The 57,671-nt window shown below is 45.0% G+C and carries 55 protein-coding genes (2 of these 55 running past the window's edge); 6 read left to right on the top strand and 49 right to left on the bottom strand.

What is annotated here, in order from left to right; genetic code table 11:
• The 42 genes from AC5FX4_RS09885 to AC5FX4_RS09680 all read right to left on the bottom strand — a co-directional run.
• Positions 1-181 carry the start of a WD40/YVTN/BNR-like repeat-containing protein gene (locus tag AC5FX4_RS09885; protein ID WP_493606242.1) on the bottom strand. 1,028 nt of this gene lie to the left of the window's left edge, so only the first 181 of its 1,209 coding nucleotides appear in the window; the start codon lies at positions 179-181; its stop codon lies beyond the left edge, outside the window.
• A complete protein-coding gene (locus AC5FX4_RS09880) occupies positions 178-609 on the bottom strand; it encodes a hypothetical protein (protein WP_493606241.1) in 432 nt (143 codons plus the stop codon). Before AC5FX4_RS09880 ends, AC5FX4_RS09885 begins: the two co-directional genes overlap by 4 nt.
• Positions 609-1,274 carry a hyaluronate lyase N-terminal domain-containing protein gene (locus AC5FX4_RS09875; protein WP_493606240.1) on the bottom strand — a complete coding sequence of 222 codons (666 nt, stop codon included), beginning with the start codon at positions 1,272-1,274 and terminating at the stop codon, positions 609-611. Before AC5FX4_RS09875 ends, AC5FX4_RS09880 begins: the two co-directional genes overlap by 1 nt.
• Complete coding sequence (locus AC5FX4_RS09870; RefSeq protein WP_493606239.1) at positions 1,274-1,819, bottom strand: phage tail protein; 546 nt, start codon at positions 1,817-1,819, stop codon at positions 1,274-1,276. Before AC5FX4_RS09870 ends, AC5FX4_RS09875 begins: the two co-directional genes overlap by 1 nt.
• Entirely contained in the window at positions 1,770-2,453 is a 684-nt protein-coding gene (locus tag AC5FX4_RS09865; protein WP_493606238.1) for a phage tail protein I, read from the bottom strand. The genes AC5FX4_RS09870 and AC5FX4_RS09865 overlap by 50 nt, the downstream gene beginning before the upstream one ends.
• Positions 2,450-3,355, bottom strand: a complete 906-nt coding sequence (locus AC5FX4_RS09860) for a baseplate assembly protein (RefSeq protein WP_493606237.1) — start codon at positions 3,353-3,355, stop codon at positions 2,450-2,452. Before AC5FX4_RS09860 ends, AC5FX4_RS09865 begins: the two co-directional genes overlap by 4 nt.
• Positions 3,356-3,411: 56 nt before the next feature.
• Entirely contained in the window at positions 3,412-4,128 is a 717-nt protein-coding gene (locus AC5FX4_RS09855; protein ID WP_493606236.1) for a hypothetical protein, read from the bottom strand.
• 244 nt (positions 4,129-4,372) lie between these two features.
• Positions 4,373-5,077: a DUF4376 domain-containing protein gene (locus AC5FX4_RS09850; protein WP_493606235.1), complete on the bottom strand. Its 705-nt coding sequence runs from the start codon at positions 5,075-5,077 to the stop codon at positions 4,373-4,375.
• A gap of 9 nt (positions 5,078-5,086) precedes the next feature.
• On the bottom strand, positions 5,087-8,005 hold the full coding sequence (locus AC5FX4_RS09845) for a hypothetical protein (protein ID WP_493606234.1): 2,919 nt from the start codon (positions 8,003-8,005) through the stop codon (positions 5,087-5,089).
• Between the two features lie 14 nt (positions 8,006-8,019).
• Positions 8,020-9,108, bottom strand: coding sequence for a hypothetical protein (locus tag AC5FX4_RS09840; protein WP_493606233.1), 1,089 nt, complete (start codon positions 9,106-9,108; stop codon positions 8,020-8,022).
• A gap of 2 nt (positions 9,109-9,110) precedes the next feature.
• Positions 9,111-13,184 carry a phage tail protein gene (locus AC5FX4_RS09835; RefSeq protein ID WP_493606232.1) on the bottom strand — a complete coding sequence of 1,358 codons (4,074 nt, stop codon included), beginning with the start codon at positions 13,182-13,184 and terminating at the stop codon, positions 9,111-9,113.
• 1 nt (position 13,185) lies between these two features.
• Positions 13,186-13,794, bottom strand: a complete 609-nt coding sequence (locus tag AC5FX4_RS09830) for a baseplate hub domain-containing protein (RefSeq protein WP_493606231.1) — start codon at positions 13,792-13,794, stop codon at positions 13,186-13,188.
• Between the two features lie 2 nt (positions 13,795-13,796).
• Positions 13,797-14,381, bottom strand: a complete 585-nt coding sequence (locus tag AC5FX4_RS09825; RefSeq protein WP_493606230.1) for a hypothetical protein — start codon at positions 14,379-14,381, stop codon at positions 13,797-13,799.
• Positions 14,372-17,362 carry a hypothetical protein gene (locus AC5FX4_RS09820; protein ID WP_493606229.1) on the bottom strand — a complete coding sequence of 997 codons (2,991 nt, stop codon included), beginning with the start codon at positions 17,360-17,362 and terminating at the stop codon, positions 14,372-14,374. The genes AC5FX4_RS09825 and AC5FX4_RS09820 overlap by 10 nt, the downstream gene beginning before the upstream one ends.
• Positions 17,352-17,627 (bottom strand): phage tail assembly chaperone, encoded by a 276-nt coding sequence (locus tag AC5FX4_RS09815; RefSeq protein WP_493607801.1) that lies wholly within the window; start codon positions 17,625-17,627, stop codon positions 17,352-17,354. Before AC5FX4_RS09815 ends, AC5FX4_RS09820 begins: the two co-directional genes overlap by 11 nt.
• Positions 17,628-17,632: 5 nt before the next feature.
• Positions 17,633-18,046 carry a phage tail assembly chaperone gene (locus AC5FX4_RS09810; RefSeq protein ID WP_493606228.1) on the bottom strand — a complete coding sequence of 138 codons (414 nt, stop codon included), beginning with the start codon at positions 18,044-18,046 and terminating at the stop codon, positions 17,633-17,635.
• Positions 18,043-18,963, bottom strand: a complete 921-nt coding sequence (locus AC5FX4_RS09805; RefSeq protein ID WP_493606227.1) for a phage tail tube protein — start codon at positions 18,961-18,963, stop codon at positions 18,043-18,045. Before AC5FX4_RS09805 ends, AC5FX4_RS09810 begins: the two co-directional genes overlap by 4 nt.
• 304 nt (positions 18,964-19,267) lie before the next feature.
• Positions 19,268-19,648, bottom strand: coding sequence for a hypothetical protein (locus AC5FX4_RS09800; protein WP_493606226.1), 381 nt, complete (start codon positions 19,646-19,648; stop codon positions 19,268-19,270).
• 1 nt (position 19,649) lies between these two features.
• Complete coding sequence (locus tag AC5FX4_RS09795) at positions 19,650-20,594, bottom strand: hypothetical protein (RefSeq protein ID WP_493606225.1); 945 nt, start codon at positions 20,592-20,594, stop codon at positions 19,650-19,652.
• A 197-nt stretch (positions 20,595-20,791) separates the two neighbouring features.
• Positions 20,792-21,109, bottom strand: a complete 318-nt coding sequence (locus AC5FX4_RS09790) for a tail fiber assembly protein (protein ID WP_493606224.1) — start codon at positions 21,107-21,109, stop codon at positions 20,792-20,794.
• Positions 21,110-21,116: 7 nt separating this feature from the next.
• The gene (locus AC5FX4_RS09785; protein WP_493606223.1) at positions 21,117-21,866 is read right to left on the bottom strand and encodes a hypothetical protein; all 750 of its coding nucleotides are present in this window, start codon (positions 21,864-21,866) and stop codon (positions 21,117-21,119) included.
• Between the two features lie 374 nt (positions 21,867-22,240).
• On the bottom strand, positions 22,241-22,570 hold the full coding sequence (locus tag AC5FX4_RS09780) for a phage tail assembly chaperone (RefSeq protein WP_493606222.1): 330 nt from the start codon (positions 22,568-22,570) through the stop codon (positions 22,241-22,243).
• A gap of 3 nt (positions 22,571-22,573) precedes the next feature.
• Positions 22,574-23,536 (bottom strand): hypothetical protein, encoded by a 963-nt coding sequence (locus AC5FX4_RS09775; protein WP_493606221.1) that lies wholly within the window; start codon positions 23,534-23,536, stop codon positions 22,574-22,576.
• Between the two features lie 8 nt (positions 23,537-23,544).
• On the bottom strand, positions 23,545-27,270 hold the full coding sequence (locus AC5FX4_RS09770) for a coiled-coil domain-containing protein (protein WP_493606220.1): 3,726 nt from the start codon (positions 27,268-27,270) through the stop codon (positions 23,545-23,547).
• Between the two features lie 135 nt (positions 27,271-27,405).
• Positions 27,406-27,708 carry a hypothetical protein gene (locus AC5FX4_RS09765; RefSeq protein WP_493606219.1) on the bottom strand — a complete coding sequence of 101 codons (303 nt, stop codon included), beginning with the start codon at positions 27,706-27,708 and terminating at the stop codon, positions 27,406-27,408.
• Positions 27,701-28,582 (bottom strand): hypothetical protein, encoded by an 882-nt coding sequence (locus tag AC5FX4_RS09760; protein WP_493606218.1) that lies wholly within the window; start codon positions 28,580-28,582, stop codon positions 27,701-27,703. Before AC5FX4_RS09760 ends, AC5FX4_RS09765 begins: the two co-directional genes overlap by 8 nt.
• Positions 28,583-28,587: 5 nt before the next feature.
• Positions 28,588-29,127, bottom strand: coding sequence for a phage tail-collar fiber domain-containing protein (locus tag AC5FX4_RS09755; protein ID WP_493606217.1), 540 nt, complete (start codon positions 29,125-29,127; stop codon positions 28,588-28,590).
• The gene (locus AC5FX4_RS09750; RefSeq protein WP_493606216.1) at positions 29,124-29,843 is read right to left on the bottom strand and encodes a phage tail protein I; all 720 of its coding nucleotides are present in this window, start codon (positions 29,841-29,843) and stop codon (positions 29,124-29,126) included. Before AC5FX4_RS09750 ends, AC5FX4_RS09755 begins: the two co-directional genes overlap by 4 nt.
• Positions 29,833-30,792: a baseplate assembly protein gene (locus tag AC5FX4_RS09745; protein WP_493606215.1), complete on the bottom strand. Its 960-nt coding sequence runs from the start codon at positions 30,790-30,792 to the stop codon at positions 29,833-29,835. The genes AC5FX4_RS09750 and AC5FX4_RS09745 overlap by 11 nt, the downstream gene beginning before the upstream one ends.
• A gap of 251 nt (positions 30,793-31,043) precedes the next feature.
• Positions 31,044-31,505, bottom strand: a complete 462-nt coding sequence (locus AC5FX4_RS09740; protein WP_493606214.1) for a hypothetical protein — start codon at positions 31,503-31,505, stop codon at positions 31,044-31,046.
• Positions 31,506-31,516: 11 nt separating this feature from the next.
• Positions 31,517-32,287: a hypothetical protein gene (locus AC5FX4_RS09735; protein WP_493606213.1), complete on the bottom strand. Its 771-nt coding sequence runs from the start codon at positions 32,285-32,287 to the stop codon at positions 31,517-31,519.
• A 264-nt stretch (positions 32,288-32,551) separates the two neighbouring features.
• Positions 32,552-32,857, bottom strand: coding sequence for a ubiquitin family protein (locus AC5FX4_RS09730; protein ID WP_493606212.1), 306 nt, complete (start codon positions 32,855-32,857; stop codon positions 32,552-32,554).
• 2 nt (positions 32,858-32,859) lie between these two features.
• Positions 32,860-33,738 carry a hypothetical protein gene (locus AC5FX4_RS09725; RefSeq protein WP_493606211.1) on the bottom strand — a complete coding sequence of 293 codons (879 nt, stop codon included), beginning with the start codon at positions 33,736-33,738 and terminating at the stop codon, positions 32,860-32,862.
• An 81-nt stretch (positions 33,739-33,819) separates the two neighbouring features.
• Positions 33,820-34,131 (bottom strand): hypothetical protein, encoded by a 312-nt coding sequence (locus AC5FX4_RS09720; RefSeq protein ID WP_493606210.1) that lies wholly within the window; start codon positions 34,129-34,131, stop codon positions 33,820-33,822.
• Positions 34,132-34,167: 36 nt separating this feature from the next.
• Positions 34,168-34,692: a phage tail-collar fiber domain-containing protein gene (locus AC5FX4_RS09715; protein ID WP_493606209.1), complete on the bottom strand. Its 525-nt coding sequence runs from the start codon at positions 34,690-34,692 to the stop codon at positions 34,168-34,170.
• A gap of 228 nt (positions 34,693-34,920) precedes the next feature.
• Positions 34,921-35,835: a phage tail protein I gene (locus tag AC5FX4_RS09710; protein ID WP_493606208.1), complete on the bottom strand. Its 915-nt coding sequence runs from the start codon at positions 35,833-35,835 to the stop codon at positions 34,921-34,923.
• A gap of 9 nt (positions 35,836-35,844) precedes the next feature.
• Entirely contained in the window at positions 35,845-36,669 is an 825-nt protein-coding gene (locus AC5FX4_RS09705; RefSeq protein ID WP_493606207.1) for a baseplate assembly protein, read from the bottom strand.
• A gap of 109 nt (positions 36,670-36,778) precedes the next feature.
• Positions 36,779-37,027: a hypothetical protein gene (locus AC5FX4_RS09700; RefSeq protein ID WP_493606206.1), complete on the bottom strand. Its 249-nt coding sequence runs from the start codon at positions 37,025-37,027 to the stop codon at positions 36,779-36,781.
• Complete coding sequence (locus AC5FX4_RS09695) at positions 37,024-37,422, bottom strand: 3TM-type holin (protein ID WP_493606205.1); 399 nt, start codon at positions 37,420-37,422, stop codon at positions 37,024-37,026. Before AC5FX4_RS09695 ends, AC5FX4_RS09700 begins: the two co-directional genes overlap by 4 nt.
• Entirely contained in the window at positions 37,422-37,838 is a 417-nt protein-coding gene (locus AC5FX4_RS09690) for a glycoside hydrolase family protein (protein ID WP_493606204.1), read from the bottom strand. Before AC5FX4_RS09690 ends, AC5FX4_RS09695 begins: the two co-directional genes overlap by 1 nt.
• Positions 37,839-37,847: 9 nt before the next feature.
• The gene (locus AC5FX4_RS09685) at positions 37,848-38,219 is read right to left on the bottom strand and encodes a hypothetical protein (protein WP_493606203.1); all 372 of its coding nucleotides are present in this window, start codon (positions 38,217-38,219) and stop codon (positions 37,848-37,850) included.
• On the bottom strand, positions 38,197-38,472 hold the full coding sequence (locus tag AC5FX4_RS09680) for a helix-turn-helix domain-containing protein (RefSeq protein ID WP_493606202.1): 276 nt from the start codon (positions 38,470-38,472) through the stop codon (positions 38,197-38,199). Before AC5FX4_RS09680 ends, AC5FX4_RS09685 begins: the two co-directional genes overlap by 23 nt.
• Before the next feature lie 584 nt (positions 38,473-39,056).
• Between AC5FX4_RS09680 and ettA the strand changes: the two genes are divergently transcribed.
• The 4 genes from ettA (at position 39,057) to AC5FX4_RS09660 (ending at position 42,735) form a co-directional block, all read left to right on the top strand.
• Positions 39,057-40,721 (top strand): energy-dependent translational throttle protein EttA, encoded by a 1,665-nt coding sequence (gene ettA / locus AC5FX4_RS09675; RefSeq protein WP_493606201.1) that lies wholly within the window; start codon positions 39,057-39,059, stop codon positions 40,719-40,721.
• A 99-nt stretch (positions 40,722-40,820) separates the two neighbouring features.
• A complete protein-coding gene (locus AC5FX4_RS09670) occupies positions 40,821-41,177 on the top strand; it encodes a PilZ domain-containing protein (protein ID WP_493606200.1) in 357 nt (118 codons plus the stop codon).
• A gap of 169 nt (positions 41,178-41,346) precedes the next feature.
• Complete coding sequence (locus AC5FX4_RS09665; RefSeq protein WP_493606199.1) at positions 41,347-41,757, top strand: hypothetical protein; 411 nt, start codon at positions 41,347-41,349, stop codon at positions 41,755-41,757.
• Positions 41,758-41,817: 60 nt separating this feature from the next.
• On the top strand, positions 41,818-42,735 hold the full coding sequence (locus tag AC5FX4_RS09660) for a M14 family metallopeptidase (protein WP_493606198.1): 918 nt from the start codon (positions 41,818-41,820) through the stop codon (positions 42,733-42,735).
• Between the two features lie 51 nt (positions 42,736-42,786).
• On the opposite strand, the gene AC5FX4_RS09655 is transcribed toward AC5FX4_RS09660, so the two are convergent.
• A complete protein-coding gene (locus AC5FX4_RS09655) occupies positions 42,787-43,359 on the bottom strand; it encodes a CBS domain-containing protein (protein ID WP_493606197.1) in 573 nt (190 codons plus the stop codon).
• Between the two features lie 319 nt (positions 43,360-43,678).
• Between AC5FX4_RS09655 and AC5FX4_RS09650 the strand changes: the two genes are divergently transcribed.
• Complete coding sequence (locus AC5FX4_RS09650) at positions 43,679-44,635, top strand: FHA domain-containing protein (RefSeq protein WP_493606196.1); 957 nt, start codon at positions 43,679-43,681, stop codon at positions 44,633-44,635.
• A gap of 36 nt (positions 44,636-44,671) precedes the next feature.
• Here AC5FX4_RS09650 and AC5FX4_RS09645 read toward each other — a convergent pair whose 3' ends face one another.
• Positions 44,672-45,181: an Mpo1 family 2-hydroxy fatty acid dioxygenase gene (locus AC5FX4_RS09645; RefSeq protein ID WP_493606195.1), complete on the bottom strand. Its 510-nt coding sequence runs from the start codon at positions 45,179-45,181 to the stop codon at positions 44,672-44,674.
• Positions 45,182-45,336: 155 nt separating this feature from the next.
• On the opposite strand from AC5FX4_RS09645, the gene AC5FX4_RS09640 reads away from it, so the two are divergent.
• On the top strand, positions 45,337-46,632 hold the full coding sequence (locus AC5FX4_RS09640) for an amidohydrolase (RefSeq protein ID WP_493606194.1): 1,296 nt from the start codon (positions 45,337-45,339) through the stop codon (positions 46,630-46,632).
• A 166-nt stretch (positions 46,633-46,798) separates the two neighbouring features.
• Here AC5FX4_RS09640 and recD read toward each other — a convergent pair whose 3' ends face one another.
• From recD to AC5FX4_RS09615, 5 genes are all read right to left on the bottom strand, one after another.
• The gene (gene recD / locus AC5FX4_RS09635; RefSeq protein WP_493606193.1) at positions 46,799-48,685 is read right to left on the bottom strand and encodes an exodeoxyribonuclease V subunit alpha; all 1,887 of its coding nucleotides are present in this window, start codon (positions 48,683-48,685) and stop codon (positions 46,799-46,801) included.
• Positions 48,682-52,230: an exodeoxyribonuclease V subunit beta gene (gene recB / locus AC5FX4_RS09630; RefSeq protein ID WP_493606192.1), complete on the bottom strand. Its 3,549-nt coding sequence runs from the start codon at positions 52,228-52,230 to the stop codon at positions 48,682-48,684. The genes recD and recB overlap by 4 nt, the downstream gene beginning before the upstream one ends.
• Positions 52,217-55,480, bottom strand: coding sequence for an exodeoxyribonuclease V subunit gamma (gene recC / locus AC5FX4_RS09625; RefSeq protein WP_493606191.1), 3,264 nt, complete (start codon positions 55,478-55,480; stop codon positions 52,217-52,219). Before recC ends, recB begins: the two co-directional genes overlap by 14 nt.
• 106 nt (positions 55,481-55,586) lie before the next feature.
• Positions 55,587-56,612 (bottom strand): GGDEF domain-containing protein, encoded by a 1,026-nt coding sequence (locus AC5FX4_RS09620; protein WP_493606190.1) that lies wholly within the window; start codon positions 56,610-56,612, stop codon positions 55,587-55,589.
• Between the two features lie 185 nt (positions 56,613-56,797).
• Positions 56,798-57,671 carry the 3' portion of an alkene reductase gene (locus tag AC5FX4_RS09615; protein WP_493606189.1) on the bottom strand. It continues 170 nt past the right edge of the window, so the window shows 874 of its 1,044 coding nt (coding positions 171-1,044); the start codon falls outside the window, past its right edge — the gene reads right to left on this strand; its stop codon occupies positions 56,798-56,800.

Here is a 57,671-nt window from a genome sequence, read left to right as displayed (position 1 = left end):
TTGATTTAGCCACGGGCTCCAATTCCGAAGCATAATCTGAGTCTTCTATATAGCCAAATTTAAGAAATGTCATCCCGTTTAGCTCAACTTTCGGCCTATGATCGCTTAACTCAACCACTTGGCCAATTAATACGCCTCCGCCTGATAGAGCATCATCTTGATCTGTTAGCACGTTACTCATAAAGCCCAACCTCCATTTTTGTAAATAAACCTTCTTTCAATCGCGGCTTTAGATAATTGATACTCAACACCCATTTGTTCACCACGTAAAATATACTTGCTTTCAGGGGCTAACACTCTGGCTGGATTCTCTCTTGTTGCACCACTGTTTCTATCAAGCATCACAGATATAACAGCTCCGTCAGGCGCTTCATTTGGTAACTGCAAGGTTGTCACTGAGGTCAATAAGTAACGCCCGCCTGCTACTGCTACAGCGGGTTGATTGACTAATACGAACTTGCCCATTTCAACAGGCACGCCTCCTAAAGTTTGCCCATCACCAATAAATAGTTGATCAGCCTCTGGGGACCAGCCCGGCTCGCCGTTGGCGAGAACGGTTTGTAACCGTTCAGCCTCGGGTCCGCGTCTAAATTGAATCTTTCGACCCATTAAAATGTGCCTCCGTCAATGTCTCCGCCCTCAACAGCTAAGCCTAATGAATTAACCCAATCTTTTACCCAAGCAGTGTTGGCAATATGGGTGCTGTCGTCAGACAACGCGCGAGTGGGTGCTTTTGGATTGCCTGTAAAGTTTGGTGAGGTAAATAACTGCGCTTTAGATTCATTGGTAACGTTGCTTAGGCCAACATCGCTTTTATTGATTGTTACCGCGCCCGTTTTGCCGTTTACCGAGAGCACATTGTCGGTTGGGGTTCTGAGTAAAATCCAGTTCGATAACACATTGGCTGGGCTCGATTTTAATACGTACGACTTGTTCTCGTCGGTACGAATTGCCAAGTCGCCCGGTTGCGCCGTTAGGGCAAGCATCGCCGCTTGGTTTGCTACTTCAAACGGTTGACCAATCGCTAAACTTGGCAATACGCCTTCTGGAATTTTACCACTGCCATCAAGTGTTAAAACTTGGTTTGCACCCGTGCCTGCATCTTTATATATGGCACTGCCAAGCGTGCCAAAAATATCAATACCACCAGGGGTTTGGCCATCACCCACAAACAGTTTTTTGCTATCGGTAAGCCAAATTGGTTCACCGCTTGCTGGGGTTACATTGGTTCTGTTGGCTGCAGGGCCGCGTCTAAATTGTAATTTGTTTGCCATTATAAAGTGCCTCCATCTAGGCTAGTTGCGTTAGGATAAGAATCTGAAAAAGCGCCGCCATCGAGTGATAGCAGGCCCATAAATTTGTTGATTTCGTTGGCGACGTGTTCTTGTGTGGCGTACACCATAGACGGGTCTACTTTTAAACTCACCGCTTGCGCCTGTACCACGTCAATCACGGCTTTAATGCCAAGCTCTGCACTGGCGTTATCGGCCATACTAGGTTTGTAGGTTTCTGGGTATTTAACGATGGCAAAAGCCACGTCGTCTTCGGTATAAAATGCGGCTTCACGGACATAAAACCCGCCTTCAGTGGCTGGCACTATGCCCACGACTTCGATCATCGAAGGCTTGTCATCTAAGGTTTTTGAACTGCTGATCAAGCCCCTAAATTGCTCATTTGCAAGCGCTTGCGCATCAGGATGAATAACCCCATCACCTACGGCAAATTTGGTTAAATTGATTTTGATACCGGTGCCAATGGCATTGGCGATTTTAGCTCGACCAGCTGGGGTCAGCATGGTCCAGTATTGTGGCTGAGACATAACTACTCCGAGGATATACTTTGATTTGATTAATTGATTGATTTGCAAGGCCAATAGTGAGTGGCATTTGGCTTGAAATTTCGCTGGCAAAATAAGGGTAAACAGTCGTGGTGAAACCAGAGCTTGACGCCGATGCCAGCTTGATTTGCGACTCAGACAACAAGCTAACCGATAAGTCAAACTGCACACTTTTGCGTTTGGTATTGGTAATAGCGGTATGAATTTGGCTGATCACCGTTTGATCAATGCCCTTATCTGTTACCCCCACATCTACACTAAAGGTGCCTTCGTTCCCTTGCGGCTGTTTTTCAAACCACTCTGTTAATGTGGTGCGATAACCAAATGGCTTTAAACTGTTAATAATTGCGTAGCGCGTGCCTAAATGCTTGTGCTGCTCGTAGCTTTGTGCAATAACTTCACGTTTAACGGCTTCATTCCAGCTTTCATCCCACTGAGTTACACCTTGGCTCCACGCGAGCCAAGGTAAGAAAGCGGTTGGGCAATCATATGGCTCCCATAAAGTGGCAACGGTATCTGCCCCGTTTTTAATAGACGTCAGCAAAGCATCGCTAATATGTTGTAATTCAGACTGTAAATCAGAGCCGTTATGTAACAGCTTGTGCGCCTCATTCATTGGAGCACCTCAAAACTCAAGCCCGAAAGGCCGTTGCTACAATACGCCACCTCGCCCGCTTGAATGTCGATATTGCTGGTGGGTGCGCTGAGTTCTACTTCTTCAACCCCAGCTTGGTGTAATGCGGCAAATAGCGCGGAGCGTTTAATCGACTTACCTAACGCGTGATGTTTTTGTAAAAACGCGCTGATCTTATCTAGCACCTGCTGCTTAACTTGTTCATGGCCCGGGCCTAGCTCTAATTTAATATGTGCGGTGAGGGTGAACTCTTTTACCTTAGCGGGAATAATTTGCACCCTATCGCCCACTGGGCGCACCTTTTGTGCAGCCAACACTTCAGACACTTGATTTTGGTTGCCTGCGGTTAAGCCAAAGGTGGTTTCTAGCGTATTAATTAGCTCGCTTGAAGGCAGCCCTTTGTCGTTTTCGTTAGATAAAATGCTTAGCACAATATGGCATGGCGATGGGCTGGCAACATGCACGTCTTTTACCCGTGCGTCGGCCGTTAAGGCATGGTAGCTGTAGCTTTCTTGTGTGCCTGCGGTGTTTAAGCTGTGCAGAGCAAGCTGAATGCGTTCACGCAGGCGCTCGTCAGTTTCGTTATTTTGCCGAGCCACCCCATAGCGCGTGGCAATTTGCTCTAAATCGCTGCCTTCGGCGCTACTGAGTAGCGTGGCTTTGGCGGCGTCATTCACCCGTGCGCGCAGCAGCATGCTGTGATAGGCGTAGGTGTTAAGTAATTGGGTGAGTGGCTCTGACTCTAGCTCAAGTACGGCCGCGAGTTCGGGTTTGCGTGCCAGTAAGTCTGTTTTAAGGGTGCTCAGTAGTTGCTCAAAGTCCAGTTTTTCAAGCACGTCTGGTGGTGGCAACTTTGATAAATCAATCAGTTGAGATTTAGACATATCGCTCTTCGATTAAAGTTGAGTGGAATGGTGTAGTGATTAACCACAAAGGTTGTTTAGGCCTCTTGCGCGTCGTAAAAATACAGGGCGACGTTACCCGCTTTTAAAATGCTGCCATTACTAATGGTATTGGCGCTTAGGTTTAGGTTCATGGCCTTGGTGGCATCAAGCCATTGCCCACCTTGCAAGTAAGCACAAAACTCGGGGCCATCGGCCAAGGCTTGATGGTTTAAGGTAAACGCCGTGTTCGAGCCATCGGGAATATGTTGCGTGTTGTATTGACCAATGACCCCTTTGGGAAACGTCTCGGCCACCTTTTGCGGCGCACCAATAATGTCAATAAATGGCATGGCAGAAAACTCTTCCCCCTGCGCTTCGGTGGCTATCATAATTTGCGCCGTCACTTGGGCATGCTCATGCTGGGTATTACCACTGCTAAACCAGTGTTCATCGCCGGTGTTTGGGTTCACTAGGGCCAAGTCTTCCCCGCCATTGAGCACCGCGCATTGGTCTACTTGCAGCCAAGTATTAAGCTCATGGCCACCAGCAAATGTGCCTAAATTGGTATTGCCAAACGAGGTAAATTTGATCAACACGGGTTGTTCAAGGTCTACCACACCACTGCCTTTGGCAAAATAGCGGGCACGGCCAAGCACGGGCAGGTTTTGCGTCAGCGGGTTGGCGAGCGCATTGCTGGCTTTACTATCAATAAAAAGGGTGTTGTTCGATGCACGGCATACATCGGTATGCACCAAAGTAAAAGGGTTTATCATAAACCACCTAACGTTTAAAAAAGAAAAAGGCATTGCACCTAAGCGCAACGCCTTTTAAACGGGAAAGACAACGAGTTCAATTTACGGGAATACTAGCAATTTATAGAAAGGGAAAACGGTCAACTTTGACCGTTTTGAAAAAAGAAGGGTACACGCACAACGCAATGGTGTTTGTGTAGTAGAAATGGTGATATTTGTGGAAGGAACCAGCCCTCTTTAAGTGAAGGCTGGCATATAGTGGTAATTAAACAATCCAAAGCGCTGATTGTTTTTGCGCTGCAAGAGTGCATGCCAGTGTTAACTGTTGTTTAGTTACTTCAACGACCTCATTATTAGCTAACACCCAAGGCTGCTTTTGCAAGTCAGACATAAGTTGAGCAGCCCTTGCCATTCTAGCTTGGCTTAGTTCATCACCATCAAACACCATATCGTCAACTTCAACGGTGATAGCTGCAACATTTGCTGTGCGTTGCGCTTTGAAGCGTTCGCGTTTTACGGCTTCAATATATTCAGCGCTGTGGGCAACTGTTCTGGGGTGATGATAGGCAATCAGGGCATCGTCGTCATAAACAACGTGTGCATCTTGTGCTTCGGTTGTGAGTTCTAAATCCACCTCGACGTTTTTAACTTCATAGCAAGCACGGCGTTTTGCTATGTCAATTACAGGTTCAGTCGGTAGTGTTGGAACATCTACCTGATCGTTTTGGTTTGCTGCGTTGTGCGCCTGTGCTTGCTCAATTTCAGCTTGAACCTCTGGTAAAGACGCTTGCCATTGTGTATGCGCTTGCTCGTGTGCAGATTGCTCTTGTTCGATAGCCTGTTGCAGCGCTGACGTAATTTGCGCACGCGGGTGACGCAGGGCAATTTTGGTGTGTACATCTTGATATGTTGCCACAGGCTGCTGCTCTGCGACTGGTTCATTTACTTGTTCAATTATTTGTTCGCTCATAGCTGGGCCTTAGTTGTTGTATGCAATGCCAATTGGGAATTGAGTGTGATGGCAGAACACTTTTACCGTATTGCCGTTTAGGTCGGTTTTTATGTCTTCGCCATTCACGATTGGGATAGTTTGGTCATCGCCCCAGCCACCCGTATATAATCTAAGCAGATTATATACAACATCCGTATTAGTGATTATCTCACCTGTATCTAATACCGTGTAACCATCAAACGCAGATGCAGCCCAAGTGAAGTTTGGGTTCGTTGCTAATGCAACCATAGCTCGATTAACACTCGCATTATCAAACCCTTTAAGAATATACGTTTTGCCTTTTTCTACTGATGCTGCTTGGCCAGCCGTAATGACAGCCATATTTGACAAGTTAGGCTTTGTATAAACCATTTCAGCCCCATGGAACTGCATATACAGCAAGCCATTTTTTTCTGTAATGGTTGGTAATGCTTTACAAGCATAGGTGCCACTGTCACCACCAAGCAATGGGTAAGGCGCATGAACAGGGAACTCATCCCTCAACAACTTATTATCTAGCATGTTCTTCTGCATAACCGGTGTATAACAATTAGTTGTGTACGACATTACTTGTGCCACTTTTCCGGTTAACGATTGTTGTAACCGACAACCAAAGTTTTGTCTTGAGTCATTCCCAACCCATACATCGCTTATGTGACCCATAACCACTGAATTAGAAGAACGTTCGGAAAAGTCTGCGGATGTTTCATAACTAAACAAGGCCACTGAGTTGTTAGAAACACCCCAAGGGTCCGTATCATTTTGACGTGGGTGAATTTTTTGCACGCCAGAAGACCAGCTCAACCCATCATTCAAAGTCCAGTGCACATTCACCGATGTTTCATTGTTTACCTTACGATTAAGTGGTTTTCTACCGTCGTCAAGACTAGGCACCCATTGCCCTACCACACCATCTGGGAAGGTTGCCGCAATCCGCTCGGGGTGACCGACAATGTCAGTCCATGGAAGTGAGTCGAAATGCGCTGATTGTTTTCTTAAAACCCCTACGTGCAAAACATCACCAACCGAAAATAACGAATTAAACTCAGCAACTTTATTTTTAACGCTGTAGATATAGCATATTACTTGGCTACCACCAGAAAACGGCCAATGAACGTGACTGAATATTGGGTTTGGTAAATGTGGTATATAAAGTGATGTGCCGTCTTGATTATAAACGTAATAACCAATGTTGCTTTCATCTGACAAATAGTTATTGAGTGTCGGGCGGCCTGTCTCAATCTTAAACTCAATAGCCCCCCCCGCATTGGCCGCATTGTAATAGGCAGGCTCTGCTAAGGTAACCGCATGTTTATGCTCAAAGTAGGTGAAGGGCACCGACTCTTTACCACGCAATGTACCCCCCACCGCTTTACGCATGGTGTCTTCGCTTAATTGGTTTACATCTAGTTTATTGGCGTTTAAGCATAAGTCTTCCACTTGGCCAGCGTAGATGGCGTCGTGGTATTTGTATTGGTCACTACGGCCATGACTGCCTGCTGCAATTGCGCCATTTCTAAAGCCTGTCTGTCCACTGGCAACTAGATCAAACAACTGGCTTGTATCACTAATAGTTGGGAATTGGGAATCATACCATCTGTAAGTACCAACACCTTGCTCAACGAACAAACCGCACCCCAACGGGTTATAACAAGGATGATAGGCTCCCTGGTTTAAACGTTGTACCAACGCGATGGGCAATGCAAAACACTTCCCGCTGAAGCCGCTTAGCTCGTCCTTTAATGACGAACTAGACATGGCTCCAAATATGCCTACATCCGTATTCGACATTTGATATTTAGCGGTCGCAGTTTGACAGTCTGCATAAAGCGGGAAGCCTGATCCCATAATAGATTCGACAACTCTTGTTCCTTGCGGACGAATATGCAGCCCTACATTGCAGTCAAAATAGCCAGCACCAAACATTGGACGAACTGCATACCAATCATTTCCAACTCCCTCAACAACCCGAACCCTGTAACGTACCTGAACATACACTTTGGCTTTTGGGTCGTAGTAGATATTGTGCTCTGGTTCGCTTAGAAATACCGCTTTTTGCTCATCTGTGAGAGCTGACCATTTTGCGCCATAGCCTTTGGTGCTTTGGTCCCACTCACCAAAGGCTGAATAGCCTTGTGCCACTAGGTTGTTGAGCAGTGCAATACCTTGATAACTGCTCGCGCCGTATTGCACATTACCCAGTGGGTAAACCACATCTTTATCAGCAATTTTTTCATGCCATGACTCCAAAAATACCAAGTCCTTACGTGAGGTAATGACCTTGTTTGTCTCAGTTTCAGACGCAAACGCGACTTCTGCATTGCTGTGTTGAGTCACTGTGCCTGTGGCTGAGTCGTAGGTTTTAGTGCCATCGGGGGCTGGGGGGAAGTTACAGCTTACAATACCGTATGGATAATCGACCGACTGAAGCTCATGGGATACGCCATCAATCAGCACATTTGGAAATGGGCTAGACGATTTATCTGTACCAGCCCAACCACCCACTTTACCTGAACGCCCTAGGTTCAATTTGTTTTGGTATACCCACATGCCATGGTTGACTGCGTTAATTGTAGAGTCACCGTAACCCCACTCAACAAACCCACTCCCCGCATATTGCTGCTTGCGCATTTGGCGCAGGGCATCAAACTGGGCTTTAGTCATAACATCGGGGTGAGGGTTCACGCTTTGCGCCTGTTCAACCAGTGTTTTTAGCGTTGGTGTTGCGTGTTTATTGCCATTTTGGTCTGTTAGTTCAACGCTACCTGATTGGGTTTGCCAATCCGTCATGGCTTTGGTGTTGGCAACCAAAGTCTCGTGTGTGCCTTGGTATTGGCTGTTTAATTGTTCGTGTTTATCCGTCACTGCTTGCAGCGCAGTAACCGCATTGGTAAGTTCTGTATTCATATTTGTACCTATTATTAAGCTGGGAAGAGTTCGTTGACTTTTTGCAGTGTTAGTGTGCCCGCCAGCATGGCGCTGAATGCATGGTTAATACTCTGATTTTGGTTAATTATTTCGGTTACACACAAGGCGGCTAGTGCCGCATTTGCGTTGCTATGAAGTGCATCAAGGCCTGTTTGCTCAACATTATTTTGAGTAACCGTTTGCGCTTCTCTGGCCGAGCTGGCTATCGCGTTAACATCGTCAAAAGTAGTAAACAGTGAGTCTCCGAGCGCGGTTAACTCTTCGTTTAATTCAACAACGAGCGCTGTGTTTTCTGATGTTTGTGCGTGAGCAGCGCTACATAGTGCCGCTGCGGCTTGGCTGTGGGCTTGGTCTAAATCCACCTGCTGAGCAGCTTGCTCAATATCGGCTTTGAGAGAAAACACCACTTGTTGGGCGGTGCGTATTTGTTGTGCTTGTTCAGCAATCGTATTTGCATGCAATTGCACCGCTGCATGTGCCGTGACCACTTCATCATGCTTGGTCGTTACGCTGTTACTGGCCGTTATCACCTGTGGGTAAATCGCATCAAACTGCGCAATACGCGGCTCAACCGTTGCCAAGCTTTGTTTGTTGCACTCAATCGCCGTTGCCATGGTTGCTAAATCAGCACTGGCGCTCATCGCTACCTGTGCTAACTGAGCTATTTTGGTGGGCGTAGGTATTACCGTTTGCTCACCCAAAAATGTGGTAATGGGATAGGTGCTATTGGTGCTTGCAAACCACCCTGTTAATTCACGCTCACGCTTGTGCCATTTGGTTTGTAAGTCGGTAATGCCTTTAGCCAGTTTTGCACTGATTGTGGCTGTAAAGTTTTGCACCAAACCGTAACCCAGATTGTTTACACTCAGTGCGGGTGAAAACGCTTGGCCATCAAGCATGGCTACACGCAGTTGTGCATCATTAATCACTTCGGTTAGTTGTAAAATCACATCTTGCTCGTTCATTCGAAAGTACAGCAAGTCGCCCACTTGGGCCTTAGCAACTTGCACAAACAAGGTGTTGTAACCGGTGATAATTGAATGGTGTTGCTGTATTGAGATTGTGCCTATTGAATAAGCCATGATTAACCTCGTTTATAAATAACGGCGACCTGTTTTACTTGGTCGGGAGAGTCAAAGGTAACGTTGTGGCGCACTTGTGCGATGGTGTAACGCTCTTCAGATTGCGTGGGCTGGCGCATGCCTTTTCCTGGCATAGAGCTTGAGCAAATAAGGTCGCCCGTTTGTAGGTTGCCGCCTTCGCCGCATACGTTCATAGCGCCTTCACCGCCTGCATTGATACTGGCAACATCGTACAGGTACGCGAGCTGTTCCCATTCTTCAAAACCCACTAACCCCGCGGGTTGTGAGTCTGTGAGTGTACGGCGGCGGGTATATACCCCTCTAACAGTAATATCCATGGGGGTGCTTGATAGCTTTGCAGTACAAATTGCATTTGAGATATTTGCAATGTGCATAAGCTCGTCATCACAGAGAATGTCACCCGGTTCAGGGGTGAGTTCTTTGGGCAGCAGGGTTTCATGCGCAGAGGTGTGGGGGCCAATTTCACCCGAGCGAGCATACAATGCCCAGGAACCAGCATCGACTTGGATGCCATATTTGTGATACTTAACGTATATGCCTGTTGAGCCAGATAAACCGTTGTTATACACAAACATGTTGCGATGAAAACTCTCACCACTGGCCAGCAATCTTGAGTTGATGACACCATTTTGTCGAAGGGCCAACATACCTGAACTTGCGGTGATCGCGCTACCATTACCTGCGTCCCATGTGCATGAACGTAATGTTGCTGAATTGATAGTTCCACTGGTCGCATAGATACTGCCAGAAAATGAACCACTTGTAGCGTTAATATGCCCCGAGAATGAGCCGCTACTCGCCTCAACTCGCCCTTTAAATGTGCCGCTCGTTGCATACACGCTACCTGAAAACGACCCGCTCGTTGCGTTTATGTGGCCTGTAAACGACCCACTAGTCGCGTTAATATGCCCGTTAAACTTATATTTACCGGCACCACTGTCAAAATACACCGCACTGTTATTACTGTTATCGAGTAATTCAAAAACACCGGCTTTTACTGCCATTTTTCCAGGTGATATCGTGAGTCCTGTTACATGGTTATTAACGTCTACACCAATGGAAACGCGACCTTCTAACTGTCCAATTTTATTTGCTTGGGCTGTCATATGGTTATAAACACTGGCTGTACCGTTAGCCGTTGTAACCCTCACATCGCGAACAAAATTAGCCAATGCACCGTTACTATCCGCCTTGGTAAAATACACCTCATTAAGCCCAGCAATATCTTTACCCACTTGGCTTTTTAACGTGTTTACCTTGGCGGAAATCGCTTCTTCCGCGGCACTTTTTGTGTAATAGTTTTGGGTGATTTGTGCATGATTGTTACTGTATTCACTGCGTAACTCATTGGCTTTGGCCGTAATCGCGTAGTTAGTATTCGCAGCGGTATAGAATGTTTGATCTAGATATGCTCGATTGTCATTAACTTTACTTTCCAGCTCAGTTTTTGCTTGTGATACCGCGTTATCTGCATCTGCCTTAGTGATGTAGTAAGTTTTAATTTCAGCGTGGTTGTTATCCACCGCTGATGACAGTTGCGTAATTTTTGTTGAAATAGCCTCCTCAGTGGTTGCCAACGTTTGGCTTACCTCAATAATTTGTGCTTTGTTATCTTCAACTTCTGATTTAACTGTACTGATTTTGGTTGCCATCGCTTCGTTTTCAGAAGCTTGTGCGGCGACTGCTTCGTTTATAACGGCGTTGGTTGTGTCAGTTTTTCTCTCCAGCACAAGCGTGCTAGTTAAGTCTGCATCAAACACCGTTTCCGCATTGAGTGCCTGCTCTAACACTGAGTCGGCCAATACATCCATTTCGTTGAGGCGCTGCTGTGTCTCTTTAAGTTCAGAAACACTTAAGCCAACTACCGTAAACGCTTGTCTTACTACCTGTAATTCATGGGTTGCAGTCACCGTTAAATTACTGGTGTTCTGTCCTTCAAATGCAACATTCAGTTCACTTTCAGTCAAATTACCTTGCTCGTTACCGAGCTGCGCAAATAGCGCACCATCATCACTCAAAGTAACCTGCAAGGTTTGAAATGCTAACTCCTGCTGCGCGGTTAAGTCTCTCAATGACACGCGAACTTGGTTCACCATTTTCTCTGGTTGCCAACCTATCCCTAGACCCATCCAGCTTGGTGCTTGGCTTAAATCAAAAACCAATGCAACGTTACGCTCATAGGTTGCCTGCGCTTTAGTGCTAACTGAAAATGTCTTCCAGCTACTTTTGCCCGCTGCGCTCAGTGTTCTAACTTGCCCTTGATACGTTTTGCTAGGTAGTAATGAAGAAACGGTTAAAACTTGAGAAATCACATTTTTTTGCGCGCCTTCTCCTGCAAATTGCCATTCATAGTTAGTTTGTATACCTGCGCCTGCAGTGGTTGCATACAATACGGCACTCGTTGCTGTAACCGATGTCACTTCAACCGTTGGTACCGCTGGCTTCTGGACATTAAAAAGTAATGTTGCTGCTTGGCTTCGGTAGCCTAAAATATTGACGGCAAATAGTTGAAACTGGTACTCCCCCATATCTAGTGCTAGCTCAATATTGCGTAACGTGGTACTACCCGCTTTTACCACTTTTTCGTCTCGAATAACCTTGTATTCAAAATCATTCAATGGTGACTGCCAGTCTATTATTAGCTTACTATCTTCACCTACACTCGTTTGCAGCCCAGTTGGCGGGTTTGGTTTGCGAGACTGATAAAGCGTATCTGGAATGGTAGGCTGCTTGGCACTGGGTAACCATTGATAATGGTTTAGCTGGTGCTCAATTAAGCTTAAGTTAACTTCGCCACTGCCGTTGAGTACCATATCGTTCAGTACAAACGGCTTTTTATTAAACCCTAAAAGCTCATCGCTAACTTGAATAACATCACCAATTGCCAGCAACGCAGCGTCATCTCGGGCTGTAAACTTAATGCTTAATTGTTCACGGCTTTTTCTAGCAATAAACTCTGCAATACGTTTTGCTTCATAGTAGTTATTGAGAGTGTCAATTTTAACTTTTTTGGTTAGGCGAATACCGTTATCTTCTTGTCGCCATTGTGCTTCTAGCGTACTACCTTTTTCAGGAAATACAGCATCTTGCAACTTGCCGTTGCGCTCTTCATCATAGTACTGCACGCTGACTTGGTTGTAGCGGTCTTTTTTTGACGCATCATTCACGTCGATATCACTGACTATGGTTTGCTCGTTCGCTTGCCAAGATACGGGAGCTTTGTCGCTTTCAAGCACTAACGTCAACTTACCGTCTACAACTGGTAAGCTTGCACGCATAGCCGCTAATAACATCTCACAGTTCGCTTTAACCGACTTACTGGTATCTAAACGTACATTTGACGTATAAAGTGGCGCTTTAGATCCGCCTTCAAAACTATCAACAAGCAAATCACAATTAATTGCCGCGCGTTTAAAACTCGCTATATCCAGCTCTGATTGATCGAGTCCTTTGCCATAACGGCTATTAGTTAAGTAATCATAGAGTTGCAGCGCTGGGTTAGAGGTTGAGCTAGTATGCCCTCCGGTACGCACATCATAAATACGTGTTTGTTCAATATCTGCAGTGATGTTAGGTCGAGACGTAAAAACAGGATCGTCAGCGCCCATTTCTAAACGCACGTAACTATATAAAAGGCCTTCGGGTAAGTTTCTATCTGGCGACCAACCGCTTGCATTTAAAAGTGGGTCAGAATACCTCCAGCCTTCATTATTCACGGCATACGCCCACCTGTGCGAACCTTCATCGTGAAATTTATCTGATGTTATAGGCTCATCATCAATATAAACCTGCTTTACCGTTGCGCCATTTGCTTCACCCCAAACAATGATAAGGTGGAGCAGCTCATTATCGACATCATTTCGCACCGCATCATTGGTAGCACGGAAGATAATTGTGCCACCCGTTCTTTTAACACTGCCGTAAAACACTGGGATAGCCGCGTCAGTGGCGGGCGCAGTATAATCAACACCTTGCTGTCGCTTCTCAGGGGTTGGATTAAGATCTATCCCAACAAGTTTGAAAATGCCACCAAGGATATTACCTATAAATTTCATGTTAGCGATCATCCTGCTGGTTAGGGTCTTGTTTTCGCTTTGGCGGCCCAAAACTTGATTTAGACGTACGAGATTTCACCGTGCCATCTCCTTCTTTGCCCCAAGGCACTGAATCCGATAAAAACGGCGTATGTTCAAAGGGATCTGTATTAGGAAAAAACTTCTGATGGCTCTTTGTGTTGGTCTGACGCCCTGCGGATTTTTCAAAGTCGGCCCAAATAGAGCTTACGGTAAAACTCAAGGTGCCAGACGAGTTCATATCCATTTTTGAAATTAAACCTTTGTATAGAGACAACACGCCCACAGGCGAATCGGTTATGATTAATTTGGATAGCTCAACGCGGCGGTTCATCCACTTTTCACCAAGGCCTAATGCCACAACGGCGGAGTCTAAAGAATTCAAGTTCAGTTTGAGATCACCAATACGAATACCGCTACTATGCTTTACTGCACTAAAGCTTTTAAACATACCCGCATGGTAAATACTGCCACCATAGCTGATGTGTTCGTCAGCATCAGTCATATAAATTGGGCCCCAATCGAACCAAATAGTCAGCAAATGACAAAACTGGTAGTCGCCGGCCAGCGCTTGTTGTAATGGGTGAGACATAATCAGGTTACCTCCACCAGCTCAACACTGACCGGAATTGGGCGACCCGCTGAAATAGAAATCTCGGTGTCATCGTCGTCGCTATACACCAAAAATTGTACTTGTGCACCCACGTTAAGCTGTGAGTTACCCGATACATAATCTTTTAACTTGGGGTAAAAGTGCACAATACCAGCATCGTTGTTATACCCTGTCACTTGATAAACCTTGTGATGTCCTGAAAATTGAATAAAGTCGCCGGCTGCAAATGCAACGCCCTCACCTTTAGCTATTACAGCAACGCGTACTGAGCTCTCTCCAATTGATAGTGACTCAGCCGTTTTTGCACTCAATACACTGCCAATTTGTGGCAATGGATTAGATATTTCGGTTTTTTCAAAAACACCATCAAGGCTTGCGATTTCCGCGTACACCGCCATGGCTTCTTGATAAGGCATGGCTGTGGTAGTGAGCTTAATGCGCCACCGTTGTGGTTGACCAAGCTGGCGTACTTGACGAGTAAAACTGTATTTGTTTTTTGTAACGAGGCTTTTTGTTTCTGAGGAAATTTTGGCTTTTGCAATTTGTGTTAATGCGGTTAATCCCATTCTCCTGACTCCATTGCATAACGTACATCTTGCATAATTTTGGCGCGCTCTCGCTTCATAACTTGCGCAACGCCGTCACTATCATTGGCATTGATGACGTAATTAAATTTGACTGATTTATCGATGTTTTGTGGTGTTTGTTCTGCAAGGCTATTTGACGTGTTCAACCCTGCGGTAGTGCGACGACTGGTAACATTGACGGGGCCCGCGATAAGTTCTGGACCGTACTCACCAACAAGACCAATCTTGCCTGCGGGAATAAGGCCACCGTGGTCGTAGGCGCCTGAAAAATTAGCACCTTTAATTGTACTCATGACAGACGCGCCTGTGGCCGCCACTCTTGCCATTTCAGCGATATTCGCTGGAAAGCCAAGCTCATTAGCACGTGCAATACCTGTTGCAATACTCATAACACCTTGAGCTATGCTGAACGCTTTAGAAACTGCATAAAGGCCTTGATAAGCTTTGGACTGCTCACCAGCGTAATTCTTTGCCAACCCACTCATTTGACCAAAAAACGAACTAGATGCACCGAGCTGACTTTGCATTCGTTCCTGCTCCATCGACTCGATTTGCTGGTTTTTTTCGGTTTCCGCTGCTATTTCTTGATCAGCTTTTTGCTGGTTTAGAGACTGAAGCAGATCAAGCTCTTGTGTAGCACTCTCCTCTAAACTGTCTGTACCCGCCCCTGATGATTCATCTTCCTCATCATCTTCACCAAAAAGTTCATTAATAAGGTTTTTCCCGGCGTTAAAAACGTCGATGGTTTCGGTTATTGCCTTCTCGACATTCTCTGGATTTGTTAAATCCGCAGAAAATGACTCTCCCATATTTTGCAATTGAGATATGAGATCTGAAGCCTGCGTCACTAAGCGATTGTTTTTGACCTGTTCTAGCTCTGCAATTTTCTCATTTCGTTTTTTGACTAAATCAGTCTGAACTTGTGTAAGCTTATTTTCAGCGTCGGTCACGGTTTGAATTTGACGCTCACAGCTTTGTGTCAGCAGCTTTTCTGTTTCTTCGGCGTTTTTTTGCGCAGATGTCTTGTCACTTTTTGGGTCTAATGCGCTAACAATTGCTTGAACATCATTGTTTTTCTCAGTGTTATTTAGTCCGGAGCTTGCTTTGGGGCCCTTTGCAGGTTTTAAACCAATTTCAGTGTTGTTATTCGCGTTGTTGTAGTTTTCGCCTTTTTTGTCGTAGGCCTCGCCAAGCTTTTTTGCTTCATCAAGCTTTTTATAAAGTTCTTCTGTGACCTTTTCTCTTTGTTTTAACGCTTCATCCCAAGATTTCTTAATGCGCTCTTCAAATGTACTACTGGCAAACTCATCAAGTTTTTCAGATTTGTTACCTCTGAGGTTTTTAAGTTCCTCATCTCTTTGAGCCTTGTTTTGCGCAACCTTCTTTTTCTCTTCTTCATAATTAAATGAATCAGACCACGGATTCAATGCTCCAATCGAGTTTTTAAACTCGAGCATTAATGATTCACTTGCCGACGCAAGGTCATTTTTGATACTGGTAAACGTATAATCCGTCGCAGTATCAAAGTAATTCATCCAGTGATCGAATTCTTTGCGCGCTATACTGACCGCTGAACTGATACTCTGGGGAATTAGCAAGTAGTTTACACCAAGCTTTTTCAGGCCTTCTTTGGCATCTCCTCCCCATTTTTCATACGCTTTTGAAAAAAAGCTCGAAGCGCCATTTAACGCAGCCTCTAACTCATCTCCCATGGTGTACTGATAAAGACCACTAAAGCCCGCTTTCAATGGACCTATGTAAGCGTCAAAGTACTTTCCTAACTGACCTGATGCCAATGAGTCATTAAACGTATCTAAAGCATCACTTCCTACGCTAAATGCAGATTTTATAGCATCGCCAACTCCTCCCGAGCCAATATTTAAAAACAGTTCATCCCATTCAGACTTAAAACGGGCAACCTCACCACCCATTGTTCCCATTTGCTCAGCCATGGCCCCAGCAAAGTTGCTTTGCGCTAACTGGTTAAAATACTGCTGAATACTCTCCGTATTATCCTTGATGTTGGTCGTTACACCGTTATACGTAAGCGCTAGTCCTTCTTCTGTTGCTTTCGCGTTGATCCCAAGGTTAGCAAAAGCGGTTTCCTGTGTTTTAGCATTCAGAGAAGTTGCATTGATGACATTGTTTGATACATCTAACAAACTCATCCCCATGGCACTGGCAATATCACCATAGGCCGTCATTGCTTCTTTAGTTGGCGTCAAGCCATTGTTGTATAAGGCAATAAACGAACTAGTGGTTTGCTCAATACTATGTGGCGTTGCTTCTGCCATTTCTTTGAGATTGTGGAAGATCTCTTTACTTTTCTCAGAGCTCGCTGCAACAACATTTATTCTCGCTTCAAGCGCTTCAAATTGAGACGTTACGGCTATCGTTTTTTGACCAGCTGCAACAAGTGCCTCTGCCAAACTGGCTGGTCCGCCTGCGGCTAAGTATAACTCTTTGCCAAAATTACCCACTTTGCGCAGTGCTTTACTTAGCCCTGAACCACCGCTTTGAGTATTATCGTTAGTCCCGTTATCGACCCCACTTGAACTAGTACCCGAAGAGCCACCGCTTTGATTAATAGCAGCATTAAACGCGTTGCTCGCACTAATGTTTTTTTTCAATTGCTCTTCTAATGCTGCTAACCTTCCTCTAGCGCTATTTGAGTTTTGCTCCAGCTTGTTAAATGCCTTACCTGAATCTTGCCCAAAAGTTAAGGCAGACTTTCTTGCATCTTTAAAGTCTCGACTTAACCATGTGAGGTTTTTACTTGCACCTTTAATATGCGATAAGAACCCCGATAGCGATTTTTTTGCCCAATTAACATCATCAGCAAAATCAGAAGTTGCTCTTGCGGACTTTTTTACTTGCTCTTCAAGTTTTGAGAGTTCACGCGTTGCGGTGGTGGTTTCTTTAATTAGCAACGATAGGGAAAGCTCAGCGTTAGTTGCCATGCATGACACTCCAATAAATTCGGTCTATTGAGCGCAAAAGATCGACCTCCCAGGAGCGGAGGTGTTTACGCGTTAGAGATGACCAGTGGTAAATTTCGGTAAAATTGAGTGGTTTGTCGCTTTTCAGCTCTAAATACCAGTGCCATAAATAAGCCAGCTCCTCTGGCAGAGCGGGCTGCTCTGCCAATTCGGCTGGCTTATGACCTGTGGTTTTCCAGACCTGTTTTAGCGCTTGTTTACGGGTTAAGCGTGCGCCTTTAGGTATGGTATTTAGTTGGAACTCGCTTTTGGCGTAGTCGGCGAACTGCTCAACCCTTTGGCGAAAAAAAGTGCACGTTTGGCCGCAACTTTATCAATTTGTTCGCAAATTTGCGGCGCTTGATGCAAAAACTTTTTAATGGTTTCAAACTCACATGGTTCATCAAATGACCAATCAGCAACCAGTGCTGCAATTAACCCTAAGCGCTCATCGGCAAACGCCTCAGCACGCTTTGCTTCGTCTTCAATGGCCGCAAATGCCATGGCATTGCGCTTGGCTTGAGTTTCTGCATCTCTAAATGCGTCTGAGTCAATGCCTCGTACCACCATGTAGTGCTCAGACTCAGAGCCGTCTGGTAACGTCAGTGGTACTTTAATGCCTTCGTTGGCTTTTTCACGGGTGAAAAAATCTTCCATCATGCTCATGCTTTTGCTTTCCTTTCAATGATTAAGTTTGTGCCGTCGGTTTCTGACAATAAGCCTTGGAATGGCAGCGATACAATGATTGCGCCAGTGCCTTCTACATCAGGCTGACCCCCGGTGTATTTTAAATTTGGCACTTTCACTAAGTATTGGTTACCTTGTGGATCGGCCATTGAAAAGCTGATGTTTGAGTGCTCACCGTTAAAGAACTTTTCAAGCAGTGCGTGGTTTTCAAAATACACACCCAGCGTACCAGTTAGGTTTGATAAACCAATTGACGGGCGAATGGTTTCACTAGAGCCAATTACAAAGCGTGGCTCAATGCCGTTTTCAAGGGTAAACCCAAGTTCAGTCGCAATGGCTAGGTTTTCGCCGCCTTCTGTTACTTGGCCGTTAAAGGTATCTACCGCCGGTACGGCTGCCGTGGCTTTTAGTGTGGCGCCCGTTGGTAACTCAGAAAGCGCTTCTACCGATTTACCGACCGCGCTGAACGTTGCCGTTGTCACGCCTTCAGTGCCAAGCTGAATATTGATGTTGTTTAGCTCAATACCACGATAAAGTTGGTAAGGCTTATCGGCCGCAGACAAGGTTGTAAAGTGACGCAAAATGCTAAAGCTGCGACGCTGTGTGCCACTTTTTAATTTATTTGCTTCCCAGTCACCGCATACCGCCGCTGCAAGTAACATATCAATGGCTTGCCATTGCAGCTCAGCTTTAATATCGCCGCCAATTTGCTGTGTACCATCACGAAAATCGGTGATTTGGCGGTCGCTACGAATGGTATTTGATTGGCTGGTATTTTTGGTTAGGCCCAATGTAGTGCCCGTAATTGGCACTTCAATAAACTGTGCCGACGCAGGCGTAACGCCATACTCTGTTTCTTCTACTAAATAAAACTTATGTGATGTGGATTGAGACATAGTGATTCCTAAAAAATGTTGCGTAACTTTAACGTGTGCAAAAAACACGTTTTGATTGAGGTAGGTAATAAGCAGTAAATATGCTGATCACTGCGACGATGTAAAAATACTAACCAAAATAGGTTTGAAAAAACGGTCAACTTTGACCGCTTCGAAAAAGAAGTAAAGCTCGCCACCTATGGCGGCAAGTTTCTTGAAGTGTATGCGGTTAAATACTCAGTGGTATACACGCTATACGCAGGAAAAATGCGGGAACTTTTGCCCTGCGTTTGGGTGGTGTAATAGTTAAAAAACTAGATGGCGGTTATACGCGTTGGTATTTTTTCAGCAAGGTTGTTACCGCTTGGCTGCGCTCGACCATTTCTGCCAAAATTGAGTCGGTGGGTTTGGCGTTTATGGTCAGCTCGGCGTTTTGCAACAACGGCGTTAATGCAGTTAAATCCTCAAGTGCTTGCAAGCCTTGGGTTTTAAATTCCTCAAAGCTGTGGGCTGAGCTCAGTGCGCTGTTGAGTTGGTGTAACAGTACCAAGCTTAACTGCGCAACATCCGAGGTGGTACCGAGTAGGCTTTGCGCATCACATTGACTGGCTAATTGCTGGCGCATCGCCGCCAACATATTATTACTGTGCTCTTGCTGTTGTTGCTCAAGGCTTAAAGGGATAGTGTCGTGATTAAAGTCAGTCATATTATGCAAGTCCAAATTTAGTGTTAGTGAGCGCCCAACCATGAGAGTGATGATAGAAATTAATACTAGAATGCATGATGCGTTCGCTGGGTAAGTCATACATCAATTTATGTTGCTCTTCTCCTGTACCATCTACGTAGCGATATGCGACTTCCCTCATTATCACCGCACATTGTGCAACGCTACCCTCATACGTGTGCTTTCCGCTATGAGTACCGATTAACAAGCCACGCTTAGGGTCATCCACCTCTGCAGCTTCTGATAATAAGCCCGTGGTTAAATCAAAAACTTCCAAGCGGCAGGTGCTAATATAAAGTCGTTGATTGCACCACCGAGAACCTTGAAATTTAATGGCTGTGCTGTCACGGTTCATATACCAAGGGTTTTGACCCTCATTGGTAGTCTCAACAAAATGGCTAGGGAATTGCAATACGCCATTATATATTGCCAGCATGGGTGTTCTTGAAAACAGAGCAAAACAACCAAAACCACCTGCATGATTATCAACATATTGATCTGCCGACCTTACTGTTTTTTTCCCAAATCTTAATGTGTGCCTGTTCAATTCTATAAAGAACGCTGGCATTGAGTTTGTCGATAAAACATGAGATGCGCCTATCACCTCATCTTGAGCTAGCTCATAGTCGGCCAATAACTTGAAGGTGACCAGTTGCAAAGCCCCCATGCCTTGTACATGTTGGTTTGCTTTGTCAAAAGAGTTAAATGGAGATTCGATGCTGCCAACGCCGCCATCGGCTGCGTTGCTGTCAATGTGAAAGGTGACGGATAAGGTGTTATCAATTTCACCCAATAACTCGTGGCCTTTTTTCTCAAGATCTTGCCTTGCGGTTTGCCATTTGCCAAGTTCACCTCTAATGGTGTTGGTTAGCTCAGTGTTGGTGTTGACTACATCAGTGAGTAGCTCTGTTGGATTAGTGTCGCTCATGTTTTTTTAAAACCTTTTCTATAAATATGTCTAAAAACAAGTGCAAAAATATGCCTAGCAATGTTGCTCAATGCTTTTTTAGCGCTTGTTAAAAAACTAAAAAATTCAAAACAAAGCGGCCCAAGTGCTGTGCAGTTGGGCCGTTGAAAATGGCTGAATTTTTAGCTAAATGCGTTTAAATGGTTTGCCGTGTGGGGTTACAGTGGCACGGCCGGGAATGGGTTAAATGCGGTGCTAAAGTCAAAATTGTGCTCGGTGACATCGCGCAGTGCTTGGCGGTATTGACGCAAAGCGGTGGTGTCTTTTCGTGCATCTTCTGCTTTGTTAATTAAAATATCCGCCTGTGCCAGCAGCGGGACTCTGGCTTCACGAATTTCATCTAGGGTGTCAAAGCCCACGGTGATTTGCTCTAAAGTGGCGTCAATCTGCATAGAGTGCAGTTGCTCCAGCGCTTGTTGTTCGCTTAGCAAACCGCCGTATGAGGCAATATGATTATATTCGATAAAAATTTTCATGCTGTGATTAGTCCCAAGTTAGTTCAGATGGGCGGAAGAATTGGCCCCAGTTTTGAAAGTTTGATAAGTCCACATGGCCTGCCACCACCGCGGGTAAAGCAAGCAACATTTCGCCGCTTTCGGAGGTGTGCGTAATAGCAACATGAGCTGTGTTATGGAAATCCGTTTTATAGTGACCACCAAAAAGCCCCCATTCACTGGATTCAACGGCTCTACCGTAAATTCTCACATTTCCCGATTTTAGTTTCACGTAAGCAGCAAACGTAAGATAAGGGTGAATCGTTGTTGGTAACCTATTGTAGTTAAAAGAGTAAGCTTGGTTTTGTATGCCTGACCATGTCACCCTTATAACTTTAAAAGCATAACCGTTGTAATATGGTCTAGTTTTAGTGATGCCCATTTTAACGAGTAACTGCTCAACATCTTCATCAAAGTCATTCTTATAGTTATTACCATTAACCACAGCTACCTCTTGGTAGTTTCCACCTGCGATACCAGAAGTGCCCCAAAATTGCGGTACAGTGCCATTTACATCCATCAATGACTGGTTTTTTGAGGAACGAAATACTGGGTATTCTTGGCGGGCGTTGCTGATATAGTTGTTCAGTGATTGCACTGAGTCACTGACTGACTGTTGCATATCGGCCAGTGCGCCTTCGCGCTCGGCTTGCCATTTTGCCAATTCGGATTCAACCGCATCGGTGAGTTCGGCGTTGGTTTGTACAACTTGGCTAAGTTGCTCTGTAAGCGTTGCCATATAGGCTCCTTTTGTAATAAAGCACGCGGGGTGGCGTATTTGTGTAAAAGATCCTGACCTTCGTCAGGATGACGAATAATGGGTGCATATGCGCAGTTCGTCACGATGACGGTGCTGTCGGTGCATATGCGCTGTTCGTCTGGGTGACGATATAGTCAACGTATGCACATACCTCGTCATTCTGAACTTGTTTCAGAATCTCTTTACTTGAGCGTTGGGAAACACAATGCGCGCCGTGGCTTAAAAGATCCTGACCTTCGTCAGGATGACGAATAGTGGATACCTACGTGCTGTATGCCAAGACGACAAATCGGCTACCCTTGCGTGCTAAAAATTAGATTAATGTTTTTTAAATTCGCGTTTAAATAACAAGATTAATTGCTTGGCAGCGGCGGAAATGGATTAAACGGCGCTGAAAAGTCAAAGCTTTGCTCGGTTACATCACGCAGGGCTTGGCGGTATTGCTTCAGCGCACTGGTGTCTTGGTCGGCGTCAAAGGCTTTATTAATCAGCACATCGGCTTGCGTTAGCAGCTCAGTGCGCACTTCACGTACTTCGTCCATATCGGCAAACTCAGGCACAATATCGCTGTAACCCTGCTTGCGAATATCCATTCTAAATTGGCATAGCACATTTAAACGCTGCTGGCGCGCCTGCTCTTGTTGCTCATAAGCACTATCAAATTCGATAAAATCAAGTTCCATGGGTTAGCTCCTTAGGGTTTGTGAACGGCGTAGGTCAAGGTTTGAGATAACGTTTCGAGGCTCGGCATCAGGATTTGAGGTATTGTAATAACACTCCACAAGGTACTTTCGAATATCCCCTATTAGACCTTCGGTATGCCCATAATAAACCCCACCGAAATGACACTTTACATATTTAGTACTTGTAGCGACCACATAGTTGTCACGTAATGGCGATTCTATCAAACGTGTTAGGTTAAATTGATTGAAATAGCTATCAAAATTTACAAAGCCCACGCCACTTGCAGACTTAGCCAAAGGTGAGCCTAAGTCCAAATAACACTGAACGACTACGACATTGGCTTGCCCACTAAAGTCGCTCCTATGAATTAAGCCTGTCCAAATGGTAGATTTCCAACGTTCAGAAACGCTTGGCGTTTTTAATATTACTTTATGAAAATAAAAAGATTGACTTGCTTTTGAAGCTGACCGTATACCAGTCGTGTAATATATGTTCGATTGGTAATCTTTGCTTTCATCAACCTGAACAATATTCTCAATCGTAGCGAATTGGGCCTGGAATTCTTCCAAGTTGGTTTCATTTCTCACACTTAGTTCTGGTATCCCCAAGGTGTAAAAAGATACTTTTAATGTTTCTAAGTAAATCAAAGATGTAATTTGGTATGTATGTCCCCCTTTAAGGAATACACGTACAATCTTTTCACTAGCCTTACTAATAAGGCTCAGCGCTTTATCCAACGTTTTTAAACTCGTCGCAATGGATAAGCCACTATTGCTATCATCGCCGCTTTCGGCGTCGACATATAAATCAATTTTATTGTCGACCACTGCCCCAACGGCTTTTTGTAGCTCGTCTTTCGCGCTGTTGCGCTGTGCTTGCCATTTATCTAATTCGCCGGTGATGGCGGTGGTAAGGTCGGTATTGGTTTTAACTACCTTCGCGAGTTGCTCGGTATGCGTTGCCATGGTTGCTCCTATAGCATTTCGTCAATATCTGTGATGGTCAATGTGCCATTGACCGCTTGTTTTAAAAGAGTTTTTAAATTGTTGCGCAACCAATGTTGCTGGTTGGCGTCGTGGCTGTGTTCAAAATACAGCGGGTACACGGGAAAGCGTTGGCGGTGGCCGTCAAAGTCATGCACACGCAGGCCATTGCCGTACAGCAGCCTTGGGGTACCGTTTTCGTCTTTGACCCATGCGGTGTGCGCGGTGTCGGCGGGATCTGACGCTGACACTTGCTCTGTGAGTAACGCTTTGGGTGTACCAAAGTAAAAATGGCTGTCGTGAATGCCGGAATATGCCGTTTCAGCTTTTTTACCCCCTTCGTTTTTATCTTCCTCACGCAGTTGGCTATTGGCGATACTCGGGCAGTTGTATGGGTTCCACACTTCGCGTGGCGTGCGTAGGATCATCTCCATGGGGATCATCCAGCTAAACCCGCCCACCACTTCGGGGTGCGTGGTTTTGGCACAAAACAGCGTTGGGTCGTTGTAGCCACGGTTGGCCGTGGCGCGGCCCGAGGCATCGTTACGCACAAAGCGATAACGGCGGTTGTAGTACGCGGCGTTTAGGCTGCCTCCGGCCCAGTTTTGCAAGGTGTCGCGCAGGCCGTATTGGTCGTATTTTTCTTCCAGTACGGAACCTGCCCCTTCCAAGCCCGGCAATTGCTCACACAGCTCTGCTAAATCAACACACTCAAAGCGTGCCATGCGGCTGCGTATTAATTTACTGTTGTCACCTACCCGAGCGCGGCTACGAAGGTCGCGCACCAATTTAAAGCGGTTGGTGTCGTCAATAATGCCCTTCAGTGCTTTTTGCTCGTCGTATGGTAATTGACTGGCATTACCATAAATAATTTGTACCGGGTGCTGGTGCGAGGTATGTAAGTCTTCCCCCACCAGTTGGCTATTTTGCCAAGTAATACGAATATCGTGCGCGTGGTTAAAGTCTACCGAGCTTTTGATCACTAACTCGTTTAACGTGCCGTTTTTAAGCTGCGCGATTTGCTCGGCGCTAATGCCCGCATCAAAACTGTGATAGTGGCTGGCAGAGTTACCAATGATCACTTTAGCGGGGCTGTTGCCTTCACGCTTGGCAAGGGTGGCCACCGGCATACTGCTTATTCTAAATTGCAACATGCCAAACTGAGGTACACCCTGCTCGTCAACATAGCTCACCCGCATTGGATGATACGGTATGTTTTCACTGCGATTTTTATGGCCTGAGTAATTTAAGTAACGGCCCTTATCAAAAATGGCTTTGAGTCGCGTGCCATCGTTTGAGTGCCTAAAGCTGTCGGTTGGGTCGTTCAGCTCTTCTTGAAAGGTTTCGATCCAACATTCTAAAAAGCTCATTTCCCATATGCAGTCTTGCGGCGATTGGGTTTTTATATCGCGCATATACCCCGCTTGGGTGTTGTTAAAGTTTATGCTGCCGTCGCTATTACATCCCGTTGGCAAGCTTCTTACCTGCTCGGGGATTTGCACCGCCGTGGAATGGGCGCGAGATAAATATTTCCCCGGCACGGAATGCATTAAGCGGTAATCGTTATGGCGCGTGCGAAAGTAATAACCGTTGATACAGGCTGATACCTCAGCCATGCCTGCCATGGCCTTGTAATTTGGGTGATTGTGCACGTTAAGCGCGGCGTAACTGGCATCGATCACCCGATGGCCCGGCGCAAAACCTTTATCGGCCTGATATTGGCGTGTACCCACAATACCACTGCCGCCATTCATACGAATAAACTCGGCCATGCCTTCTTGGTAACTGGCATCGCTCAACCAACCACGTTCCACCATGTTAAACACAGGTAGTTCATGGGTGGCGCCTTTGTTGTGTACGCCGTCAAAGTAGTCACGGTTTACGCTATTACTTGGCGTGTTAGCCACTTGTTCAACTCGGCTTTGCAACTGCGCTAGCTGTGTGGATAGGCTGTTTATTTGCGTGTCGAGTTGCTCCAACAATTGGCCTTTTTGAAAGCGGCTAAGGTTGTTGTGCAAAATGCCCACAGCCAAGCGACTCATGCTGTTTTCAAGGTTGATCCAGCCTTCGTCGAGTTGGTTGTTACTGAGCGCCACTGGCACCTTGCCCGCCTCAGGGATGCTGGCGGCGCTAAAGTCACTGGTGACTTTGGTGGCAAGGTTAGCCGCATCTTGTGCCTTGAGAGCTTGCTCGTCAGCCGCGGTGCTGGCTTGCTCGGCGCGATCAGCTTCGGCTTTGGCTTGCGTATTGGCCGCTTGCGCGCTTTGCGCATGGCTTTGCGCTGCTGTGTTTGCCTGCGTAGCACTGCTGCTAAGCGCTGCGGTTTGGTTTTTAAACTCAGCGCTTTGTTGCTTAAGCTGCTCACTCACTTGCTGAGCCTGCTGGGCTGTTTGCGCGGCTTGTTTGGCATGGAGCGCTTGTAGTGAAGCGGCTGCCGCTTGAGCGTCGGCGTCTTTACGGGCAATGTCTGCTTGTAGTGCGTCTTCAGCTACTTGCTCAGCGTGCGCTTGCACTTGCTGGTGTTGCATGGCCACCAGCGCTGACTTATCACGAACCGCTTGCTGTGCGCTTTGTGCATCTAGTGCATTTTGCTTTGACTGCTGCGCAAATACCGCACTTGCCGCTGCTTGGCTATCAACCGCTTTGCGCAGCACTTGGCTGTGGCGAGCTTCTTCGGCTGCTTGCTTTTGTGCCAATGAGGCTGCCGCGGCTTGCGCATCGGAAGCTTTGCGGGCGATATCGGCCTGTAGCGTATCTTCAGCCACTTGTTGAGTATTGGCTTGTACTTGCAAGTGTTGCTCAGCCACTTTGCTGGCGGTGCTTTTAGTATCAAGCTGCGCAGCTTTGGCCTGCATGGCGTTTTGTTGCGTTTGCTTGGTTAGCGCGGCGTTAACAGCGGCTTGGCTGTCGACTTCTTTACGAATAATGTGCGCATGACGCCTATCGTTGGCAACTTGCTCATTCAGTAACGCGCTCATGGCCGCTTGAGAGTCGGCGGCTTTGCGCGATACATCGGCAAAAAACACATCGTCTTGCAGTTGTGCCACATCAGTTGCTACGCGCTGGCTTTGCAGTTGCATCTTGCGTGATGCGTCCATTACCTGCGTGTGTTTTTGGCGTATTTCCGCATTGTTGGTTTGCGTTTCTTTATGGGCCTGCTCAATCACTTTGGCTTGTGCGTCAAAGGCATCTAACTTGGGAGATACCTGCGATAGCGACACTTTATTACGGGCAATATCGGTGGCAAATGCGTCCAGCTGGTCGCTGGCTGTTGATGCCACCTGTGCCAATTCGTCAATGCGTTTTGGCGTAGGAACGTGCTTGTGCTCGCCCGTAAAGTTGGTGATGGGGTAACTGTTGTCGTTACTTGCAAACCAACCTGTTAGCTCATTCTCGCGCTCACGCCACTTATCTTGTAGGTCGTTCAGTTTAAGAATTAGCTCTGAAGTTAGGCCATCGCCAAAGTCTTGCACAATGCCATAGGCAATCTGCGGATAGGTGTTTGCTGGGTTGAAGGCTTTGCCATCAAGGTGTTGCAGTTTGAGGGTGTTGTTGTCAATCACCTCTGCGACTTGCAAAATTGACTCTTTGCCACCCGCTTGATGGTAAAACAAGTCACCTTGTTTGGTATTGGCTGCATCCACAAATTTTGTGGAGGTGCCAGAAATGCGATCACTGCCTCGGGTGATCGTCACTTTTCCAACGGTATAAGACATATAAAACCTTAGTTATGGTTTTTTGGGCACGCACAAAGCCCTACGCTTGGCTTGATAGCAGCGTATTTTGACTATAAAAATGGGGTTGTGCGTGGGGTTAAACTAGGACGTTAATTTGGGCACTAGTTGAGCACGTTAAACAAACGGCAGGCGCTGTTTAATATCCGCCACAGCGGCTTTCCACTGGGCTAGTTTTTCATTTGACTCGTCGTATAAATATTCCATGTAGATGGGATCTGACTCTGCCATGTAAGCCGCTTTACGCTGCGCTTTAATTTGTAAATTTTGGTATTGCGTCAGTGCTTCAGCTACCGATGCCGCATCAATGCCTTGGTGAATACCGTAGCCCACCACAGGGCCTTCGACAATCGGCTCTCCCGTTTGAGGGTCAAGTAAACTGTTAATGTCATACACTTCGTGTTGGGCAATTTTAAGCATACTGGCCTCCAAATGTTTCGCCGGTCATGGGTTTTTTGTTATCGTCTGGGTGGTCATGGGCAAAGAGCTGTGGTGATGCGATGTAGCATTCAAGGTCGGCATAGTTGTCGCCGCTGGCGAAATTATGCATCTTTAACCCATTGCCACCGTAACGGCCTGTTTCAATGGTAAATTCAACCAGCTTAAATGGATGTGTTACATCACTGTCCTGCGGCGTAAATTCAGCAGCTTGCCAACGATGATTGCCTGACGAGCTGCGCTGATAGCCTGAATGGTTACCAAACACTAACTTACCTGTTTTTACATAAACCCACGCACGGAATAGAAATAATCCACCTGTAAAGGCGCGATTGCGGCCTATGTTTAGTTCAATATACGCATGGTTTGTTTGGCTTGCCGTGAGTTTAGGAATATTGAATTTGCTGATATAACCTTGTTTTTTAAGGCCATTCCAATCACCCGTTAAACCACCACTGTTCATAATTTGTTTATCTGACAGATGAGCAAAAATCGGGCGCTGTTCGCTTGCCAACCAAGGGTCGTCGGTATAGCGCTCTGGTTGCGACAACTGCTGTTGTGTAACATGTCCATGCGGGTAACGCGTTCCAAACGCATAAGTGTCTTGTGATACCACCTGCATAGTCACATCCCCTGCGGGTAAAAACGGTGGCGTATTGGGGGTGCGTTTTTGTACACCATTCACACTCGTGACTGTTGTATTCATGAGCCACGGGTCCATTAAAATATTGCCACTCATCAGTCGGTGAGTTAGCCCCATTTGCTTAGTGACTTTTTCGGTTAGCGCTTCGCTCTTTTTTACCAAGTCGGCATTGGTTTCTTGCAAAGCAACTAAGCGTTGTTCCATTGTTGACATTGTGTTTAAACTCCTAAGGATAAAAGTCGTTCGTTAAATTCCAGTTGCCTGTAATTGGCAGCTATCTGCGCGCTGGCAATTTTGGTTTGCGCCAAGGTGATGGCCAACAGTTCTTCGCCTAAAAACAGGTTTAAATCGCCACTGCTGTTGATGTTTATGCTGTCGACTGGGGTGGCGCTGAGTACCAAGTCAAAGCTTTGGATCACCTGTGCCAGCGGGGTTTGATAAAACAGCACATCGGTTGGATGCGACCAAACGGCAAACAAGGTGCCGTCTGATAAATAAAAGCCCACCTCTTTTACCGGGTACTCCGTAGTCGCGGTAAATTTGCCAGTTAAATGTAGTTGGCCATCACCGAGGTTTTTGCCACCCGCAATAGCGACTCGGTTGACTTCTTTTTTTAACGCCACTTGCGTGCGCTGAGGTTGATAACCTTCTGTTCCCACCGCGATATGCGACAGCTCAATGCTGACATTGCTGCCTTTGGCAGTGACTGCCGCATTTAGCCCGGCTTGGGTGATCATTGGGGTATAGTTGTGACTCATTGACATACCATTGTTGTGTTGTTGATGAAATAGGTTAATTGCGCGGCTTGTAATTGCACCGGCTGACCTAGTTGTGTATCGGGCGTGGCACTGAAGTTTTGCCGTGTTACCACATCGGCTCTATGGGTTGATACCGCTGTCATTGATGTGGGCGTAAAAGCATAATGCGGCACTTGTGTCCAGGTATCGCGTTGCAGTTGCGTGCTACACCCCGTTGAGCCTAGTTGCGCCCCTGTTTTATGCGCACTTTTAATTTGCAGTTGCATTTGCACCCGCAGCGGCTTGGTGATCTCAATTGCGCGCCATAATTGCGCTTGCAGTTTAGGGGTAAGCTTAGAGCTGCCATCGTTGGTATTGTCTTGCGTGTTGGCAACAATTTTTGCGCTGTGAGATATACCGTCCGTTTGCCAGTCTTCTATAACCTGTGCTTCAACACCCAGTAAATTAATGGCTGTTTCAAGGGATTTTTTTGTGCCTTTAACACGGTGCATAGGCACGCTATCTTTGGCTACTTTGCGTTTAGTTTGCTCATCCCAGTGGTTATCCCAAATATCTACGCTCACGCTGTGGGCGTACCAAGCCAAAAAGTGCTCAGGGCAATTATCTGGGTCCCACAACCAGGCATTATTGATGGGTGTTTGCTCTATGCGTGCAGCGCTTTGCGAAATAGCCTGCTCTAGCAAGGAGCTGTTCAAGGGCAATAAGTTATTCGACATAACGGCCACCCACGTTGACGTTAAGCAAGGTGCAATACGGTGCCTCGTTGGCTGCAACAACAATGTCGCTGGTGGGGCTGGTTACTTCAATTTTGTGCACCCCAGCCACATTTAATACCGCATACAAGCTTGAAAGTGGAATATCGCGACCCAGTTTATGCTGCGTGTTGAGCCACTCTCGGCATACCTGCCCTACTTGAGCAAGCACCGCTTGTTCTTCAGGCCCTGAATACAGGGTAAGCTCAGCGTGTAGCTCAAACTCTTTGATACTGGCCGACTTTACATGCACGATATCGGTCAATGGCCGAATGTCTTCTCGCTCAAACCATTCAGCCACATCATTGAGTATGTGTGGATTAGCCTTACCGTTTCCTTCGTCGGTTAAAATGGTCACAACCACATCGCCGGGCCTTGGCTTTTTAAGCCCTGCACTTTTTATTGTGTTTAGCAAAAATGCGCTATCTGGCACATGGTTTTGAAGCTCAACGGGTACGCTTTGGTGCTCAAATTGGGGGGCATCCACATGCACATCTTTAACCCGCTGCGAGGCTTTAAAGGCATGAAACACGTAGGCACCAGCAGGCCCTGCGGTACTAAACCCCTCAAGCGCTAATTGAATGCGTAAACGAAAACGTTCGTTGTCTTCATTTGGCTCACGAGTTACGCCAAACCGCATACCAAGATGATCCAGCTCTTTATCACTGGCTTTTGCCAACAGCACTTTTTCAGCGGCTTCGTTAACACGTTGGCGCAACAGCAGTTCTCGATAGGCGAAAGATTCTATGAGTTTAATGACCGGATCGCTGGGCATATCTAACTCAAAAGCCGGATAGCGCGTTTTAAAATCATCAAGCATGGCTGTTTTGATGACCTCAAAGCTCAAGGGCTCAATCAGCTGTGGGGTGGGAAGTTGTTTAAAATCAATGGCACTAAAATTAGTTAAGCTCATATTATGTTCAAAGTTGATAGAATGACAATTAGGAGTGGAATAATTGGAAGGGTTGCGGTGAAGTGAGATAGACATCCCTATCTTGTGACGCTCCTTCAAATTATGTGTAACAAGTAGTACCTTACGTTTAAGAGATCCTGACCTTCGTCACGATGACAAAAGCGTGTATATCTGCACGCTTTTAGTCACGGCGAAGTTGTTTCAGGATCTCATAACACTTAAACGTTCAGCGTTGTCTGCTTAAAGGCGCTTTATTCACCTTTAAGCACTTGGCTTACACCATTTGCGCGTTGGCTGATTTCATCCATCACTTGCGCTTGGCCTTTCACTTGGTAAGGGAACTGTAAACTGCCCTCTGTCACTTGTTGTTCAATGCCGCCAATGGCAGCTTTGAGTGACTCCGTAGAAGCACGCATTTCAGCAAGGCTTTGTGCTGTGCTTAGTTTGTTGATAAATCCACTTAGCTCGTTGAGTAGGATGTGCGTGGTGTCGGAAGTGGTGCCAAGTAGTGAGGCATTATCTGCCACCTGTTTATTAATTGACTGGCGAGAAGCAATGCGGGTTTGTTCGCCCAGCTCGGCTTCTGTTAGTTGCACTTCAAATGTGGCTGCTTCGCCAAATTGTTCTAACACCAGCTGCGCAGTCACATGCTCAGGTGTGCTTGAATTATAAAACTGATCTACTTGTTGATTATTTACGATTAATTTAGCCATGGTTACTCTCCTTAGTCATATGCATTTTGGTCAGCGTCACCTAGGTATGGGAATTGGGCCCAGTGCTTATTCGCTAAATCTATCTCGCCAGTCACCACGGCAGGCAGTGCGACTTGAATTATACCTGTTTCAGTTTCTGGTTTACCTTGTCCATTGACCATAGGGTGGCAATGAATATAGCCATTGCGCCAAGAACTGACTGGGTATTGGGTACCACATAGCTTTGCAGGTTCCCCTGCTTTTAATCCTCCACACCATGAGCTAGTGGGTACAACTCCTCGAATATGTTTTACAATTGCTGCGCACGTCACATGTGATGCATGCTTACAATGTTGCCACATCAAGTAAGATGCAGAGTGACTGTCCTCGCCTCTGCGATTTGGGTAATACTCAAGCTCCCAGATATGGAAAGCACCGGAAAAGTGCTGTCTATCAGAATTGATGGCTTGTAAAAACTCACGAGCTAAAGCTGAGCGTTGGTCTGGCACTATGCCAGTGACTACTGTTTCAAGCACTTTAGCACTTTTCACATAGCCACCGCTCCAATGAAGCGGAAAGGAGTTATCGTTATTTGGTACCAATATTTGGTTTTTACTCAACCGAAAATGAGAATGTTTGTATTTCGCTGAATCGATATAGCTATTCACTTGGTTGATATAACCATCAACCTTGGTTTTTGATTGTGCCACCTTGGCATCAATATCGGTGATTTTATTGTCTACAATGGTGGTGAGGTCATTAGAGGCCTCGATTAATTTGGCAATATCTTGTTCTAAAGCCATTTGTTTTCTCCAACTAATGGATTGCCATACTGCAAAATTGGCAGGGTTAAAATAAAAAACCCGCTACCAGCAAAACACCTATCGCGTATAAGATCCTGACCTTCGTCAGGATGACGACATGGGATATATTTCGCGTCCTCGTGAAGATGACGATGTGGAATATATTTCACGTCCTCGTCGTTCTGAACTTGTTTCAGAACCTCAAAACACTAAAAAGGGAGTATTGGGCTAGTAAGCGGGTTTGTTTGGTTTACGGTTTAAGAATTATGCAGGTTTTGCGTAAGTTGCTTTGATGGCGTTTCGCTGAGCCAACCAAGCCTCTTTAGCGGTTGTAGCTTGTGTCGATGATTCACCAAACTCAGTTACAGCTGCCATATAGTCAAAGAAAAGGTAATCACTTTCTTTACTATACTGGGCGCGTCTTAGCATTTGTATTTCTTGTTCATTAAAAATAAGCTCGTAGTCGTCTGCTGCAACTTCGGCTTGCTTTGCAATATGTTCTGCGTAAGTGGCGTCTTTAATACCACCAGCAAACACTTTTTGTGTCGAAATTTGTTTTAAAACAGCCATGATTATGCTCCTTCATCTAATGCTGGGGCGGTATGAGAATATGGGTGACCCACGCTATCCGCCCAAATCATATTGTCACCATGATCGCCTGTGCCAACGTAAGGTAAAGCAATAGCCACTTTCATTTTGCCGAGGCCTCTAAAGTAAGGTTGATGACAGCCACCCCAACCTTGCATCGCACTGTGTTTATATTGCCAGCCTTTGCCAACATCACCCGAACCCACACGAATTGGAGCGGAGCGATTTGCCGATGGATAGAATGACAAAGTCCCCGACTGCTCAAGTACATTCACCCAGCAAGTCGCTTGCGTTAAAAACTCACCTCGGCCCCACCCTGTAAAAGTTGGACAGCCTTGATTAAGCGTGAATAACATGCCGGCGCTTTCATCGCTTGTCACGCCTTTGGTAATGTTTACATCCAACAGTAAGATCCTAAAATCACTGCCATAGAAAGGCTCTGCATCTGAAAAGTAATCGCCAATTGCTCTGTTAAAATTGTCATTAGGAGACAAGTTAAAATCTTCTAACATGGTGTTTTTTAACTTAGTCACGGTACATGTCCCCTCTGTACCTCGGTGATAAAAACAACTCCACGGTGCTGCATGCGATTGCATCACATCTACTGCAACGCCATCCTCATGCCCCGAATTTATTTTTGCAAAATACTTAGTGTCTGACAGGTTATTAGGTGCAAGTGGCAACGCTTTTTGGAAACTTGCAATTTTCGATTCTACAGCCTGCTCTTTTGCAGCGAGCCTGCTATCAACTTCTTGAGACTTTTGGTCTAGCCTTGCTGTGATCTCTTGGATCTTGCCATCCACTGTTTCGGTCAACTTATCCGTTGATTCTATCAACCGACCTATATCTTGTTCTAATGCCATGTTATTTCCTTTAATTTCAGAAAAAAAACCGCTCAATGGCGGTTTGCGTGTTTAGTTAGATTAAGTTTCTTGTATCTAAAGCTAGTTTTTGGGATATCTCGCTTGAATGGTCTCACGCGCTTTTAACCAAGCAGTTTTGGCATTAGCTGTATACTCATGGCACTCGCCATGTTGAGCCAACATAGCAAGGTACTTGATTGCAAGACCATCCGCTTCAACCTGATAGGCATGACTACGCGCAGCACTTAGCGCAGCCACTTGTTGGGCTTGTTTCGCTTGTTTAAGTGCAACTGTAGACGTTAGCGGCACACACTGATGACAAATACTTTCAGCACCTTGCTCGTTTTGCCCTTTTTTTGAGTCGTCAGCTCTATATATTTGAGTATTCTGCATCTATATCCTTCCTCTCACTTTTGATACAAATTTTATTTAAAGTACACCCGCGTCCATTAACGCGAACTTTTGTTTAAGATGACGCACCATATTGCCAATTTGCGCCGCGCCTAGTTTGGCAAGCTCGGGGGCAATTAAAATATTGAGGTTAACGCCTTGGTCAATCACCGTGATTGAGTCTGCGGGTACGCCCGTTAGCACTAAGTCAAATGCAAGTAGTAAATCAACTTCGGCTGACTTGTAAGCAATGGGTTTATCGGGGTTTGAGTACACCGCAAACAAGGTGCCATCTTCTAGATAAAAACCGACTTCATTGACCCAAAAGTTGTTGTCCGTGTCGTCAATCACACTCATGTGAATTTGCGCGTTGCCTTTGTCTTCACCGCTGGCGACGGAAATTCGATGCACTTCCGCTTGTAACGCACTTCGGCTTTGATCAGGGGTGTAATTGCCTGTACCTAAACCGATTTTGTTAATTTTGGCTTGGAAGCCATTTTTGTCTGAATTAAACACCGCCTCTAATCCGGCGGTGGTAATCGTTGGCCGTAAAATTGTGCTCACTGCACACACTCCTTATTTCTATAGAATTTAAGCAGTTACTGGCATTAAGCGTGGTAAATTACACCTCTATTGATGTGCCGCTAGGCTGTGTGTAAGCAAAACCGACTGGCATGTTTGCCCAAGATAACTACTTGGCTAGATGTTTGTGCACCAAGCGCGTGCTTGGCTCACAAAATCAAATTTGGTTTTAAGCTTTACCCTAAAGGGCAGCCAGCTCCGTTGACTTAGCTAGTTTTGAGTTGGATTGTCGACATCAGTGCTGAAATAGAAACGCCCGACACTATAACGACGATTGCTAATGTGGCCGCCGAGCGCTAACTCCGATTGCAAGTAATAACATCCTGCTGGCAGCTTTTGATTGCTTCGCATGTAAAAACGCCCGACAGAATGGCGTTGATTATTAAGGTGCACACCCAGCGCTAAGCTGTCTTGCAATCGTGCTTCAACAGCTTTGGTTGAACCTCTTTGTCGGTTGACTGCATAGCGACCTAAGCTTGCCGTCGTCAGCCCTGCGGTAATTGCACTTGGTGCCGCTTTAACAGGAATGGTGTCGTAGTTGATCCGCCCAACCTGCAAGCCACTGGTGGTGGTTGCGACCTTTATGCCTAAATCTAACTTAGCACCAACCAAAAATTTAAAATGTGCTCGCTGTGGCTTAGTATGTGTAGTGACGCGCTCTATTGCTTCGTACAACTCCTTTGAAAGCGATATTTGCTCGCTGGTATATACCTGCTCATTGGCCCAAGTAATAAAGGTGAAGGTATTCGGCTCTTTACTGTGCACTGGCACCAAAGAGGAGTCGTGCACATCTTCAAACCACTCAAAAAACTCCATCACCACACCCAGTGATTTAAGTGCTTGCTTTACTGAGCCGACTGTCCCCTTGTGCTTGTGAATAGCGACAGAGTTTTGGATCAAAGCGCGTTTTGCGTCAGAAGGCCATGCTTCATCCCACTCATCGACTGACAAACTCCAAGCGAGCCAGGGTAGTAACTGCTCAGGACAAGTGTTTGGGTCCCAGTGTTTAGCCACATGATCAGGTATCGATTTGCGCGGTTCAAAGGTCGATGCTTTTTCCAGTGCTTGCTCAAATGAACTGCCGTTCGGTGGTAGCAAGGAGACAAATGTTTTTTTTTCAGTCATCTACAGCTCCTAAAAGTATTCAATGTCAATCACACTTGCCACCGCGGCTTCGTCCTGTGCACAGTGAATATCATCAACTGGCGAGGTTAATTTCACCTTTCTGACACCCGCTTGATGCAAGGTATCAATAATGCCTGAATGCGGCACTTCTTGGCCAAGCCGATAATGTTCACGAACAAAAGCGGCAAGCGCGCTGTTTATTTGTGCTTTTACTCGCCCTTCATCAGCAATTTCATGCAAATGCACTTGGGCTTTTATTTGGTATTGTTTCGGTTCAACTTTGTGCACTTGCACATAGTCTGTTAGCGGGCGAATATCGTCATCATTTAAGTAAGTGCGTACTTGTTCAATCAGTGGATCAGCCTGTGCATTTTGCTCTGGCAATACTTTTACATCCACATAGCCTGGTTGGCTGGAATACACATGCACATCTCTCACTTCGGGTGACGCTGCCATGGTATGGTATTCATATGCACCCATGGTACCTGCCATACTGTGGCTTTCTAGCGATAGTGGAATACGTGCCCGATAACGCTCATCGCTCTCGCCCTCTGCTCGTTCAACGCCAAAAAGCACGCCTAAGTGGTCAAGGTCGTTGTTATTGGCATAGGCCACCATCACCGAGCGCGCTGCATCATTTATTCGCTGACGGAGCAAAAGCTCTCGCATTGCCGAAATTTCTAACAATTTAATGGCTGGATCTGACACCAATGGCGTGTAATCAGGTTCTGCTTCAAGCAGCGCATCGTACATTTGTTGATATATAACGTCATAACTTAAATCTTCAATCACATCTGGCTTGGCCAAGCGTGATAGCTCAATTGCATTGTTCACAGGTAACTCCTTAGGACATAGCTGATAACGGCTCAGCTTGGTTTGCTCAGAATGGCAGCACGCAAAATGGTGCTTAGAATGTGTTTAGTGGTGAATAGAAAACTTGTACTTAATTGCTGCGAGGGTTGCTGCCAAGTAAGGTATCAAGCTTCTTGTCGATTGAATCTAATCGTTTTTCAATGCGTTTTTGGTCTTCATTGCGGATCTGCTTTAGATGCGTCAGCTCTTGGGTGTTGGTAGTGATCCGTTTATCCAAATCGCTCAAATAAAGTATTCCCGATACTAACAATGTAACCGTGGTAATAATGTGGGCTAAATTGAGTTCCTTCTTCATTTGCCAATGTTCTGGTTGACTCACTTAGCAACTCCGTTAATTTTCTCTACCGTTCTTAACCCCGCGAGCCCTAGCATGCCAAGCGTCAGCTCTAGCATGACTTCTAAAGGGAGTTTAGGGGCACCTATTTCTGGCCATAGCCACTGTAAAATTGGATTAACCACGAATGAGAATAAAAAGCCAAAGCCACATACCCAAAGCAAAAAAGGCCTTGCCCCGGCAACAAATACACTACGATGTGACGCACTCATTGCATTAATTTGCGCTTGCACCTCGGCAGATTTTGCGACCAAACGGGCCTTTAATAGATCTTGCTTAAGCACCTCTTCCTCACTAGTGAAGAGTTCGTCCAAAATATTCCCAACCGTTTGAATGGGATCTTGGGTTGTTGTACTAAATAACTTTGCAAGTAGTCCCATCACTGCCACTCCCCTGTTAGCATTTGCTTTGCTAATTCGTTGGCACGATTGGGAACTTGATTTGCCCAGCGACTATTGAGCATTTCCAGTGCAGCTTGCTCATAATTGCCACACTCAACATGATGAAGCATCTTTTTAAAGCCCATTAGACCACTTAAGCCCAAGTTAAATGCCATATTAACGAGTACAGCAAGGCGCGCTTCATTACACTTACTCACATCAATGCGACGCTTTACGCCCGCTTTGGCCTCTTGTACATCCTTAGCCAGTAGCTGCTCCGCTTCTTCTTCATCGACGCCGTTATCATCTAAGTTGCGTCCATAACCTATGGTTAACTTTCCTCCCGTACAATAATAAGGGTACTGTTTGTACCCTTCATGTTTTTTGATCTGTTCGACCGTGATCATCAGCGACATAGCGACTCCTTATACACTGTTAAGGTTGGCCGAAAACTCGACCAACAAACTCCGTTCAGCTTTGACTAGCCAAAATTCTGCTGAACGTTTCGAGTCAAACCCAACTAATTTTGCCGCTTCAGTTAAAGTGCCGGTCATTAAATAACGCGCCCGTATTGCACGGATACACTCAGGCCTTAAAGCCGCAATAAGCTGAGTTACTAACTCAATTTCTTTTGGAACCGACATGGCGTCAGCCCCTGTACTACCGCCGGTCGGTTTACCATTCACATCACTGATTGAAGTAGTTCGAAACCCTTTACCAAACTCTCTAGCGCGCCAGAAGTTACCCCAACGCTTCAGTGCAGTACGCACTTGCTTAATTGTTATGTGTGTCGTCATGATTAATTTTCGCCATTACTTCTAAAATATCTAATAGGTATACGTCTTCAACTAGGCTGATCACATCGTTCCAGCGCGGATCAAACTCTCTATTTTCCCAGCGCCTTAAAGTACGCTCTTCAATGCCATAGCTGGCGGCAGACTCTGCTTGCGTAAACCCTCTCAAATTGCGTGCATAGCGCAATATTTCTCCACCACGAGGGGTTTTTCTTGGGGTAAAAATACGTCCAGAGTTGACAGGTGATTGTTTCATTACGGTTCCTTTTAATTTCTTAATATATTGAATCACCGCTGGATACCTTTGACTGCTCATTGCGAGGCTATGCAAAATAAGTATGTTCAGCGAGAAAGCACAACTGAAGAGAACGCCATACAACACCAAGAAAGATTGCCCCACACTCTCTATTCCATAGAGTTGCGATTCAAAATACCTTGAATATTGACAAAATAATCCACTCATTAAAGGCTTGTTGATAGTTATCGCGAAAAGTAAAGCGATTGAACGGGTTGTTCGGACTATAATCCACCGATATTGAGCAAGCTTGATTATTTACAATTCCTCTAAACAATTGTTCTCAATGTAAGCTAATCTTACCGTTTTCTTGCGCCCGAAACAGGTCAAATATGACCTACATTTATCACCTTACTTAGTTTTAATGAGAAAATTCATACGTGCACATAAAACATACAGGTAATACACATTTGTTAAATAATAGGATGTAACTAAAAGCCAAAATAACACTCACCCTTTAGTCATAGTTATTTTGTTAAAACATTGCCCCAACGCGCTGCTTTCACTAAAATAACGCCAAATAACATAATCAAAATTGGAACCTCATGGCTCAATATATTTATACGATGTCTAGGGTGAGCAAAGTTGTGCCACCTAAAAGAACCATCCTAAAAGATATTTCTCTATGCTTTTTCCCAGGCGCTAAAATCGGTGTTTTGGGTTTGAATGGTGCGGGTAAATCAACATTACTACGCATTATGGCGGGTATTGATAAAGAATTTGAGGGCGAAGCGCGCCCACAGCCTGGTACAAAAATTGGTTATCTTCCACAGGAACCTGTGCTTGATGAAAGCAAAACGGTTCGTGAAACAGTAGAAGAAGCCGTTAGCGAAGTAAAAAATGCGCTAGCGCGTTTAGATGAAGTTTATGCTGAATACGCAATGGAAGATGCTGACTTTGATGCACTGGCAAAAGAGCAAGGTCAACTTGAAGCAATTATTCAAGCACACGACGGTCACAACATTGACAACGTGCTAGAGCGTGCAGCAGACGCGTTACGTTTACCTGAATGGGACGCAAAAATTGAACACCTATCAGGGGGTGAACGCCGCCGTGTTGCTATCTGTCGTTTATTATTAGAAAAGCCAGATATGCTGCTACTTGACGAACCAACCAACCACTTGGATGCTGAATCTGTAGCTTGGTTAGAGCGCTTCTTGCATGATTACGAAGGCACTGTAGTGGCAATTACCCACGACCGTTATTTCCTTGATAACGTTGCAGGCTGGATCTTAGAGCTTGACCGAGGTCACGGTATTCCTTGGGAAGGCAACTACTCTTCTTGGTTAGAACAAAAAGATGCGCGTTTGAAACAAGAAGAAAAGTCTGAAAAAGCACGTCAAAAATCAATCGAGAAAGAGCTTGAATGGGTACGTTCAAACCCGAAAGGCCGTCAAGCTAAGTCAAAAGCACGTATGGCTCAATTTACTGAGATGCAGCAAACCGACTATCAAAAGCGTAACGAAACCAACGAGCTGTTTATTCCACCAGGTCCTCGCCTAGGTGATAAAGTTATTGAAGTAAGTAACTTGAATAAGAGTTTTGGTGATCGTGTCCTTATAGACGATTTAAGTTTCAGCGTTCCTAAAGGCGCAATCGTCGGTATTATCGGTGCAAACGGCGCGGGTAAATCAACCCTTTTCAAAATGCTAAGTGGTCAAGAGCAACCAACTGGCGGTGAGATTGTCATTGGTGATACCGTTGAACTTGCAACCGTTGAACAGTTCCGCGACAACATGGGTGAAAACAATACGGTATTCCAAGAAATTTCAGATGGCCAAGATATTCTGAAAATTGGTAACTTTGAGATCCCAAGCCGCGCTTACGTTGGCCGCTTTAACTTCAAAGGTAACGACCAGCAAAAGTTTGTTAAAGAGTTGTCAGGTGGTGAGCGCAACCGTTTGCACTTAGCCAAACTGTTAAAAGCAGGCGGCAACGTGATCCTTCTGGATGAGCCTACCAACGACTTAGACGTTGAAACGCTGCGCGCGCTAGAAAACGCAATTTTAGAGTTCCCTGGTTGCGTAATGTGTATTTCCCACGACCGTTGGTTCTTAGACCGCATTGCAACGCATATCCTTGATTACCGTGACGAAGGACAAGTTAACTTCTTCGACGGTAACTACACAGAATATGAAGAGTGGTTGAAGAAAACATACGGCGCTGATGCTGCCGAGCCAAAACGTATTAAATACAAAAAAATTGGCTAAAACTTGCCTGCTAAGCCCCGATAATTCGGGGCTTTTTATTTGGTATTGCGAGTGCTTAGCAACTATGCTTAACATTAGTCGATCCATAAAGGAGCAAGCATGAAAGACAGAAGACAATTTACCCGCGTGCTTTTTTCTACACCAGCGTTGTTAATGACAGCCAGTGGTGATTACAGCTGCCAAGTGATCGATCTTTCTCTCAAAGGCGTTTTGATTTCGCACCCCATTGGTTATGTGCCGTTAAGAGACGAATCAGCCAGCATCAAAATTCATCTACCTGATAGCGAAATCGTCATATCGATGGAAGGTGAAGTACGTCATATTGAGGCTGACCATATTGGTATTCATTGCAGCCAAATTGATTTAGACAGTGTCACACATCTGAAACGCCTTATTGAGCTTAATCTCGGTGACGATGACGTTTTACATCGAGAGCTAGAGCAGCTGCTGCGTTAAAAAGCTAAGCTCACTGAGCACCTATCAGCATCTACTAACCCCCTTTTCTGCATTTAGCTACTTATCTTGAGTTCGTATGACGAACTCGTGTGATCTCCATATTTTATCCACTTTATCACAATAAAATATCAAGCAATTAGTATCAGTTTAATACCAGAGTAGTTAAGCCATGAAAGAATTTAAGCTTCAAGCAAACGTTGCTTTTTATGCATTTGTTGGGTTTGTGACATTTCTATCGTTTTTAACGGCAACTTATGCAAATAGGCAGGGTTACGAGGCACTGACTCACAGCACATTTGTGTTGTTGATTATTGCCATCACTTGCGTAAACGTGAACTTACTGATGACAATTAGTGGCAAACGGATGGTGAGCTTTTGTAACAATGGCTTATGCTACATCACCCTATTAGGGCAAAGAAAATACATTCCTGTCGAAGAAATTTCAGATATTAAAATTAAAAAAATATGTGCGATTAGCGTAACCCACGTGCATCACAATAACGGCAGCATTTACTTTTTAAGCTTTCAATTCACCCGTTATCAAGAGCTTAAATTAAGAAAATTTGGCTATCTGTCTTAGCCATTTGCACAGTTGCCGTAAAAAATTTAGGATGACATTTTAACGCGCTCAGAGGTCAAAATGTCACACCTTTATCCGATAGGAAAAGCTAACAGCCCTTGGCAAGATGAACATAAATTACAGTGGCTCGAACAACAACATATCACACGAAGCTACCAGCAAGATGTCGTAACGAAAATTCAAAGTCTTCCTGAACACTTGATAGTCGAGCAATACGCCACGCTGGAATATAGCTCTGCAAAATACCCTCTTTTTGCCATAAAAACAAAAGCTTGGGATAGCAGCAAAGCGACCGTATTAGTAACGGGTGGCGTGCATGGCTACGAAACCAGTGGTGTGCATGGGGCACTTGCTTTTGCGAAAAATAACACGCTCAAATATAGCGAACATTTCAATTTGCTCATACTGCCTTGCATCAGCCCTTGGGGCTACGAAACCATTAATCGCTGGAATCCAAATGCGATTGACCCAAACCGCTCTTTCTATGAGAACTCTCCCGCCAATGAAGCGCGTTTTGCAATGCAATACGTGCATTCTCTTGAGTGTGACATTTTATGCCACGTTGATTTGCATGAAACAACCGATACCGATAACACCGAATTTAGACCAGCATTGGCAGCAAGAGACGGCGTAACACACGATAATTGGAATATCCCTGATGGCTTTTATCTCGTTGGACATACACAAAAACCACAAGCCGAATTTCAACAAGCCATTATTGAGCACGTATCCAGCGTGACACAAATCGCACCCGCCGATGAAAATAACAAGCTAATTGGTGTACCACTCGAGCAATTTGGCGTGATTAATTACGATGGCACCGCTTTGGGCTTATGTATGGGCATGACTGATGCGCCCTATGTCACCACCACAGAGGTTTATCCAGACGGTCAGGCCGCCACGCCTCAAAACTGTATTGATGGACAAGTTGCGGCTATTGAAGGGGCGTTAGATTTTCTAATCAAAAACAAACCGTAGGCATAAGCGGATAAATTAGCGCAAGATGTGCTGCCCACATCTTGCGTTAGGTTAGGCGGTCATTTCCTCATGGCCGTGAATAATGGCAAAAATCTCTTTGAAAGAATGTGCTTTGTTAAAAATATTAACCGGAATATGCAGCGCTCTTGCAATATCACTTGCTGAGATCATGCCTCTCAACCCACCATGCTTATTCACTAGCAATACATGCTGTTGACCAATTTCCTTCAGTGTTTCAAGTACATCACCTATTTTGGCCTCTTTTACCGCACTGTATGCAATCGCATGTAAATCTGATTTGGCGGTCATTAAATCTTCTACGGTAAGATCATTGCGAGACTGGCTGCGCTTTTGCGCCGTGCTGAGCACCTTTCTGCCTGTTAAGTCTTTCGAATTCACAACACCTAAAAAAGTATCATCATGGTCGATGACCAGCTTGGACCTCACATGACCATTAATCATCATGTATAGAGCATGATCTATATCGACATCTTTTAAGATCACTTGCGGAACACGCCTTGTAAAATCAGTGACAATTTTCAGCGCGCTAGAATCTAACGTTAAGCGCTCTGAGTCAAAATGATCGCAGAAACTGTAAACACCAGTTAATTTTACGGTGTTCATTTTTTTAAATTCACTCACTTAACCCTCACGGAGACCACCAGCAAATCATGTATGAAATATGGTTTATTTTGCAATAATGCGCAAGGCGGGATTTTTATTAATTTTGTAATGTGATGTAATTGGCTTACAACGCAGAATTTTCTAAAATACTCAGTAATATATTTAACTTGTGTTTGAATGGCTTGTTAAGGAACATTAGGGAAAAACCATTTTTAACAGGCACATAGGCAATCGCTTTTAACAAACTGATTGATGCCTATTTTCACAATTTGACAACGAACGCTTTTCGAACACACCTATGAGAATGTAAGGACATATAATGGCTTATCTTATTGACGAACAAAGACTCAGCAAAGTTTACTTAAAAAGCTACCATACCGTAGGCCGTTATAAGTTCAATGTTGATACCCTGATTGACCAACCCGGTGTGTCACGCCATCACGCAATTATCGAACTCTCTCATGACAAATGGCTTCTCAGAGATGTAAGCACGAATGGCACGTGGATAAACGACAAAAAAATCGATAAAAACTTGCCTTATCAACTGTGTGAAAATGACAAAATAGATTTCGCTGCACCAGGGCAAAATTCATTTGTTGTGGCAAACTTAAGCACTCAATGCCAATACCTTGTATCTCAAGACGAAGAATCAAAAGTCATCGAAGTATCGGACCAACTCTTGCTGCCTGACGAAGAGAATCCTACCCATATCATCTATTATGATTCGATGTTAAGTTATTGGTTTTTAGAAGATTTAAATACAAGTGATAGACAAGCACTCATCGATGGTGGGTTACTCAGTGCGTTCAATCGCCAATGGGTATTTTATTGCGCGGGAAAGGCTGCAATGACCAAGCATTTAGACAACCAACCAACGGTCAAACCTTGTGGTCTATCATTTTCGGTAAGCCAAGATGAAGAAACAACCCAGCTGGCTGTTGAATTAAATGGTCAAGTGATTGACCTTGGAGTCCGCACCCATCATTACTTATTGCTACTGTTAGCACGCTTACGCATTCAGGATAAAGATGACGGCTTGGAACTTGAAGAACAAGGCTGGATATATCGAGAAGACTTGATTAAGGCTTTGGGTGTTCAGATGAACCATATGAATATTATGGTCCATCGAGCTCGTAAACAGCTCACTGATGCGGGTGGTGTTGATTTCCCTGAACTTGGCTACCTGATCGAAACAAATAACGGCAAATTAAGGCTCAACAGTCAAGATATTACGATTATTAAAGGCCACAAACTAGAAACACGCATGACCATTTAATCATTTTTGAGGCAAAGGCAGGTTTTATGCCTGTCTTTACCTGTACTGCCCTGCCTGTTCCACAATTTGCTTTTCTAGATCTTTTTGTAAACCAATTAAAAATAACAATTCAACAGTTACAAACAGTGGCCCTATCAACAAACCCATAATATCGTCTACAAATGCTGGCTTTTTCCCCTCATAATAATGGCCCACAAACTGGATGACCCACCCCAGAAAAAACAACCCAGCACCCGTGAGATAAAACCACATATCGGTGAATTGCCAGCTTAAATAGCATTGTTTTGCGACCGTGTAACATAATGCGAAGAGCACGCTCATTAGCGCACCAAAACGAAAATTCAGAGATAAGTAGTAACCACACACCGTTATTGTTAGAGCCAACGCTGGAGTTACGGTAACGTTATTGAGCGTAACAATAGGCACATATAGTAACCATGCTAAGGCAAAGACAATTAAAGGAACGCCAATAAAGTGAGTCGCAATATTACGCTTATCTCTATGATATTTCGCATAGGTAACCAATTGCTGTTCCATGGATTTCATTAATTTCTCTCATTAAAGTATTTACTTTAAATTGTTAAACCATATTGGTTAAAAATTGTCAATGAAAGTAAGTTGCACCTCACTTTGATAACCGTAGAAAATGATCAAGGTAAAGTGTTAGTCTGTTTAGACAATAAATACGAAGGAATAACATCATGCGCTTAATCGGTGCTTTAGCCTGTTTTGCTGCGGTGTTGAGTAGTCAACCCAGCCAAGCCACAGCAATCACATCAATGGATGAGTTAGATCAGCAGGTGATCAAATGGCGAAGACATTTGCACCAATACCCAGAACTCAGTAATCGTGAGTACAAAACGGCGCAATATATCGCCTCTCATCTACAAAAGATGGGACTCGATGTACAAACAGGGATTGCGCATACCGGTGTCGTCGCTAGGCTTAAAGGCGCGAAACCCGGGCCGCTAATAGCACTGCGCGCCGATATGGATGCGTTACCTGTTACAGAACAAGTCGATTTACCCTTTGCTTCAAAACAGATCACCGAATATAAAGGCAAACAAGTTGGCGTGATGCATGCCTGTGGGCACGATACCCATGTTGCTATTTTAATGGGGGTCGCAAAGCTACTCAGCGAACGGCAATCTGAACTTGCAGGTGAAGTAATGTTTATATTTCAACCTGCTGAGGAAGGTGCCCCTGATGGTGAACAAGGAGGCGCCGAGTTGATGCTCAAAGAAGGGTTATTCAAAAATAAAAAGCCCGAAGCCATATTTGGCTTGCACGCCACAAGCAGGCTAAAAGTGGGACAAATTGGCTACCGAAGTGGCCCGATGATGGCAAGTGAAGACTCATTTTCAATTAAAGTCAAAGGCAAACAAACCCACGGTTCAAGACCTTGGCGGGGGGTTGATCCCATAGTCACAGCAGCGCAAATTGTGATGTCAGCCCAAACCATCGCTTCTAGACAAGTTGATGTGACGCAAGCTCCTTCTGTTCTCTCATTTGGCGCAATAAATGGTGGGATACGTTCTAATATTATTCCCGACGAAGTAGAGCTAATTGGCACCATTCGCACCTTTGACCAAGATATGCGCGCGGATATTAAAAAGCGCTTAATACACACCGCTGACTTAGTCGCTCAATCGGCTGGCGCGCAGGCGAAAACCACCATAAACGACGGCTATCCAGTGACCATCAACAACCCAATACTTACCCGCAATGCTCTTCCCACTCTCACTGGAATACTGGGAAACGAAAACGTGAAAGAGCTTAGCTTGATCACCGGTGCTGAAGATTTTTCATATTATGCGCTAGAAACACCGGGCTTTTTCTACATGCTTGGGGTAACGCCAAAAGATCAAGACTTAAATACAGCAGCTAGCAATCATTCACCTCTGTTTTTTGTTGATGAGCAAGCATTGAGCATTGGCGTGAAAACACTCAGCCAACTGGCACTTCAATATTTAAACGAAACGCGGCCAAACGATTGACCTAAAAAAAGCCGCCATGGTTTTCACGATGGCGGCGTCTATTCCTACTGGGCTTTGGAATGTATAGGGAAATAGACAGTGAAGGTGTCATGCTTCAACAACATGTCTACGTTAAAAACTATAGTCAACTGCAACAAAAAAACAACATATTATCCTTTCATTAATTTCATGTTAACCTTCCCCTCAAACCAGAACACCTAGAAACGCTCTTAGACATTGCATTAAGCAATACCCTTTCTTGCGCAACCAGTTCAAACTTTTCTTTTGCTCGCGTGATCCCCGTATAAACAAGCTGTCTGTTAATGCCTGAAGAAGCGCGTTGCAAAGGAGGCAAAAGCATCGCAGTATGGGCAAATTCAGAACCTTGAGATTTATGTATCGTCATAGCGTAGACATTGTCGTGCAAAGGTAAACGTGCTGGATAAAAAGCGCGATAACCGCCTTGTTCATCAATAAATGTTGCTTTGAGTTGTCCGTGCTCATCAGGCAATAATATGCCAATATCACCATTGAATAGCTTAAGCTGGTAATCATTTTCAACAATCATAATTGGCTGACCTGCGTAATGACGACCATTTGGTTTGATTAGTCCCATAGTGTACAAGGCCTGCTCAATGCGCTTGTTAAGCTGTGCGACACCATACGGCCCTTCTCTCAGAGCCGCCAATAATTGAAAACGTGCAAATGCACTGTGAATATCCTGTGCCGACGCACCATTTTGCATAAGTGTAAGATAAGCACTGTAGTGTGTCGCACAGCGCTCAATTAAAGCCTGATATTGCGTTTGATCCAGTGGTAGCAAAACAATATCATCAAACCCACCAGCCAACGTTTCTTGTAAGCGCTTTTTATCGTTGTTGTTGACTGCCATGGCTAACTGACCGATGCCACTGAATTCATTAAAGCGGTGGCTTTTTTGTAAAAATGCGATGCTGTCTGACAGCATAAAATCATCCGCTTGCTCGTGCAAAACGGCTTGGCCCGCAAAACACAAATTATTTAACCGCGTGCAAAGCGCACGGCTATAGTTAGGCTGCCACCCGAGTGTTAACCCCTGACATAAGTCGCTCAATACACTACCCGTATCTACGGAGGCAAGCTGATCTTTGTCGCCAAGTAAGATCAACCTCGCATGACTAGGCATAGCTTGTACCAACTTAGCCAATAACGACAAATCCACCATGGAGGCTTCATCTATGATCAATAAATCTAAATGCAAAGGATTGTGCTGATTATGTCGGTACTGGTTACTTTGTGGGATCACCCCAAGCAGTCTGTGAATGGTTTGAGCTTGCTCTGGTATTAATGCACCGAGCTCTTCACTGAGGCCCAATTTCGCTTTTGCGCCCAGAATAGATTCACTCAGTCTTGCCGCTGCTTTACCCGTTGGCGCAACCAGTTTAATGGTTAACGGCGCTTTGCTATACAAAGATTGTAAGATGGCAAGTAGCTTAGTAACGGTGGTTGTTTTACCCGTTCCCGGCCCGCCAGTGATCACACAAAAGCCACTGATCGCCGCCATCGCACAAGCAACTTTTTGCCAGTCTAGCTGCTGAGCAGTACTTGGGAAATACTCCTCCAACAAAGTCGCAAGGCGTGATTCATCAATCACTAATTGTTGACTTTGCATGGCGAGAAAGCGCTCTGCAAGCAAGGCTTCGTAGTTAGCAAGCCGCGCTAAATAAAGCTTATCACCTAAGAGTATCAAGGGTTGCCCCTCACCCACTGCATGGTGTCCCGCGAGTGAGCGCCAAATCACTGCGGGTTCACTTTTATCCCAAGGGGTGATATCTAACTCAAGCTGTAGCGCTTTTAACAAAAAAGGGTCTAACCAATCAATATCTTGCGCTGATAAACAACTATGTTGCTGCTGCTCAGCACGCAATAACAATAAAATAATATAAAAGTGATTATCAATTTTTTGAAAGTTTAGTAATTTTGCGAGAGCCACATCTGAATGACGCACTCTGGACTCACTCAATAACAGCGCAATAAAGGCCTGGTGGTCAAAAATCCGCTCAGGCGTGTCGGCAAACAAGTCTAACTGGCTCATAGCATGCTTCCTTGTGAAAACAGCGCGTCAAGCTGGCGTAACTGCTCTATTGTGAGCTGGTTGAAATACACGCCTTCTCCATCCCCCATGGCTCTTAAAAACACGTAGTACACCCCGCCCAAATGTATTTCAGGATCATAGTCCACCAAACGTTGTGATAAGAGTCGATGTAAGGCAACTGAATAAATCATATATTGCAGGTGATATTGATGTGCATCCATCGCCATTTTGAGGTTGTTATTTTGATAATCTTGCGCGTTATCGCCGAGGTAATTTGATTTGTAATCCAGGATGTAATATTTGTCCTGATAGACAAAAATCAAGTCAATAAAACCCTTGAGTAAGCCCTTAACTTGTTCAAACTCTAATTGGCTATGCTGACCAGTAATATTCGCAACCAAGCGATTCAATTGCTGCGCATGTAACGGCTCTAAAGGTAAATAGAACTCCATTTCTACCAAACAATCTTGAGGTCCGAGGCAAGCCAAACTGAGTCCGATACTTTCGTCCAACGGACACTGCAAACATGACTCAATCCATTGCTCAACGCAAGGTTGCCAATGTTCATCAATATGATATTTGTTCAGGCTATGCTCGACAACTTCACTCAAAGGCCGCATGTCAACGTTCGGATTGCGTGGCTGTGTGAAATCAATTTGCTCAAAAATCTCATGCAAACAACTACCCGGTTTAGCCCCTTTTGGAAAAGTGTAAGCATTAAGCACGAGTTGCTGATTAGCCTGATCGTGTTCGGGTAAATCTAGCTGGTGGTTTTCATCAATCGCCCCCAAAGGCCGCTCATCGCTGTGACTTTGATAGCTTAACTGACTGAAGCTGGTAGCGCGCCAATCTCGTTCGATATGCGTGGTAATTGGTTTTACTGACAGTGTTTGCTCTGTTTCATGTACGCGAGGCAATGCGTGTGCCTTGGGCTGTTCGTCATTCAACCAACACAGCGCAATATCGTTGTTTGCCTGGCAAAACGCACTCAAAGCGTCGTGCCATTGCTGAGCACTTTGAAATGCTTGATTACCAAACAACACATAACCAATGGCTGTTTGCGTGATCCCAGGCTTTTTAGTTCGCCCAGCCGCAATGTTATAGAGCCCAACATCGCAAAAGTAAATGGCGCGCGTAAGCGCTACATAAAGTAGACGAATATCCTCAGCTAACCGTTCTTGCTCTGCAAGAGCTTTATCATCATCGTTGGGATCAAGGTTGTAGATCAACTTGTCATTCTTGTGATAAACCGTTTCACTGGCTTCTCGATAACCGCTGGCAAAAGGCATATACACAATGGGATACTCAAGGCCTTTTGACGCATGCATGGTCACAATCTTAACCAGCTCTGCATCACTTTCTAAGCGAACCTGTGCGCTGTCATGCACGGCCTGTTGGCATTGTGCGCTCAACCAACGAATAACCCGCAAAGTACCATCAAGTTCTATTTGTTTTTGTTGCAGTAACTCCGCCAAGTGCCTGTAATCGGTCAGCCAACGCTCGACGTTATAACCTTGTGCCTGCCAAAGTTGCGGCAAGTCATTTTGCACCAATAATTGTTCCAACATTGCCATGGCACCTTGCTTGTACCACAGCTTTTGTAACTCACTAAACTGATCGAGATAAGCTTGCCACTGTACTTCTTGAGTGCGTAATTCATACACTTGCGCATAATCCAGCGCAAACAACGGGCTAACTAAAATACCTCGCAGTGCCGCTTCGTCATACTTACCGTGTAGCACTTCTAAAAAGCTCAAAATTGCATGGCTAACGGTCTGATTAAATATACTTTCGCGCGCTAAGTACACACTGGGAATGTTCAATGCGCCTAAAGCCGACTTAATCACTGACGCTTCATTTCTATCTCGCACCAGCACACAAATATCACCCGCCTGCACAGCTTGGCTTCCAATTTTAGCCTCTCCCTGACGGGCCGCGTGTAACAGCAGCGCAATTTTATTGGCGTAGGACTCCGATAGCCTTGCCTGCGCTGCCGCTTTGCTGGTGGTTGGACTCTCATCTTGCAGTACACTTAACACCAACGGAGCGCGAGTTTCTGTTTCATATACAAACTGAGACTCTGCACTTTTGCCCTTGGCCGAAACCGGTATAAACGGGATCGCTTGGTTATAAATAAAACTGTGTTGGTGTGAAGAAAAAATGGCATTAACAGCATTCACCACACCCGTTGCCGAGCGGAAATTGGTCGACAAGGTATATTGATTTTGCTCAGAAACCTGCTGTTTCGCATAAATGTAGGTAAAAATATCCGCGCCGCGAAACCCGTAAATCGCCTGTTTGGGATCACCAATCATGGTCAAAGTGGTGTGCTCATGCGAACCATAAATCGCATTAAAAATACCATATTGAACGGGGTCAGTATCTTGGAATTCGTCAATCATGGCGACAGGGAATAAACCGGCAATTTTACCTTGTAACAATTCGCCCTGCGGTGAATGTAAGGCATCATACAATTGGTTTAATAAGTCATCTGGGCTGATCAAGCTATGTTGCGCTTTATGGGCTTGCAATAATTGGCGCACTTGGCGCGCACTATATTGCAAAATAGCCAGTGGCAGCCCCGTACTCACCTGTTCATGCAAGTGCGCCATTTGCGTAAATTCACTAAGCAGTGGGTGCGTGATCACTTGGGCACCTTTTTTGTAGTTAGCCGTGTTTGACAGTGATGCCTCTGACCACAGTGCAAATGAGTGTTTTGACGAGCCAAACTCAAAATACCATTGCTCATCTTGGCAATAATTATATAAAGCCTCAATGTTAGCAACGCGACCGGGGGCTTTGTTTTTAGCTAGCGCACTGTTGGCTAGAACGCTAAAAAAGTCGCTTTCTAATACTTTGCTTTTAAATTTCTGAGCATTTGTTTGATACTGTTCACGAGCAGCAAACACATCGGATAATTCAACCGTTGGCTGTACGCTAGCCTGCTGTTTTGCCAGCAACTTTGTTACTTTGCTCGCTAAAGCGTGAGGGCTAGAGTAATGATCTAACACAGCCTGAGCCGTGTCTTTATCCATTGGATAAACAAAACTACGCCAATGATCTTTGATGGCCTCTAAGATCAATTCAGATTCATCCAACACAAACTCTAAGTTAAACGCTACATTAGATTCAAACGCATGTTGCTTCAGCATTCTTTGACAAAAGCCGTGAATAGTAAATATGGCGGCTTCATCAATCGACTTAGCCGCAGCATCTAACAAAGTGTAAGCTTGATGAGTGTCAGCCACTTGTGACAACACCGTGTTGATTAACTCATCATCACACGGCGCACCTAAAAGCGCATCTCGCGCAAGCACAATGCGCTTTCTGACCCTATCTTTGATCTCTTGGGTCGCCGCCTCTGTAAAAGTGACCACCAAGATTTGCTCAACCGATAAGGGTGTTTGCTGCGTTGGCGGTAACTGTAAACCCAGCAAGCAGCGTAAATACAAACCCGTGATAGTATAAGTTTTACCGGTTCCCGCACTTGCTTCAATCAGGTTTTCGCCCTGCAGTGGCATGCTCTGAGGCTTAAGAATCTGCATAACGCTGCTCCTCGGCCAGTGTCACTATGTTTGCAAGTAGCTTGTCACTTAAAGCGTGCAGTTCAGTACTAATGGCGTCTAAATTATTAAAATTAAGCGCAACATAAGGGTCTTCGCTTTCTCCAAATCCAATATATTGACCGCCATTAAACTTGGCGGCCGCTTTGTTAATATCACCCGTTGATGCTAGCTCATACGCGGTACTGACAAAAAACGGCATGGGCTGAGCTAAACACTGCTGATAGAACTCCAGCCAAGTCGTTAAATGTGCACACGCTTGCGCTTTCTCTATTGGTGCGAAGCTTACTTGCTCATCTAAACCGTAAATATGAGTATGGACAGGCTCGTCACAGCATTGTGCAATACAGTGCATTAAAAAGCCCTTTACTTTGTCTTTTGCTTTTATGCTGGCGCTTCGATAAAAAACCTGTTTGTTTTCATAAAGCTTATCTAACCAACCTAGCAGCGAAAAATCCCCTAGCTGAATTCGCACTTCTTGCGGCATGCGTTGTTGTGTCACGGTACTGTGTAAACGCTCAATCATAGGTTGTACACGCTGTTGCAAACGAGCCAGTTGAATTTCTCCCACCGCCGCTTGAGGTAAATGCCCTCTTTGTATCATTTGCTCAAGCTTTATTTCTTCTCCACGCAATTGGCTTTCTAAAATTTCATCTAGGTAGTGGTATCGCTCAAGGGTATCCAGTGCAAAAGGCTCTTCATCTTTACTTTGTTCACTCAATTGATGCAAACGAAGGCCCAGCGTTTGCGTGTAAAATGCGCGTTGAGGCGCGAGCACCGTGAACAAAAACTGCGATATTTCAATCTCATGTTCAAGCTCCACCGCCAAGCAACGCGGCGCTTCCTTAACAATGTTGTGTGATTTAGGTAACCAGACAGGGTTAAAGCTTTGCTTATTTGAATCATCGCGATAGTTGACTGGATTAAATGGCTGTAGCGTCGATTTTTGCAATAAATGCGTGGACGGTAATGTCTGATGGTCGTCATAACAGAAGCTTCTATCAATATATTCCATCAGCTCACTCACCAATACTGAAGGCATTTGCGGCTCGTTGTTATAGCAAGAACGTCCAATATAGCTGATATAAAAATGCTCACGGGCACTGAGCAAGGCTTCTAAAAACAAATATCGATCATCAAATTTACGTGATCGGTCACCTTTTTGCCTTTTTGAATGCGGCACTAAATCAAAACCTATCGGTTGCACCGTTCTCGGATAATCCGCATCATTTAGCCCAAGTAGGCAAACCACTTTAAAAGGCACTGCGCGCATCGGCATTAAGGTGCAGAAGTTAACAGGCCCGACCAAAAAGCGCTGACCAACTCCCTTTTCTTGTATCCCTTGTTTGACCAAGTAACTAAGTACTTTAGGCGAAATAGGCTGTTGCATATCGCTGTTATCATCGTGCTTTTGTAACTGCTCAATAACCTTCTCTAGCGTCAATAAATCCCAACTCAGCTCAGCTTGTGCATCGTAAAACTGCGCAACCATTTCTCTGAGTAACTGTGCTTTTTCAGCAAGTCGTGCATCCGCTTGCAGACGTTGCTTAAACTTGGCAAGCGTATTGACGAAATACAGCAGTTTACTCAAGCTATTCACCGCCATACCTTCTACCAGATCAGCCGGATAAATATCTGCAAACGCTGTATGCTCATCCGCCGATGCCACGCCCAACAACAAACGATTTAAACCATGTTGCCATGTATTCAGCGATAAGGCGGGTAAATCATGATCTAGCTTGTGTTTTGCATCCAACCCCCATTTTACCCCAACTTGCTCAAGCCAATAACGCATCTGCGTAAACTCATGTTCATCAACACTAAACTGGCTGGCAATCGGGGCGACGGCAAGTAAATCGAGGATGTCAGATACACCAAAGCGGCTAAATGGTAAATTCACCAAGCTGATAAACGAGGTCAATATTGGCTTTTCTTGTTCGATGGATAAATCAGCCAAGGCATAAGGGATAAAGCGCTTACCGGTGGCTGAGCCAAACACCGCTTCGATGTACGGGCTATAGGTGCCAACATCCGGCATCATCACAATGATGTCTTTGGGGGTGAGACTAGGGTCTTGGTGAAACAGACTGAGGAGATGATCGTGTAAACACTCCACCTCCCTCAGTGGCGTATGACAATCTTGGAGTTGCACAGATGTGTCTTCAAGGGCGATGGGCAACTTGCCTTCATCGTTAATAAACCACTCTTTTTGTGCTGTTAATGACTTGCCTTTAAAAGCTAGTTGATAGATTTCTTGCTGAATTTGGCCAAGCAAGGTGTTCTCAAAGTCTTCCACAAAACCATCTATCCACTGTGCATCTAATTGCACCAGTTGTGCGAAGTAGTCACGCCCCAACTTTCCCCATGAAGACAGTAAAGGATTACCCACCATGTAATATTCGTCTTGGCTTTGCTGCGCATCAATTTCCGGCATTTTGGCGTATTTAGCGGCGATTTTTGCTTGTGTTTTTTCATCGACTAGGTCGCCCCAGTAATGTTCACTGGGATTGCAAAAAAACAGCAATACGGTCGTTTTTTTGGCGAGTGCTTGAAATACTTCAAGTTGACTGGAAGCCATCGCCGACAAGCCAAAAATGCATATCCGCTCAGGCAGCTCATCACTCGATGCGTGTTCCAAAGCCGAAATCAACTGCTTATGCATATTAGCACGGTGATAGTCGCTTTGACCGAGTGTTTGAGTGCGCTCAACAAGTCGTCGCCATAAATCAGGTTGCCATGGCGCAATGTTAACATCCACATCATCGAGCTGATCTTGCCCGCTGTCCCACGTATCTAACCAATGAGGGCGATACATCAAATATTGGTCAAATACGTCGGCGATTTTTTCGCATAGTGAAAACTGTTTAAGCCCGTCGCTATCATTATGGAGATATTGCTTTAGCTGGGCATAACTTGGCTCTTGTAAACACGAAGGCAAAATTGAAACGAGTTTCCACGCCATGTTGGGTTTATTGTATGGCGACTCACTCGGTACATTAGGTAAAAACTGTTGATATAACTTCCAAATGAAGCTCGAAGGTAGTGGAAAATCAACCTGTGCAGCAACGCCAAGCGCATTACTCAAACCAATTTTTAACCATTGAGACATGCCGGGAGATTGCACTAACACCACTTCTTTTTGGAATACGCTGCTCAATGGCGCGCTTTTAAGCAAGGTATGAAACTGTGCTTGCAGCACTTCCATTCGGTTCGATTGAATTATATGCAACATGATGTTTTTCAGAGCTATTTATCTTCAGAATGACTGAAGAATGTAGCATTTTATAAGTGTTATAGGCCAATGTTCAGTGTAAGATATTTGCAAACTTTATGATAGATTAAAACAGGTCAACACCCGAACCATCCTCACCCTTTGCATCATCTACATCTTGAACCAAATCATCAAAGAAACAGACCCTGTCACGGCCGTGAGCCTTTGCATGATAGAGGGCTCTATCCGCATTTTCCAAAACATGGATCGGGAAGTCGTAAGGGCCAATTTTCGACATGCCAATACTCACGGTTAATCCGTTGACAAACGGAAACTTCGTCGTGCGTATTAATTGCATAAATTCGTCGAGTAATAACTTGATGTCTTCGAACGTGGCTGGTTCAAATACCAATACAAATTCTTCGCCACCAAAACGAAATAGCAAGTCGGTTGGCCGGAAAAAACTATCCATTGTTTGTGCAAGCACGAGTAGCACTTCATCACCGCATACATGCCCATAGTTGTCGTTCACTTGCTTAAAATGGTCAATATCGAGCATTGCAAGCCACGACACGGTTTCTTTATGTTCTTTTGTATTTTTCACCGCCTTAAGCGTTTTATGATGTTTGACTACTTGTTTTTCAATCAATTGCTTAAGCTTTTTATCGAAGGTTTGACGATTTAAAAGCCCGGTTAGTTTGTCTCTTTCGTTTTCATGTAGGATGATTAGGTAGTTTTCATAAATACAGCAAAATGCGTTGAGTAAAACCTGCTCTGAGCTTGATAAGCTATTTGAAACGATTGCAATTGCACCAACAGGACGGTCGCTAAACTTTATGGGTACCCAACGCTTTTCTATACCATCTTTGTTTTGAACAGTAATAGTACAGGCCGATTGCAAACAAGACACTAACTCCGTACTTGGCTGCTCTAACTCGTCGCTCTCAGACCAAACATATTTTTTATTATCAACAACTTTAAGCCTGAGGTTCCGTTCAACATGAAGCGTATCTTTCGAAGAGATTGCTTTATATATGCAAACCTGCTGACAACCAATAAATTCGTGTATTGTCGAGAGCAAGCTCGACTCTAAAGAGTCAACATCGCGGGTTTTAGTGAGTTTAACAACTGAGTTAAGTAATTCTTCTTGCATGCTCCGCCCTAGATATACGCCAGTATTGGTCAAAAAAGTAAATTGGTTTAGCTTTGACAGACTTCTAGAGTATAGACGGGATATTGGGTAATGCTTTGTGTGCAAGTGCGAAGAAAAAGTGAAACATAAAAAAGGAGGCTTACGCCCCCTTAGTGGTACTTAATGGGTAAATACAATTTTGCTGTTTAGACTAATTCGGCGAGCATTTCTTCACTGTATTGCGTCAACGGCGCCTCGCTTTTTACTTTGCTGATATAGTCTGGATTTGCTATGAATGGACGACCAATTGCGACTAAATCAAAGCGTTGCTGAGCAAGTGCTTGAGATGCCGTTTCTGGCGTAAAACCACCAACCCCAACCAGCGTACCTTCATAGCGCTTACGCATATAATCAGAAACGCGACCGCCTAAATACTCAAACTGCATGTTGTCATCAAAAATGCCAACATGTACAAATGCAAGTTCACGTGAATTCAACTTGGCTAACAGATAATCAAATACCGCTTTATCTCTGTGATCGGCTTCCATATTGAAGTATGCACCAGGAGATAAACGCAAACCGACGCGCTGCGCGCCAATTGCATCAGACACGGCATCAACAACCTCTAACGCGAAACGCGCCATGTTTTCAGGGGTTTGCCCATATTCATCATCACGTTGATTCGATGAATAATGTAAGAATTGGTCAATTAAATAGCCATTCGCACCGTGGATCTCTACCCCATCAAATCCTGCCTCAATGGCGTTTCTTGCGGCAGTCGCGTAATCAGCAACTAATTGCTGTATTTCTTCAACTGACGCCGCTTTTGGTGTTTGATAAGTTAAATCGCGCATTCTTGGCACTGTGCCTTCAACACCAATCGCTGAAGGTGCGAGCACGTCACCTTCACCAAAGAAGTATGGGTGAGCAACACGACCAACATGCCAAAGCTGAGCAAAAATTTTACCACCGGCATTGTGTACGGCGGTAGTGACTTTCTTCCAGCCATCAATTTGAGCTTGTGTGAACAACCCCGGCGTATTTGGATAACCTTGGCCGTCAGGGCGAATAATTGTTGCT

Source organism: Pseudoalteromonas sp. ATL1 (assembly GCF_058933015.1).
The sequence above is the reverse complement of the archived record's forward strand: the minus strand, read 5'-3'. Positions and strand labels throughout refer to the sequence as shown.

Excerpts from the sequence above, each read along its gene's own strand:
- AC5FX4_RS09810 (WP_493606228.1), bottom strand. The coding sequence starts at position 18,046 with ATGAGCATGATGGAAGATTTTTTCACCCGTGAAAAAGCCAACGAAGGC.
- AC5FX4_RS09685 (WP_493606203.1), bottom strand. The coding sequence starts at position 38,219 with ATGACGACACACATAACAATTAAGCAAGTGCGTACTGCACTGAAGCGT.
- AC5FX4_RS09775 (WP_493606221.1), bottom strand. The coding sequence starts at position 23,536 with ATGGCAACGCATACCGAGCAACTCGCGAAGGTAGTTAAAACCAATACC.
- AC5FX4_RS09755 (WP_493606217.1), bottom strand. The coding sequence starts at position 29,127 with ATGAGTCACAACTATACCCCAATGATCACCCAAGCCGGGCTAAATGCG.
- AC5FX4_RS09795 (WP_493606225.1), bottom strand. The coding sequence starts at position 20,594 with ATGAGCGACACTAATCCAACAGAGCTACTCACTGATGTAGTCAACACC.
- AC5FX4_RS09770 (WP_493606220.1), bottom strand. The coding sequence starts at position 27,270 with ATGTCTTATACCGTTGGAAAAGTGACGATCACCCGAGGCAGTGATCGC.
- AC5FX4_RS09790 (WP_493606224.1), bottom strand. The coding sequence starts at position 21,109 with ATGAAAATTTTTATCGAATATAATCATATTGCCTCATACGGCGGTTTG.
- AC5FX4_RS09650 (WP_493606196.1), top strand. The coding sequence starts at position 43,679 with ATGGCTTATCTTATTGACGAACAAAGACTCAGCAAAGTTTACTTAAAA.
- AC5FX4_RS09760 (WP_493606218.1), bottom strand. The coding sequence starts at position 28,582 with ATGTCAACAATGGAACAACGCTTAGTTGCTTTGCAAGAAACCAATGCC.
- AC5FX4_RS09765 (WP_493606219.1), bottom strand. The coding sequence starts at position 27,708 with ATGCTTAAAATTGCCCAACACGAAGTGTATGACATTAACAGTTTACTT.
- AC5FX4_RS09720 (WP_493606210.1), bottom strand. The coding sequence starts at position 34,131 with ATGCAGAATACTCAAATATATAGAGCTGACGACTCAAAAAAAGGGCAA.
- AC5FX4_RS09655 (WP_493606197.1), bottom strand. The coding sequence starts at position 43,359 with ATGAACACCGTAAAATTAACTGGTGTTTACAGTTTCTGCGATCATTTT.
- AC5FX4_RS09640 (WP_493606194.1), top strand. The coding sequence starts at position 45,337 with ATGCGCTTAATCGGTGCTTTAGCCTGTTTTGCTGCGGTGTTGAGTAGT.
- AC5FX4_RS09865 (WP_493606238.1), bottom strand. The coding sequence starts at position 2,453 with ATGAATGAGGCGCACAAGCTGTTACATAACGGCTCTGATTTACAGTCT.
- recB (WP_493606192.1), bottom strand. The coding sequence starts at position 52,230 with ATGCAGATTCTTAAGCCTCAGAGCATGCCACTGCAGGGCGAAAACCTG.
- AC5FX4_RS09710 (WP_493606208.1), bottom strand. The coding sequence starts at position 35,835 with ATGACTGAAAAAAAAACATTTGTCTCCTTGCTACCACCGAACGGCAGT.
- AC5FX4_RS09805 (WP_493606227.1), bottom strand. The coding sequence starts at position 18,963 with ATGTCTCAATCCACATCACATAAGTTTTATTTAGTAGAAGAAACAGAG.
- AC5FX4_RS09670 (WP_493606200.1), top strand. The coding sequence starts at position 40,821 with ATGAAAGACAGAAGACAATTTACCCGCGTGCTTTTTTCTACACCAGCG.
- AC5FX4_RS09780 (WP_493606222.1), bottom strand. The coding sequence starts at position 22,570 with ATGGAACTTGATTTTATCGAATTTGATAGTGCTTATGAGCAACAAGAG.
- AC5FX4_RS09725 (WP_493606211.1), bottom strand. The coding sequence starts at position 33,738 with ATGGCATTAGAACAAGATATAGGTCGGTTGATAGAATCAACGGATAAG.
- AC5FX4_RS09660 (WP_493606198.1), top strand. The coding sequence starts at position 41,818 with ATGTCACACCTTTATCCGATAGGAAAAGCTAACAGCCCTTGGCAAGAT.
- AC5FX4_RS09825 (WP_493606230.1), bottom strand. The coding sequence starts at position 14,381 with ATGGGATTAACCGCATTAACACAAATTGCAAAAGCCAAAATTTCCTCA.
- AC5FX4_RS09730 (WP_493606212.1), bottom strand. The coding sequence starts at position 32,857 with ATGGCTGTTTTAAAACAAATTTCGACACAAAAAGTGTTTGCTGGTGGT.
- AC5FX4_RS09745 (WP_493606215.1), bottom strand. The coding sequence starts at position 30,792 with ATGAGCTTAACTAATTTTAGTGCCATTGATTTTAAACAACTTCCCACC.
- AC5FX4_RS09850 (WP_493606235.1), bottom strand. The coding sequence starts at position 5,077 with ATGAGCGAACAAATAATTGAACAAGTAAATGAACCAGTCGCAGAGCAG.
- AC5FX4_RS09680 (WP_493606202.1), bottom strand. The coding sequence starts at position 38,472 with ATGAAACAATCACCTGTCAACTCTGGACGTATTTTTACCCCAAGAAAA.
- AC5FX4_RS09870 (WP_493606239.1), bottom strand. The coding sequence starts at position 1,819 with ATGTCTCAGCCACAATACTGGACCATGCTGACCCCAGCTGGTCGAGCT.
- AC5FX4_RS09840 (WP_493606233.1), bottom strand. The coding sequence starts at position 9,108 with ATGGCTTATTCAATAGGCACAATCTCAATACAGCAACACCATTCAATT.
- AC5FX4_RS09750 (WP_493606216.1), bottom strand. The coding sequence starts at position 29,843 with ATGTCGAATAACTTATTGCCCTTGAACAGCTCCTTGCTAGAGCAGGCT.
- AC5FX4_RS09785 (WP_493606223.1), bottom strand. The coding sequence starts at position 21,866 with ATGGCAACGCTTACAGAGCAACTTAGCCAAGTTGTACAAACCAACGCC.
- AC5FX4_RS09820 (WP_493606229.1), bottom strand. The coding sequence starts at position 17,362 with ATGGCAACTAACGCTGAGCTTTCCCTATCGTTGCTAATTAAAGAAACC.
- AC5FX4_RS09620 (WP_493606190.1), bottom strand. The coding sequence starts at position 56,612 with ATGCAAGAAGAATTACTTAACTCAGTTGTTAAACTCACTAAAACCCGC.
- AC5FX4_RS09855 (WP_493606236.1), bottom strand. The coding sequence starts at position 4,128 with ATGATAAACCCTTTTACTTTGGTGCATACCGATGTATGCCGTGCATCG.
- AC5FX4_RS09665 (WP_493606199.1), top strand. The coding sequence starts at position 41,347 with ATGAAAGAATTTAAGCTTCAAGCAAACGTTGCTTTTTATGCATTTGTT.
- AC5FX4_RS09860 (WP_493606237.1), bottom strand. The coding sequence starts at position 3,355 with ATGTCTAAATCTCAACTGATTGATTTATCAAAGTTGCCACCACCAGAC.
- AC5FX4_RS09800 (WP_493606226.1), bottom strand. The coding sequence starts at position 19,648 with ATGACTGACTTTAATCACGACACTATCCCTTTAAGCCTTGAGCAACAA.
- recC (WP_493606191.1), bottom strand. The coding sequence starts at position 55,480 with ATGTTGCATATAATTCAATCGAACCGAATGGAAGTGCTGCAAGCACAG.
- AC5FX4_RS09645 (WP_493606195.1), bottom strand. The coding sequence starts at position 45,181 with ATGAAATCCATGGAACAGCAATTGGTTACCTATGCGAAATATCATAGA.
- AC5FX4_RS09690 (WP_493606204.1), bottom strand. The coding sequence starts at position 37,838 with ATGTCGCTGATGATCACGGTCGAACAGATCAAAAAACATGAAGGGTAC.
- AC5FX4_RS09695 (WP_493606205.1), bottom strand. The coding sequence starts at position 37,422 with ATGGGACTACTTGCAAAGTTATTTAGTACAACAACCCAAGATCCCATT.
- AC5FX4_RS09880 (WP_493606241.1), bottom strand. The coding sequence starts at position 609 with ATGGGTCGAAAGATTCAATTTAGACGCGGACCCGAGGCTGAACGGTTA.
- AC5FX4_RS09735 (WP_493606213.1), bottom strand. The coding sequence starts at position 32,287 with ATGGCTTTAGAACAAGATATTGCCAAATTAATCGAGGCCTCTAATGAC.
- AC5FX4_RS09835 (WP_493606232.1), bottom strand. The coding sequence starts at position 13,184 with ATGAAATTTATAGGTAATATCCTTGGTGGCATTTTCAAACTTGTTGGG.
- ettA (WP_493606201.1), top strand. The coding sequence starts at position 39,057 with ATGGCTCAATATATTTATACGATGTCTAGGGTGAGCAAAGTTGTGCCA.
- recD (WP_493606193.1), bottom strand. The coding sequence starts at position 48,685 with ATGAGCCAGTTAGACTTGTTTGCCGACACGCCTGAGCGGATTTTTGAC.
- AC5FX4_RS09875 (WP_493606240.1), bottom strand. The coding sequence starts at position 1,274 with ATGGCAAACAAATTACAATTTAGACGCGGCCCTGCAGCCAACAGAACC.
- AC5FX4_RS09830 (WP_493606231.1), bottom strand. The coding sequence starts at position 13,794 with ATGTCTCACCCATTACAACAAGCGCTGGCCGGCGACTACCAGTTTTGT.
- AC5FX4_RS09845 (WP_493606234.1), bottom strand. The coding sequence starts at position 8,005 with ATGAATACAGAACTTACCAATGCGGTTACTGCGCTGCAAGCAGTGACG.
- AC5FX4_RS09740 (WP_493606214.1), bottom strand. The coding sequence starts at position 31,505 with ATGGCTAAATTAATCGTAAATAATCAACAAGTAGATCAGTTTTATAAT.